This window comes from Paenibacillus sp. FSL F4-0087 (assembly GCF_038020215.1).
GTDB lineage: Bacteria > Bacillota > Bacilli > Paenibacillales > Paenibacillaceae > Paenibacillus > Paenibacillus taichungensis.
The window spans coordinates 1-57,671 of sequence record NZ_JBBODJ010000001.1 but is presented as its reverse complement, the minus strand read 5'-3'; the positions used below and the strand labels follow the sequence as shown (position 1 = coordinate 57,671).

48 protein-coding genes (1 of these 48 running past the window's edge) are annotated in these 57,671 nt (G+C 46.7%); 39 read left to right on the top strand and 9 right to left on the bottom strand.

Features of this window, described 5'->3' with window-relative positions; genetic code table 11:
* Positions 1-146 carry the 3' end of an AraC family transcriptional regulator gene (locus MHB84_RS00240; protein WP_076289692.1) on the top strand. The gene continues 739 nt to the left of window position 1, outside the view, so 146 of the gene's 885 nt are visible here — the last part of the coding sequence; its start codon lies off the left edge, out of view; its stop codon occupies positions 144-146.
* A gap of 50 nt (positions 147-196) precedes the next feature.
* Here the strand turns inward: MHB84_RS00240 and MHB84_RS00235 are convergent, their stop codons facing one another.
* Both MHB84_RS00235 and MHB84_RS00230 read right to left on the bottom strand, forming a co-directional pair.
* Positions 197-484: a hypothetical protein gene (locus MHB84_RS00235; protein WP_099852880.1), complete on the bottom strand. Its 288-nt coding sequence runs from the start codon at positions 482-484 to the stop codon at positions 197-199.
* A gap of 244 nt (positions 485-728) precedes the next feature.
* Entirely contained in the window at positions 729-1,673 is a 945-nt protein-coding gene (locus tag MHB84_RS00230; RefSeq protein ID WP_076289694.1) for a glycosyl hydrolase, read from the bottom strand.
* A 375-nt stretch (positions 1,674-2,048) separates the two neighbouring features.
* On the opposite strand from MHB84_RS00230, the gene MHB84_RS00225 reads away from it, so the two are divergent.
* Both MHB84_RS00225 and MHB84_RS00220 read left to right on the top strand, forming a co-directional pair.
* Positions 2,049-2,495, top strand: coding sequence for a RidA family protein (locus MHB84_RS00225; RefSeq protein WP_076289695.1), 447 nt, complete (start codon positions 2,049-2,051; stop codon positions 2,493-2,495).
* Positions 2,496-2,500: 5 nt separating this feature from the next.
* Complete coding sequence (locus MHB84_RS00220) at positions 2,501-3,091, top strand: GNAT family N-acetyltransferase (protein WP_433923309.1); 591 nt, start codon at positions 2,501-2,503, stop codon at positions 3,089-3,091.
* A gap of 168 nt (positions 3,092-3,259) precedes the next feature.
* On the opposite strand, the gene MHB84_RS00215 is transcribed toward MHB84_RS00220, so the two are convergent.
* Together MHB84_RS00215 and MHB84_RS00210 are read right to left on the bottom strand one after the other, a co-directional pair.
* Positions 3,260-5,104 carry an IucA/IucC family protein gene (locus tag MHB84_RS00215; RefSeq protein ID WP_076289696.1) on the bottom strand — a complete coding sequence of 615 codons (1,845 nt, stop codon included), beginning with the start codon at positions 5,102-5,104 and terminating at the stop codon, positions 3,260-3,262.
* 24 nt (positions 5,105-5,128) lie between these two features.
* A complete protein-coding gene (locus tag MHB84_RS00210; protein WP_076289697.1) occupies positions 5,129-6,430 on the bottom strand; it encodes an MFS transporter in 1,302 nt (433 codons plus the stop codon).
* 232 nt (positions 6,431-6,662) lie between these two features.
* Here MHB84_RS00210 and sbnA point away from each other — a divergent pair, with 232 nt between their 5' ends.
* From sbnA to MHB84_RS00130, 16 genes are all read left to right on the top strand, one after another.
* Entirely contained in the window at positions 6,663-7,670 is a 1,008-nt protein-coding gene (sbnA, locus tag MHB84_RS00205; RefSeq protein ID WP_143764717.1) for a 2,3-diaminopropionate biosynthesis protein SbnA, read from the top strand.
* A 27-nt stretch (positions 7,671-7,697) separates the two neighbouring features.
* Positions 7,698-8,717, top strand: a complete 1,020-nt coding sequence (gene sbnB / locus MHB84_RS00200) for a 2,3-diaminopropionate biosynthesis protein SbnB (protein WP_076289698.1) — start codon at positions 7,698-7,700, stop codon at positions 8,715-8,717.
* Positions 8,708-9,931 carry a type III PLP-dependent enzyme gene (locus tag MHB84_RS00195; protein WP_076289699.1) on the top strand — a complete coding sequence of 408 codons (1,224 nt, stop codon included), beginning with the start codon at positions 8,708-8,710 and terminating at the stop codon, positions 9,929-9,931. The genes sbnB and MHB84_RS00195 overlap by 10 nt, the downstream gene beginning before the upstream one ends.
* 43 nt (positions 9,932-9,974) lie before the next feature.
* The gene (locus MHB84_RS00190) at positions 9,975-11,849 is read left to right on the top strand and encodes an IucA/IucC family protein (protein WP_076289700.1); all 1,875 of its coding nucleotides are present in this window, start codon (positions 9,975-9,977) and stop codon (positions 11,847-11,849) included.
* Between the two features lie 17 nt (positions 11,850-11,866).
* Complete coding sequence (locus MHB84_RS00185; protein WP_179087163.1) at positions 11,867-13,942, top strand: IucA/IucC family protein; 2,076 nt, start codon at positions 11,867-11,869, stop codon at positions 13,940-13,942.
* 134 nt (positions 13,943-14,076) lie between these two features.
* On the top strand, positions 14,077-15,048 hold the full coding sequence (locus MHB84_RS00180) for an ABC transporter substrate-binding protein (RefSeq protein WP_076289760.1): 972 nt from the start codon (positions 14,077-14,079) through the stop codon (positions 15,046-15,048).
* 289 nt (positions 15,049-15,337) lie between these two features.
* On the top strand, positions 15,338-16,339 hold the full coding sequence (locus tag MHB84_RS00175; protein WP_076289701.1) for a FecCD family ABC transporter permease: 1,002 nt from the start codon (positions 15,338-15,340) through the stop codon (positions 16,337-16,339).
* Positions 16,336-17,343: a FecCD family ABC transporter permease gene (locus MHB84_RS00170; RefSeq protein ID WP_076289702.1), complete on the top strand. Its 1,008-nt coding sequence runs from the start codon at positions 16,336-16,338 to the stop codon at positions 17,341-17,343. The genes MHB84_RS00175 and MHB84_RS00170 overlap by 4 nt, the downstream gene beginning before the upstream one ends.
* 45 nt (positions 17,344-17,388) lie before the next feature.
* Complete coding sequence (locus MHB84_RS00165; RefSeq protein ID WP_179087164.1) at positions 17,389-18,987, top strand: helix-turn-helix domain-containing protein; 1,599 nt, start codon at positions 17,389-17,391, stop codon at positions 18,985-18,987.
* Between the two features lie 76 nt (positions 18,988-19,063).
* Complete coding sequence (locus tag MHB84_RS00160; RefSeq protein WP_076289704.1) at positions 19,064-19,876, top strand: phosphotransferase family protein; 813 nt, start codon at positions 19,064-19,066, stop codon at positions 19,874-19,876.
* A 43-nt stretch (positions 19,877-19,919) separates the two neighbouring features.
* The gene (locus tag MHB84_RS00155; protein WP_076289705.1) at positions 19,920-22,226 is read left to right on the top strand and encodes a class I SAM-dependent methyltransferase; all 2,307 of its coding nucleotides are present in this window, start codon (positions 19,920-19,922) and stop codon (positions 22,224-22,226) included.
* Positions 22,223-22,810, top strand: coding sequence for a histidine phosphatase family protein (locus tag MHB84_RS00150; RefSeq protein WP_076289706.1), 588 nt, complete (start codon positions 22,223-22,225; stop codon positions 22,808-22,810). The genes MHB84_RS00155 and MHB84_RS00150 overlap by 4 nt, the downstream gene beginning before the upstream one ends.
* Before the next feature lie 44 nt (positions 22,811-22,854).
* Positions 22,855-23,547: a 3'-5' exonuclease gene (locus MHB84_RS00145; RefSeq protein ID WP_076289707.1), complete on the top strand. Its 693-nt coding sequence runs from the start codon at positions 22,855-22,857 to the stop codon at positions 23,545-23,547.
* Positions 23,540-23,911 (top strand): hypothetical protein, encoded by a 372-nt coding sequence (locus MHB84_RS00140; RefSeq protein WP_076289708.1) that lies wholly within the window; start codon positions 23,540-23,542, stop codon positions 23,909-23,911. Before MHB84_RS00145 ends, MHB84_RS00140 begins: the two co-directional genes overlap by 8 nt.
* A gap of 180 nt (positions 23,912-24,091) precedes the next feature.
* A complete protein-coding gene (locus MHB84_RS00135; RefSeq protein ID WP_076289709.1) occupies positions 24,092-25,093 on the top strand; it encodes an ABC transporter substrate-binding protein in 1,002 nt (333 codons plus the stop codon).
* A gap of 101 nt (positions 25,094-25,194) precedes the next feature.
* The gene (locus MHB84_RS00130; RefSeq protein WP_076289710.1) at positions 25,195-26,850 is read left to right on the top strand and encodes an AraC family transcriptional regulator; all 1,656 of its coding nucleotides are present in this window, start codon (positions 25,195-25,197) and stop codon (positions 26,848-26,850) included.
* A 210-nt stretch (positions 26,851-27,060) separates the two neighbouring features.
* Here the strand turns inward: MHB84_RS00130 and MHB84_RS00125 are convergent, their stop codons facing one another.
* Together MHB84_RS00125 and MHB84_RS00120 are read right to left on the bottom strand one after the other, a co-directional pair.
* Positions 27,061-27,729, bottom strand: a complete 669-nt coding sequence (locus MHB84_RS00125) for an SOS response-associated peptidase (protein ID WP_076289711.1) — start codon at positions 27,727-27,729, stop codon at positions 27,061-27,063.
* Positions 27,730-27,982: 253 nt separating this feature from the next.
* On the bottom strand, positions 27,983-28,360 hold the full coding sequence (locus MHB84_RS00120) for a VOC family protein (RefSeq protein WP_053779906.1): 378 nt from the start codon (positions 28,358-28,360) through the stop codon (positions 27,983-27,985).
* A gap of 251 nt (positions 28,361-28,611) precedes the next feature.
* Here MHB84_RS00120 and MHB84_RS00115 point away from each other — a divergent pair, with 251 nt between their 5' ends.
* The 7 genes from MHB84_RS00115 (at position 28,612) to infC (ending at position 38,175) form a co-directional block, all read left to right on the top strand.
* Positions 28,612-30,882, top strand: a complete 2,271-nt coding sequence (locus tag MHB84_RS00115; protein WP_076289712.1) for a putative PEP-binding protein — start codon at positions 28,612-28,614, stop codon at positions 30,880-30,882.
* Positions 30,883-31,103: 221 nt separating this feature from the next.
* Complete coding sequence (locus MHB84_RS00110; RefSeq protein WP_076289713.1) at positions 31,104-32,189, top strand: HAD-IIIA family hydrolase; 1,086 nt, start codon at positions 31,104-31,106, stop codon at positions 32,187-32,189.
* Positions 32,190-32,337: 148 nt separating this feature from the next.
* Positions 32,338-34,275 (top strand): LTA synthase family protein, encoded by a 1,938-nt coding sequence (locus MHB84_RS00105; RefSeq protein WP_076289714.1) that lies wholly within the window; start codon positions 32,338-32,340, stop codon positions 34,273-34,275.
* A gap of 194 nt (positions 34,276-34,469) precedes the next feature.
* Complete coding sequence (locus MHB84_RS00100) at positions 34,470-35,477, top strand: LLM class flavin-dependent oxidoreductase (protein ID WP_076289715.1); 1,008 nt, start codon at positions 34,470-34,472, stop codon at positions 35,475-35,477.
* Positions 35,478-35,567: 90 nt separating this feature from the next.
* Entirely contained in the window at positions 35,568-36,320 is a 753-nt protein-coding gene (locus MHB84_RS00095) for a metallophosphoesterase family protein (protein ID WP_341143097.1), read from the top strand.
* 305 nt (positions 36,321-36,625) lie between these two features.
* Complete coding sequence (locus MHB84_RS00090) at positions 36,626-37,558, top strand: manganese-dependent inorganic pyrophosphatase (protein ID WP_076289717.1); 933 nt, start codon at positions 36,626-36,628, stop codon at positions 37,556-37,558.
* Between the two features lie 125 nt (positions 37,559-37,683).
* A complete protein-coding gene (infC, locus tag MHB84_RS00085; RefSeq protein ID WP_076289718.1) occupies positions 37,684-38,175 on the top strand; it encodes a translation initiation factor IF-3 in 492 nt (163 codons plus the stop codon).
* A 184-nt stretch (positions 38,176-38,359) separates the two neighbouring features.
* Here infC and MHB84_RS00080 read toward each other — a convergent pair whose 3' ends face one another.
* Entirely contained in the window at positions 38,360-39,187 is an 828-nt protein-coding gene (locus tag MHB84_RS00080; protein WP_076289719.1) for a protein-glutamine gamma-glutamyltransferase, read from the bottom strand.
* Between the two features lie 274 nt (positions 39,188-39,461).
* Between MHB84_RS00080 and MHB84_RS00075 the strand changes: the two genes are divergently transcribed.
* Positions 39,462-42,209, top strand: coding sequence for a PAS domain S-box protein (locus tag MHB84_RS00075; protein WP_179087165.1), 2,748 nt, complete (start codon positions 39,462-39,464; stop codon positions 42,207-42,209).
* A 98-nt stretch (positions 42,210-42,307) separates the two neighbouring features.
* Here MHB84_RS00075 and MHB84_RS00070 read toward each other — a convergent pair whose 3' ends face one another.
* Together MHB84_RS00070 and MHB84_RS00065 are read right to left on the bottom strand one after the other, a co-directional pair.
* Complete coding sequence (locus MHB84_RS00070) at positions 42,308-42,520, bottom strand: hypothetical protein (RefSeq protein ID WP_053779896.1); 213 nt, start codon at positions 42,518-42,520, stop codon at positions 42,308-42,310.
* Positions 42,521-42,662: 142 nt separating this feature from the next.
* Positions 42,663-43,403: a hypothetical protein gene (locus MHB84_RS00065; RefSeq protein WP_076289720.1), complete on the bottom strand. Its 741-nt coding sequence runs from the start codon at positions 43,401-43,403 to the stop codon at positions 42,663-42,665.
* A gap of 599 nt (positions 43,404-44,002) precedes the next feature.
* On the opposite strand from MHB84_RS00065, the gene MHB84_RS00060 reads away from it, so the two are divergent.
* The 12 genes from MHB84_RS00060 (at position 44,003) to MHB84_RS00005 (ending at position 57,633) form a co-directional block, all read left to right on the top strand.
* The gene (locus MHB84_RS00060; RefSeq protein ID WP_256716835.1) at positions 44,003-44,809 is read left to right on the top strand and encodes a glycoside hydrolase; all 807 of its coding nucleotides are present in this window, start codon (positions 44,003-44,005) and stop codon (positions 44,807-44,809) included.
* A gap of 261 nt (positions 44,810-45,070) precedes the next feature.
* Positions 45,071-46,765, top strand: coding sequence for a M3 family oligoendopeptidase (locus MHB84_RS00055; protein WP_076289721.1), 1,695 nt, complete (start codon positions 45,071-45,073; stop codon positions 46,763-46,765).
* 131 nt (positions 46,766-46,896) lie between these two features.
* Complete coding sequence (locus MHB84_RS00050) at positions 46,897-47,754, top strand: GNAT family N-acetyltransferase (protein WP_076289722.1); 858 nt, start codon at positions 46,897-46,899, stop codon at positions 47,752-47,754.
* A 285-nt stretch (positions 47,755-48,039) separates the two neighbouring features.
* Complete coding sequence (locus tag MHB84_RS00045) at positions 48,040-49,191, top strand: iron-containing alcohol dehydrogenase (protein WP_076289723.1); 1,152 nt, start codon at positions 48,040-48,042, stop codon at positions 49,189-49,191.
* 209 nt (positions 49,192-49,400) lie between these two features.
* Positions 49,401-51,020 (top strand): ABC transporter substrate-binding protein, encoded by a 1,620-nt coding sequence (locus tag MHB84_RS00040; RefSeq protein WP_076289724.1) that lies wholly within the window; start codon positions 49,401-49,403, stop codon positions 51,018-51,020.
* Positions 51,017-51,961 carry an ABC transporter permease gene (locus tag MHB84_RS00035; protein ID WP_076289725.1) on the top strand — a complete coding sequence of 315 codons (945 nt, stop codon included), beginning with the start codon at positions 51,017-51,019 and terminating at the stop codon, positions 51,959-51,961. The genes MHB84_RS00040 and MHB84_RS00035 overlap by 4 nt, the downstream gene beginning before the upstream one ends.
* Positions 51,958-52,824 carry an ABC transporter permease gene (locus tag MHB84_RS00030; RefSeq protein ID WP_076289726.1) on the top strand — a complete coding sequence of 289 codons (867 nt, stop codon included), beginning with the start codon at positions 51,958-51,960 and terminating at the stop codon, positions 52,822-52,824. Before MHB84_RS00035 ends, MHB84_RS00030 begins: the two co-directional genes overlap by 4 nt.
* Positions 52,824-53,576: an ATP-binding cassette domain-containing protein gene (locus tag MHB84_RS00025; protein ID WP_076289727.1), complete on the top strand. Its 753-nt coding sequence runs from the start codon at positions 52,824-52,826 to the stop codon at positions 53,574-53,576. The genes MHB84_RS00030 and MHB84_RS00025 overlap by 1 nt, the downstream gene beginning before the upstream one ends.
* Positions 53,577-53,578: 2 nt before the next feature.
* A complete protein-coding gene (locus MHB84_RS00020; protein ID WP_076289728.1) occupies positions 53,579-54,364 on the top strand; it encodes an ABC transporter ATP-binding protein in 786 nt (261 codons plus the stop codon).
* Complete coding sequence (locus tag MHB84_RS00015) at positions 54,348-55,406, top strand: pyridoxal-phosphate-dependent aminotransferase family protein (RefSeq protein WP_076289729.1); 1,059 nt, start codon at positions 54,348-54,350, stop codon at positions 55,404-55,406. The genes MHB84_RS00020 and MHB84_RS00015 overlap by 17 nt, the downstream gene beginning before the upstream one ends.
* 2 nt (positions 55,407-55,408) lie before the next feature.
* Entirely contained in the window at positions 55,409-56,551 is a 1,143-nt protein-coding gene (locus MHB84_RS00010) for an amidohydrolase family protein (protein ID WP_076289730.1), read from the top strand.
* A gap of 143 nt (positions 56,552-56,694) precedes the next feature.
* A complete protein-coding gene (locus MHB84_RS00005; RefSeq protein WP_076289731.1) occupies positions 56,695-57,633 on the top strand; it encodes a tyrosine-type recombinase/integrase in 939 nt (312 codons plus the stop codon).
* Positions 57,634-57,671 lie beyond the last annotated feature (38 nt).

The following is a 57,671-nucleotide window of genomic DNA, read 5'->3' as shown; positions in this document are numbered from 1 at the left end:
AGGATTCCATAACCGAGATCGCTCTGCGAGCGGGATTCAGCAATTTTTCACATTTCGGGAAGATGTTCAAGCGTACGGTTCAGGTGTCACCGAGGACATATCGACAGGAGTTTAGAGAAGTAGGTTCGACGAGAGTGCTGAGATAGGGTGGGTTTATTTCAAACGTTGGAGTCCCTTAATAATGATGTTTGTTTTATCACTTACCTTTTGTAATTCTTTCAATGAAAGCATAATATTCGAAAGCGTTCTTAATATTGTTCGTATAGATGCTCAGGTTTGTTTCATCTGTTGTTTTGTTGCTTTTGATGTATCGATCCAGCTCTTTTTTATAATGTATACTTTCCAGAATAACACTGCGGTAAGCTGAGTCTGCAGAAGACTCGATACGATGTTTGAGTTCACGATACTTATGAAAAAAGATGGATGCAATAATCAGAATGATAGTGAATAAAATCAGAATAATATGTCGTGTTTTTGTACTCATAAATACGTCCTTGTTCATGTATTTAGTATTTTCCCATTTTGAAAATGGAGTTTTACATAATAACATGTAACGACACTTAAACCTATAGGTAAATACAGGAAGGAAATTCTTGAAGACACGCGATCCGAAGCCGAACATGTAAAAAAAAGAACCTGAGCAATCCTGCGTGCGCAGACATTGGTTCAGGTCCTTTATTATGACGTTGTATAACAGTGTTTAAATCTCACTTTAGGAAAAACGCAGCTCAAACCGAAATTTGACTTGTATCGTTCTCCGATCGCAACTTCATCTGTAACACTTCATCCCGTGGACAGACCATCACACCATCAATGACATCGAGACGTGCGGCCTGAATGGAGGAACGACGTGCGGGTTCGCTGGCATGATCGATACCTTCGATCCGGTCCGGGTGGGTAAAATAAAAGATATAGGCTTCATCATTCTGTACGACGACATCTGCATGCAAACCGATTACACCATCATCCTCACGATTTCCTGGCTGATCGAGAATCAGACTGTTCCATTCCCAATGCTCCAGGTCATCCGACTTGTAAACAGCCTGTTCTCTCCATTCGTCAACAATCATCCAATACGAATCACGGAAACGAAATACGTTAGGCCCTTCATGCGCACGCCCTGTAATAACCGGACCGATGACTTCCCATTGATAGAGATCCGGGCTATCTGCTGCATACGTATGGGATGAATTAGCTTCATCCTTGTACCACATCCGGAATTTTCCGTTCGGCAGCGGGTAAATACACGCATCAATCACACGATCCGAGCTAAGCTCCAGTTTGCCATGGAATGTCCAAGAGAGCAGATTCGTACTGGTGTAATGCAAAATGTGCCGATCATGGCCAGCCCAGTCATGAGGCACCCCTTGAATGTAACTGACATACATGTGATACGTGCCCTCATGCCAGAAAATTTCGGGAGCCCAGAACGTATTATGTCCCCATTCATGCTCCAACCCGGTTAACGTACCACGATAAGTCCAAGACTGTCCACCGTCAGCTGAAGAAGCTACGCCCAAATCCGTGCCATGCACCCAGGCGAACTTTGGCCCTCCGGCTGTGGCTCTGCGATTGGTATAGATCATCCACCAGGTTTGCTCGGAACGATTCCATACAACGACCGGATCAGCAGCTCCATCAAAGATGGGATCACGAAACAATGGTGCACTCATGATGATTCCTCCTTATATTCAATCCCAGTGATTTTAGAGTTATTGCTTCTATCGTAAAAGAAATGATTTGAAATTACAATCTGACGTTTTCAATATTTAAGGAATTATATATTTATTAATTCATTTAAAATATCAATAAAAATATCAATTGAATCTAACATCGTAAACTGCACCCTGTATCCTAGTTTAGAGCATTTAATGCTGATCGACATTTGAAATGTAATTAATTACTTATATAGAAGGAAAATATCCTTCAACCCATTTTACATCTTGCAGTTCAAGAGCAACCGGCGTATATTGAGATTTAACTAAATTAGGAATAAATTGAAAGATTGATAGCTTGTAAAGACATTTTTATACATAAAGGAGAAGCCGATGATACAGACCAGATTGGATGAATTGGGCATTGTATTGCCCCAAGCAAGTACGCCGGCAGCAAAGTATACCAATGCGGTGATTGTAAATGGAATCATGTATGTGTCCGGTAAAGGGCCGGATACGCAAGAGCGTGGCAAACTGGGGGAGCAGTTCACGACGGAGCAGGGATATGAATTTGCCCGAAATGCTGCCATCGAGGTGTTGGCTGTCGTTCAGGAAGTGCTTGGTTCACTGGATCGGGTGAAACGGGTGGTTAAAGTGCAGGGGTTCATCAATGCGACCGCCTCGTATGAGGAGCACCATAAAGTGTTAAACGGGTTCTCGGATCTGATGCTGGAAGTGTTTGGAGAACAGGGCGCGCACGCCCGTTCCGTATTTGGCGCTGTATCCGTGAGGGACAACTTGCCGCTGATCATTGACTCGATTTTCCAAGTGGAGGAGTAGAGTTCATGACCAATCCCGCTTCAATGAATCCGTTAATGCTGTCTTTTCCCGAAAGTTTCGAAACACCGCGTTTGACCATTCGTGCCCCGAGGTGGGGAGATGGAGCGGCAGTGAATGAGGCAATTTGTGAAAGTGCGGAGCAATTACGTTTGTGGTTGCCTTTTGCCGAGAACATACCTTCACTGGAGGAATCGGAAGCGCATGCCCGCAAAGCCAGGCTGCAATTTCTGGAGCGTACCGACATGATGCTTCATTTACGTGACAGGTTTACGGATGATTTCGTGGGCAGCAGCGGACTGCATCGAATCGACTGGAATGCACGTTGTTTCGAAATCGGTTATTGGATCAGAACTTCGCGTGCCGGTGAGGGTCTCATGACAGAAGCAGTCAGAGGTATTGAGCAGTTCGCAATAACCTATATGGAGGCGAACCGGCTGGAAATCCGCTGTGATGCCCGCAATGTGCGAAGTGCCAAAGTGGCTGAGCGCGCAGGCTATACGCTTGAAGGTGTACTGCGCAAGATGCGGCGTGACAGTACAGGTACGTTGGTAGATATGATGGTGTTTGCCAAGGTAAGAGGAGATGAGTTTGAATAAATAGGTTGAAAAAAGATAAGAAATGAATCGGAAAATGATTTAAAAGAAAGAAAGAAACGGCTTCTGGAAGAACACGTTGTGTTGTTCTCCAGGGCCGTTTTTTGATATGCAAATATTGGAGGCTGGGAGATACTGCTGGATGAATTGGAGCAGATAAAAGGAACCTCCTTATCTCATTGGATTGGGAATGTTGACGTATAACGGCGTCTCACCACGCTGATGGAAGCGGCTGAGCAGATTGGCTTTGGCTGGTAAGGTCTCGGTGGTCAACAGATCACGAATGACGTCGTTGATGTGCGAGGATTCGGCTGTCTTTTTCCGAAGCTCCTCTAATGTATTTCTCACCACCCTCCAGTATGGCTGCTCCTGTTGACCAGTATAATATGCCAGACGCTGCACCACATGACTGAGGTGATTGACAAAGAAATAATATTTCAATCGATGACGTGATTCTTCTTCGGTATACAAGACAGGACTGTTGGCATTGACTACCTGATCGATCCAACCTTGCTGTTCCGCTAAGGCTCGATTGACACTGATGCCCTCCAGATCCCTAACCACAAAAGTGGCAGGCATACCATCTTCAAGACGCAGCATGGAATTCTGTACATGAGCTTCCAGACTAATGCCTGTCTCGGCATACAGTTCCACAAGTGGAACCATGGACAACTCCAGATATTGACGAAGCCATTCATACCAGTCTGTCTGCACCCTCGCATCATTTACACGATCCGGCGACGAGGATGATTGGAGACTTTCCCGGACGGCCCGGAACAACAGCGGTTCGGTTTCTCCGGGAAGTACCTCCATCAGAGATGCCACAACATAAGGAGCCCCTGAAGCAGAGCGGCAAGACTCTGGTGCTTCGCGCAGGATCATGGAGAATCCGGAGATCAGCGCCTCCTGAGTGGGCGAAGGTATCTCCGGTACCTTCAAGCTACGGTAGCCTTTTTCCAGCAAAATTTGAAATTTCTCTGACGTCCAGCGATCCTGAATCTGCTGTACAATTCTGGATGCATCCAGTGTGCGCAGCAACTGCTCTTCATTGTTCTCGCGAATAAAATTTGTAATTCGAATATGAAGAGACAGCTTATAGAAACAACTTTCCTTTGGATTCCAGACCGTGCGCACCGATGAGGTAGGATACACGGAAGGTCCGGTAGAGCCCAGATCAATCAAAGTGTCTTGTCGTAATAAGGACTTTACAGGTTCAAGTGTCCGCAAATAGGCGGCCTGCCAAGGATGACAAGGGAGGAGGACATAATGTTTGCTTTCCAGAGAGAGGTGCTTCCAAGCGGCCTCGGCCATTTCCGCAGGAACCCAGGGTGCTTCACTGCCATAGTCCACGGTATCCAGCCAATCCTCCAACACAAGTTCAGGTGCGACCGCAAAACAGCTGAGCGGAAAGCTTACGCCAAATTCTGGCGAATAGGCATGCGAATCCGAAGAACTGAAGCCCTCCAGACTTTTCGGAGTTGGATGAAATGGATGACCACATAGCAGTGTCTGTTCTAGATAGCGAAAATCCAATGTTACAGGAGATGTTGTACTCAGGGCATGCTCCAGATAAGAGGTCATATGCTCCAAACTGTTGTAAACCATCTGCTCCAGCTCTGCTCTTTTCAACATTCGGGCTTTAAGATTGGGTTCTACAGATGATATTTCATCGAGCAACAGCGTTGTTATTTGTTCAAAAGAAACTTCTCTCCAACCATCGGGCTGTGCCCCGCCTGATTCTGCAATGTGAAACTTGTCGCCATAGACATGATGTCCAGCGGCGGAACGATGAAGCAGATTTCCATATATCCTCTGACCAGTACGCGGAAGCTCAATAACAAGTGAAAAGTTTGGCCGCGTGGTAATTCGAACATAAGGATCATGCTGTTCGGTTTCTCGGAGATAGGCGTTCAATATACGGCTTAGCATCTCCTGACGAGCAATTCCGCTCGGCGATACTAAAGAGGGATGAACAGTCTGCTGGAATGAATCGATGGTGATGTTATCCTTGGTCATGATTGATTATCATCCTTTCACAAATTATTGGAGTGGCAGTTGTACGGGAGCTTTTGGCTCATGAACCGCTGGGCGGCGTACAGCAAGCGAAGCGGCAAGCATGACTGTCCCCATGACGAGAAATACAGCTGGAATTCCCCAGATACCTCCGATTAGAACCCCAATGGACGGACCGGCAATCTGACCAGCCATTAACATACTGTTGGTAGCTCCGATGCGCACGCCCCGATCCTGATCGGTGGAGGATTTCAGCACGTTGAGCATGACCGTCTGCAACAGGGCGCTGTAGAAGAATCCTTGCAGAAAACGTACAACTAGCAGCCAGGCCACCCCGAGTGGAAGTGTATGTGCAAGCAGACACAAGCCGCATAACAAACCAGCCAGCCGGAGATTGCGTTCGGGTAAGTAACGATCGTTTCGCTTACCCCACCACGATGCGCCAACCAATTCACCAACCGAAGACATCGCGAGCAGAACCCCGACGGTAAGCGCAGCTGCACCTGAGGAAGGGACGATTTCACGAATAAACGGAGTAAACATCGTAAATGTTGCAAAATCTGCGAGCTTAAAAATGATGCCTGCGATAACGAGTCTTCGGGCAATCGGATGCGTAATCAGCGAAACGAAGGCATGGATAATTCCGCTCTTGTTTCTGTTTTTGCCATGGTTATTCAACAGAGCGGCCGAAGGCTGGTGCTGTTCCACAGGAGATACTTGAGTATTGTTCTTGGCCGTACGCGTTCGATGAGTCGTCGCCCCCGTTAATACGATTGCGGCAAGCACAGCAAAGCTCAATGTCAACGAGGCCGTAATGAACAATAGCGGACGACTTCCCCATGTGTTTACACATATGCTTCCTAGTAGTGGTCCCACGAGCAGACCTGCTGCCGATGCCCGCTCCAACTGTCCGAGCGCAGAACCCTGCTTTTGGTCAGGGGCATGGGTTCCCACAAACGCACTGCTTGCATCAGATATGCCACCGAAAGCCCCCTGGCAGAGACGGAACAAAAAGAATTGAAAGGGCGTCTGGGCAACGCCCATCAGAAACATGCTAAGGGCCAGTCCGACCAGCGCTCTGACAACCATCCATTTTCGACTCCAACGATCTCCGATCTTACCCCAAAAAGGGGTCAGAAGTGCGTAGGACAAAGCAGGCGCAGATACGGACAGACCTGTCCACATCAGCACCTCTTCCGGCGTTCCCGCGTTCAGATGCTCCATGTAGTAGGGTATAAAAGGGCTGATTCCAGTCAGCCCGGCACTGGAAAGAAAGCGTCCACCCCACAAAATGCGGACGCTCTGTTTCCATGCCATTTGAGACATCATGTGTCTACTTCACCACCTTGATTTTGGCAATTTGAAACCAATTGCTGATCAGATTATCAAGAATGATTCTCAATGTCAATCTTATTTTTTTCAAAAACTTTCCAAAAATTTTAGTGTTGACAGGAAAAAAAAGGATATGCATAATAGGCCCTGTGTCCAATTTTGAAAATGATAATCATTATCAATAAAACGATTTTGGACAACAATATGCCCAGAAAGCTGGTGTAAAAACATGGAACAAAGTACCCTGCAAATCAAGGATCGCTCGCTTAAAGTTGCGGATTCCATTATCGATTGTATCGGTCAAACACCACTGGTTCGCTTGAATTCCCTGTTCGGATCTTCAGGAGCGTCGGTGTATGCCAAGCTGGAAATGATGAACCCCGGCGGCAGCATGAAAGACCGACCTGCACGATACATTATCGAGCAGGGTCTGCGAGAAGGAACGATCAAACCAGATACGCATCTCATCGAGAGCACTTCAGGAAATCTGGGAATTGGTCTCGCATTAACCGCAAAACGATATGGCCTGAAATTCACCTGTGTGGTTGATCCAAAAATCACATCGACGAATCTGAGAATGATAACCTACCTCGGGGCACAGGTTGACATGGTGACTGAACCGGACGAATACGGAAGTTATTTGCAATCCCGTATTCGCAGGGTCAAGGAGTTAGCCAGTCAGGACCCGGCAGGTTACTGGATCAACCAGTATGCCAACCCTTTGAACTGGCAAGCTCACTATCATGGTGCAGGTCAGGAGATTGTGGAGCAGATGGATGGACAGATAGACGTACTAGTGTGTGCAGTGAGTACGACTGGAAGTATTCTGGGCATATCCCGCCGTGTGAAAGAGGCAAATCCGCATGCGCGGATCGTAGCCGTTGATGCAGTTGGCTCGATCATTTTTGGCACACCATCACGTCAGCGTGAATTGCCAGGTATCGGCGCCAACCGTGTCCCTGAGTTATTCAGCCCGAACGAGATTGACCAAGTTATTCATGTGGATGATCGGGAATCTGTGCTGGGCTGCCAGAAGCTGCTGGAACGGGAAGGCATTTTTGCAGGAGGTTCGTCCGGATCACTGGTTGCTGCACTGGAAAAACTGGTTCCAACCTTGCGGCCTTCAGCCAAAGTGGTTACTGTTTTCGCAGATCGTGGAGAACGTTATCTGGACAGTGTGTATGACGAGCAATGGGTTAATCAATTGCCGCCAAGCCAAGCTATTAAGAGTATTTAAAAATTTATCTCAGAGGAGAGATCAAATATGAGCACCGTTCAGGATCATAGCCTTTTGTATATGAGTAAACAGGATATTATAGATCTGGGAGGGCTGTATTCAGAGCCATATGTCAAAGCAGTAACCCGTGCACTGGAGCTTCATGCCAAGCGGGATATCGTGCAACCGTTGAAGCCTTATCTGCGGGTTAACGAGGAGAGCGGTCATATTGCCGATCGCATTATTGCGATGCCTGCGTATGTGGGTGGCGATGTAGCGATCAGTGGTCTCAAGTGGATTGGAAGCAAACATGATAATCCGGCTAAGCGTCATAAGGAACGTGCAAGCGCTCTTATTATCCTCAATGATCCGGAAAGCAACTATCCGGTGGCGGTGATGGAAGGCAGCGTGATCAGTGGGATGCGCACGGCAGCGGTTACAGCCATTGGGGCAAGATATTTAGCCAGAGAAAGTTTCCGCACAGTGAGCGTAATCGGCTGCGGGGTAATCGCCAGAATGCAGATCACCTCGCTGCTTGAACAATTTGACTCCATTCGGACCATACATCTGTATGACCTGAATGACGATACGGCCCGCCAGCTTGCCGATGAAATTGGTTCGCGTTTTGATCAGGTTGAAGTGCTGGTGGAAGATTCGTCAGAACAAGCGGTACGACAAGCGGAAGTACTTGTAACGGCTACGGTAGCCTCATCGCCCCATATTCCGTATGAATGGATTGCCAAAGGTACCTTTGTCAGTAACATCTCGATTATGGATTTGCACAAGGATGTATTTACGCAGGCAGACAAAGTGGTCGTGGACGACTGGGATCAATCCAATCGGGAGAAAAAGATTATTAATCAGCTGGTGCTGGAAGGGAAATTCTCCCGTGAGCAGCTTCATGCTGAACTCGGCGAGATCCTGATTGGGGCAAAGTCAGGACGAGAACATGAGGATGAGATTATTGTGCTGAACCCGATGGGGATGGCGATTGAGGATATCTCCAGTGCGGCAGAGATGTATGCAAGAGCCGTTGAACAAGGAAAGGGCACACGTTTATGGCTATAGAGCTGAAGATAGGACGTATGCCTCAGGTTGCAAGAGTTCGTGAGCACCTATTGGCACTGAAAGAACAGCAGACCGAACCGGTATGTGCCTACATCCGGGATGTAACAGCACTCGTCGCTCATGTGCATCAACGTGTACAATCCATGCCGGAATCTAGTCAGCTGTTCTATGCCATCAAAGCCAACTCGGAAGAAGAGGTGCTTCGAGCGCTGGCCCCTGTAGTTCATGGCTTTGAAGTGGCATCTTTGGGCGAGATCGTGAAGGTGAGACAAGTCTCAGCGGATATTCCGATTCTGTTTGGTGGACCAGGCAAGACGGAAGTCGAGCTTCGGGGAGCGATAGAGCATAAAGTGCAGCTTATTCATGTGGAGAGTATGCACGAGCTAAACAAGCTGAACGAGATTGCTCGTCAAAACGACGTTCGGGTATCCGTATTGCTGCGGATTAACCTGAAAGGTCCACTGCCGCAGGCGACACTGGCTATGGGCGGTCGTCCGACCCAGTTCGGAATCGACGAGGTTATGCTGCCACAAGTCATGAACCAGCTCCGACACTTGCCACATATTCAGGTGGAAGGCTTTCATTTTCACTCCCTTTCGAACAATCTGGATGCGGAGCAGCATGTGAAACTGGTTGAGTATTACTGCACGATCGCACGGGATTGGGCGAGGCAATATGGTTTCACGCTTCGGTATTTGAATGCCGGGGGTGGAATTGGTGTGAACTATGCCCATCTGGAGCAACAGTTTGACTGGAACACATTTGTGAATGGGATTGCACCGGTATTGCAAAAGGAACTGCCTTCGGAAACGACTTTGTTGTTCGAATGTGGGCGTTACCTTACGGCGTCGAGTGGGTATTATGCAACCGAGGTGCTTGACGTTAAAGTCAACCATGGTAAAACATATGTCATCGTGCGTGGCGGTACACATCATTTTCGCCTACCCGTTTCTTGGCAGCACAGTCATCCGTTCGAAGTGATTGAGGTGGAGAACTGGACGCATCCGTATGACAGACCCGAGGTGAAGGAAACCGCTTTTACAGTGGCAGGCCAGCTATGTACTCCGAAAGATATTTTGGCAAGTGATATTATGTCAGGCAGGGTTCGGGCAGGAGACATTTTGCTGTTCCAATATGCGGGTGCTTATGGCTGGGCGATCTCGCATCATGACTTTTTGAGTCATCCACACCCGCAGCACATTTATTTGCAGTAGCACATGAAATGGTTTGAGGCAGTGCAATCATGGGAGGTGTCATATGAACGGTCTAACAGCAGAATTGGTCAGGTCCGAAGAGTGGATAATGGTGCGGCGACGTATTTTCAGGCAATTGGTGGAGTCATTTCTGTATGAGCAAATCTTGAGTGAACCGGTGATCGGGCCTTATGCGGAGGCAGAGTATACACTGCGAGGGGAGACGGAGACAGGAGAGAAGGTGGAATACACCTTTTGGGCTGTACGAAAAGAGAGCTTTGATCGCATTCGGTTGTCAGATAAACCAATTATGCGGGTAACATCGAAAAATCGAGCTGAAGCAGATTCTATTCCTCGTTTTTTACTGGAGATGGCTGCGCATATTCCCACATCCGAAGCTCAGCTGGGGCAATTCATGGATGAGCTTCAGCAAACCCATCTGAAGGACACGCTGTCTTTGCGATGGCGTGCTGGTCAGCCCGAACCTCGGGTATCAGAATATGATGAGTGGGAATCTGCCCTGATTGAAGGGCATCCGTATCATCCTTGTTACAAATCCAGAGTTGGATTCACGCTTTCTGACAATGAAGCCTATGGACCGGAGTTCGGACCCGAATTCAAGCTGGTCTGGATTGCGATTAAACAGGATTCAGCCCAGATATCCATTTCGTCTTCACTGGACACGTATGCTGAGTTTATTCATAACGAGCTGGGGCAGGAGCTACAGACATTCAAGTTGATTTTGCAGGAAGTTATATCGTCTGCGAACTTGAAATTGAACTCGGCTGCCAATGCCGAGGAGAAAGTGAATACGGATGGGGCTGCAAGTGTTGATGAATATGTATTCGTTCCTGTGCATCCCTGGCAGTGGGAACGAATAATATCGGTGGCGTGTGCGGAGCAACTCCGAACAGGGGAAATTATATATCTGGGTCAAGCAGGTGACCCCTACTGTCCTCAACAATCCATTCGCACATTGACGAATGTGAGTCATCGCGATAAACCGTATGTCAAACTGCCACTGAATATGGTGAATACGTCATCCGGCCGAATTCTGGCACAGCACACGATCATGAATGCAGCCCGTATCTCGGACTGGCTTGGTCGTGTGGTGGCAGAAGATTCGTTTTTGCAGGATGAGCTTGGTCTGATTGTGCTGAAGGAGATTGCGGGGGTATCGTACCATCACCAGAAACTGCCCAATATACTGGAGCAAAAAATATACGGATCACTTGGAGTGATCTGGCGTGAAAGTCTGCATCCACGCTTGCGGGCAGGAGAAGATGCTTTGCCCTTCAATGCTTTGTGTCATCTCGATCAGCAGGGCACTCCGGTCATTAAACCGTGGATAAGCGCATATGGCCTGGATCGCTGGACCCGGCAATTGCTGAATGTTGCGGTGGTACCGTTGATACATCTGCTGTACGCACATGGAGCGGCGCTGGAATCGCATGCGCAGAATATGATTATCGTGCTGAAAAAAGGATGGCCCAGCCGGATTGCGCTTAAGGATTTCCATGACGGAATCCGTTACTGCCCATCCATTCCTCACCCGTTTGGATACCCGGATATTGAATATCCACCTGCCAACCATCAGCGGGTGAATCGCAATTCGTTTGTGGAGAAGGAAGACCCTTCTGAGGTGAAGGACTTTATGTTGGACGCGTTGTGTTTTATCAACCTGACCGAAGTGGCATTGTTTCTGGAGAAGCACTTTGACCTGAGCGAAAAGCAATGGTGGCGCATGGCTGCCGAAGTGATTTTGAATTACCAGGAACGGTTCCCGGAGCTACAGACGCGATTTGAACAGTTTGACGTTTTTGCATCCGAGATCGAAGTGGAACAGCTGACCAGACGGCGAATTCATGAAGGGCCGGGGGATTGTGTGCATCGGGTAAGTAATCCACTGCATGTCTACAGACCAATATGGCAGAGTTAATCAGGAGGGGAGGAAGCATGCGCATGGAAAGTACGAGAATATCGGAATATCAGAGCCATGATGAGGATCAGGACGGGCAACCGTTTTGCATAGATGAATCCTCTAGCCACTCAGGAAATGGTGTGGCACGCTCTAGAGTTGGAGTGGAGAAGGAGCATTGGCAAGAGCAGCTAAGAAAATTTTACACCGCATCCCTGTCTTCACACCACTATACCGATGCACGCAGACGCATATTCAAGCAGTTGGTTGAATCCTTGATGTACGAAGGTGTTATGGAATATACCTCAAGGGAGGAGCAGGGGTTCAACGTTTGGGAAATAGAGGGTCTTGGTCTGAACGGCGAACGGGTTATTTACGCATGCAGGGGAACGAGCCATCTCACCTTTGGTCGTTTACGGCTGAACCATGAACCGATTACAAGACGTGTCTTTATGGATGAGACTCCGTCTTGGGGTTCGGGAAGTAGCAGCATTCAAAAGGGAGAACGTATTCAGGCTGTAGAAGATGGGCAAGAAGCGGAGTCGATTTCTCTATTTTTGCTGGAAATTGGACCAGCTATAGGCGCGGATGAAGGGAAGCTGCTGCATTTCGTTAAAGAACTGGAACAGACGCTGATCAATGACACACTGGCGAGATATGTACGGGCTGAGCGGCAGACTGATCTCCATGCTCTTCCCGATGAAGACTGGGAAAGTGGAATTATCGAGGGTCATCCATACCATCCAAGTTATAAATCCCGCATCGGCTTCCGAATCGAAGATCAGCTTGAATATGGACCCGAGTTCCGCGGATGCATTAAACCGATATGGGTGGGAATTCATAAGCAAAACGCACGGATAAGTCATGGCACGAATGAACATGGACCGGCTGCAAGGGAATGGCTTCAGAATCAACTTGGCGAACAAGTGTTGGATCGCTTCCTCACGGCACTACAGGAAATGGGTGCTGATCCGGCAGAGTATGTGATGATGCCAGTCCATCCGTGGCAATGGCGAACAACGATCAGTTCTGTACTTGCAGAAGATATTCGTAACGGGAGCATCGTACCGCTTGGAAGCAGCGAAGACCGATATACTGCTCAACAGTCGATTCGCACGCTAGCTAACCGATCACGTCCCAATTCACCGTACTTGAAGCTGTCGCTTAGTATGATCAACACATCAACTAGTAGGGTGATCGCCCCACATACGGTTGAGAATGGACCTCGCATTACCGATTGGCTGCAGGGAATTAGTAAGCAAGATCCCTACTTGAGGGATGAACTGCGTGTCATTCTTTTGGGAGAGATTGCTGGCGTTGCATACGACAATCATCAGATACCGGATGTTTTGAAGCCACTCTCGTATGGTGTGTTGTCCTGCATTTGGAGAGAAAGTGTACATTCCCGGCTGGAACCGGGTGAATCAGCGATTCCGTTTAATGCATTGTCTACACTGGACTATGCAGGGCGCCCGGCGATTGATCCTTGGGTGAAAAAGCTGGGTGCTGATGAATGGCTGTCCGAGCTGCTGCTGACTGCGGTACGACCGCTCATTCACTGGTTATTCGCTCATGGGATTGCGCTAGAGTCTCATGCACAGAATATGCTGCTAATTCACCGGGAAGGCAGACCCTCACGCATTGCGCTGAAGGATTTTCACGATGGAATTCGATTTACAAGAGAGGCACTTGCCGATCCAAAGCTCTGTCCAGCGCTTGTCGAGGTACCGGAATATCACCGCCGTGTGAACCGTAATTCATTCCTGGAGACGGAAGAACCGACAGAAGTGCGGGATTTCATACATGATGCCTTTTTCTTTATCAATCTTGGAGAGCTGGCTTTGTTCATGCACGAGCATTACCAGATCAGAGAGCAGACCTTCTGGAACAAAGTTCGTAAGATTATTACCGGCTATCAACAACGTTTCCCTGAATTTCATGAGCGTTACGAACGGTATTCCTTGTTTGATCCTGAGATCGGAGTAGAGCAATTGACCAAGCGTCGTATGTTCCCAGATGATGAATTGCGCATTCATCAGGTTCCGAATCCACTGGCGCACCGGATTATGGATAAATTTGGGTCTAATGAGGATGAATTAAAAAATAGTATATGAGATCAAAAGAATATTGCATGGACAGAAACTGGAATTGTGGGATATTGTTTTAATAATGATAATCATTATTGATTAGGTTATTAAATAGGATCAGGGGGTTGGATGGGATGCAAGTAGAGAGAAAGAGGATTGGAATGAAATCATGGGTACATTTTGCTATGTTGGCAGTACTGATGCTGGTGCTAGCGGGTTGTGGAAATTCGGGATCGGGTGCAGCCAATGGTACAGCAGCGGAAACAGCACCAACCGAACCAAAGCAAGAAGAAACCGTAGCCAATACTGGCGATACACGTACCGTCAAAGATGCATATGGTGAGGTACAGGTTCCAACCAATGCAAGTCGAATTGTGGTACTGGACATTGGGGCCTTGGATAATTTGCTCGAGTTGGGCATTAAACCTGTAGGCGCACCTTCCATCCTGGCAGCAGGCGATCCGTATCCGGCTTATCTAAAAGGCACAGAAGGCATTGAGAATATCGGATCGGTGAATGAACCAAGCCTGGAGGCTATCGATGCACTGAAGCCGGATTTGATCATTGGTAATAAAGATACACATGATGCTATCCATGATCAGTTAAAACAAATCGCGCCTACGGTGTTTGTAGAAACACTCGGGGTTACCTGGAAAGAAAATCTGCAGCTTCATGCCGATGCAGTAAACAAGCTGGAAGATGGCAAGAAGCTGTTGGATACATATCAGCAGCGCATTGAGGAATTGAAATCCACGCTTGCAGGCAAAGATGCCAAGGAAGTATCGCTGTTCCGTCCCCGTGAAGACAAAATTCAGGTCTATCTGAAAGAAACCTTTGCAGGTACGATTATGGAAGATGCCGGAATTACTCGTCCCGCCGCACAGCAGGATGCAGGCTTCTCCAAGGATATTACGGAAGAACAGATTGCTGATCTCGATGGTGACGTAATCTTCTGGTTTAACCGTGAGCCGGATGCATTCGCCAAGCTGGAGAAAAGTAAATTGTGGGCAACGTTGAAAGGAGTCCAAAACGAAGCTGTGCAACCGGTTGACTGGGAGTACTGGATGAGTGGCCTGGGCATCCAGGCTGTAAACAAGGTCGTGGATGACCTGAACACCTATGTAGCCAACTAAACGCAAACATGCTGCACCTTTTCCAGAGACAATGGATTGTGAAATCAGCACTTTATCAATTGCAATTATGCTTCCAAGTGGTCATAGCTTAACTGTAAAATTGGGTCGTCGAATGTGACGATCCAATTTTTCTGATTTTTCTGCATAGGACTCGTGCCACGGTTATATTCGTGCTCTATATTTATCCCTATATAATAGAAGGAAAAATTTTGACAGTCCGTTTTTTTACTGATTTTTACAACATATTGAAGTACATAAATCAAGCAGCATGCAGGTCGGAGGCGTAAAAATGAACACAAACACCAGGTTTAAAATCACTGGTTTAGCAACGATCATCGTGTTGACACTTCTCGCGTTTCTATTCAGCATCATGTATGGCATTGTACAGATTCCATTGCGTTCTGTTGTGGATACGTTCTATGCCTTTGACGGATCGCGTGAACACCTGATCATTCAAACCGTTAGGCTGCCAAGAGCGGTTATTGCCGCAGTGGTTGGCAGCTCACTGGCTGTGGCCGGGTGCCTAATGCAGGCGATTAGCCGCAATGCTCTGGCAGGCCCTGAACTGTTCGGTATTAATTATGGCGCGGCACTTACCGCGGTGCTTGCTTCCTTTTGGCTGGGAACGACGTCTCTACAATTATTTGCATGGTCTGCGCTGTTGGGGGCCGCGGTTGCAGGCGTGATGGTTTTCCTTCTCAGTTCCACGGGCAGACAACCCTTATCTTCCGTAAAAATAGTTCTCGCAGGGGCTACATTAAATTTGTTATTTGCTTCACTGACACAAGGCATTCTTATCCTGAATGAGCAGTCTTTGGATACGATGCGTTTCTGGTTGGCGGGTTCATTGACAGGCAGAGATCTCGATCTGTTTATTCAAATTCTGCCTTATCTGATCCTTGGCATCGTCGGTTCGTTTGCATTAAGCAGTCAATTGAACATTTTTGGATTAGGAGATGAAGTGGCTCAAGGATTAGGACAGCGAATGAAGATGATTAGGATCATCTGTATTATCTCGATTGTTCTGCTGGCTGGCAGTGCCGTGGCACTTGCCGGACCAATCGGATTTATCGGGTTAGCCGTTCCGCATATTGCAAGATCAATAACAGGCAGTGATTATCGCTGGGTAGTTCCGTACTCTGCTGTTCTGGGGGCACTACTGCTGCTCACAGCAGATATTGGAGCGAGATTTGTGTTGCCTGGGCAGGAAATTCCTGTTGGGGTGGTTACAGCCTTCTTCGGTGCTCCTTTCCTCATCTATTTGGCCCAAAGAAAGGAGAGATCGATATGATTTCTTCTATTATAAAGAAACGTGCTATCACCCTTATTCTGATTCTGTTGTTATTGAATGTGGGGGTGCTTGTGCTTAATGTGATGTTAGGAGATCGCTCCATCCCTCCGGGAGAAGTATTGCGTAGCTTGATGGGCAGGGGAGATCAGGAATATCACTTCACCATTCATCAGTTAAGGCTGCCCCGGGTACTGACCGGTTTTCTGGTTGGGTGCGGTCTGGCATTGGCGGGTACAATCCTACAGGTCATTACAAGGAATCCTCTGGCATCACCTGGCGTAATTGGGCTGAATTCGGGTGCGGCTGCGGCGGTGGTTGCCGTCATGGTGCTGGTTCCTACCTTTCCAATGCGGCACATGCCTTGGATTGCATTCGTTGGAGCCTTTCTCGCGGCCACGGTAATCTATGGATTGTCATGGAGAAAAGGAGAGGCGAGTTCCACGGTTCGCATGCTGCTGATTGGTGTGGGCATCTCTGCAATGGCTGGCGCATTAATCACCTATTTGCTGACGGTGGGCAAAATATTCCGGGTCTCTCAGGCTTCCGTGTGGATGGCAGGCAGTCTATACGGACGAACGTGGGAACACTTTTGGCCTTTATTGCCGTGGATGCTGCTCCTGTTTCTTCTATTAATATGGATGTCCAGACGGCTGGATATGTTTCTGCTCGATGTCCAGTCGGCAACTGGACTGGGTCTGCGGGTAGAGACTATGCGGGTGTTGTTCCTTCTGATGAGTGTAGGGCTCGCCGGGTCCGCGGTGTCGATGGCAGGAACGATTGGATTTGTTGGCTTAATGGCTCCTCACATGGCAAAACATCTGGCAGGAAGTCGGAGTCTCGTTCGTTTACCGATTGCAGCGTTGCTTGGAGGACTGATCGTCATGCTCGCAGATCTCGCCGGACGGACATGTTTCGCTCCGTATGAAATTCCAGCCGGATTAATTACGGCGATTATCGGGGCTCCATATATGATGTATTTGCTGTTACGACGCAGAGAGATATAATGAAGAAAAGGATTCAGAATGCAAGAAAGGCTGGTGCATTTTTTCATGCCATCATATGTGAACGAAGCCAATCTAATCTATCTTTTATCTTCAGTACGTAAACGAAAGTTTCCCATGACCCGACAAGCCAAACATGTTCGGGTCCCTGTATACATATTATGCTTTATTACAGAGGGCGAAGGAGTTGTTGTACTGGATGGTGCGCTCCAGAAGGTTCGTCCTCTCCAGTTATATTTGCTTGTACCCGGCATGATTGTGGAATTCCCGGAACAAGGCAGCACGTTTGAATACTATGGCATATGGTTTGAACCGATCCGGCTAACCAAGGCCAGAGGTAGATATGAAGCATTGCCATCCTTATCCTTATCCGGAGCACTCTCACCAGGACATATTCTCGTGCATTATCCACAACAGATCCTCCAACAGATCGTGCAGTTGTATCATCACAGTCGGCAGGAACGAAATCGGGATTCATTGAATTTGAGAATTCAGTTAGAGCAATTGATCCAGAATATTATGAAAAATGAACCGGAACAGCCGACTACCGTAATGGATGAACGGGTTGAACGCAGCATCCTTTATATGGAGCAGCACTATACGGACAAAGTAAGCATTGAACAGCTGGCTGAAGCAGCAGGTGGCATGCCGCCGGTTGCTTTTTCACGTTTGTTCCGAAGTGAAACAGGTCTGCCACCAGTCGAGTACCTGAGCAATGTGCGCATGACCCGGGCCAAGCAGATGCTGAATACGAAGAACAGTCGAGTGAAGGAAGTGGCAGCTGCAGTCGGGTTTCGTAGTGAATTTTATTTTAGCCGCATGTTTCAGCGCATGGTGGGTGTATCCCCTACATTATATATGAAGCGAGGCAAGTTAAAGGTGGCTGTAGCATCCTCGCTCGGTTTCGACGACCATCTGAAATCAGTTGGAATCGAGCCGGTCTGTGTGGTGGATTTATTCCAGTATCCAGGACAGAGCAATGAACAGTATGCGGAACAATTGCACAGCCAACTGCTGGAATTGGAGCAGTCCAATCCAGATATGATCATTGCCGATCATTATCATACAGAGTTCAAAGAGCAGTTTAAACAAACGGCTGCGCCTGTATTTCTGGATTTCTCTGTGTGGGACTGGAAAGGAAACTTTGAGAAAATTGCCGAGTTGGTGAACCGGGAACGTGAGGCTGCGGAGATGCTGACTCGTCTGGATGTGCAGACTGAGACAACAGGCCAGACATTGCGCCGGATACTGGGCCAGGAACGGATGACCATCATGCAAGTGAGCCACCGGACGATTGGCATTCAGGGCAGGGTGAATCATCCGCTCAATGAATTGGTATACGGCGAGCTTGGTCTGCGCCCGGGTAATCAGGCTCCTGCAGAACTGTGGCGTATGGAGCTGCAACCGGAGTCCATGCCTGTATTGGAGACGGAACATTTGTTAATTCATCATCATCATATTCTCGCCGGTAGTGACAAAATGTATGACCAGTTGACCAGGACGGCAGCATGGCCCCAGATTCCGGCGGTGAAGGATGGAAAAGTTAAGCGCATTCCCAATTGGTTTGTGATGAGCTGGACTCCACTGGGGAGACAACGAATCATGAATGAATTGATGGCAGCCGTGGATGAACATCAACAGCGATAAACAGCACTGAATTAGTAGTGTTTCAACAGGGATCGTACTGCATTAGGTAGTCTACTCATGTCAGGGAGAGTGAAGAATGAGACGGATTGGGCAAGGAAGAACGGCTGAGATCTATGAGTACCCATCAAATCAGATTATGAAATTATACCATGCGGATTTTTCAACCGAAGCTGTCCAGAATGAGTTTCGAATTACCGAGGCGGTATTCCAAAAGGGCCTACCTGTGCCACAGGCAAGATTGTATATGGATGATGAATCGCGTAAAGGGATTATATTTGAACGGATTGAAGGCAACACGATGTTATCCCTCATGATTCAGGAGCCCGTGTTGATCGAAGAACTATCGCGTCAAATGGCAGCCTGTCATCATAGCCTTCACGCCCAACAGGATGATGAAGGAGCACTCCCCACACAAAAGCAGATTCTTACTGGGGCCATTCGCAATACCTCTCTATTGTCGGAAGAAGATAAGGTGCAGGTTATCAATTATATGTCGTCGCTTCCAGAGCGAAAGCAAATTTGTCATGGCGACTTTCATCCCGATAATGTCATGTTAAATGAAATGAGAGATCAATATTGGGTTATAGACTGGATGACAGGCATGTCGGGTGATCCAGCGGGTGATGTGGCACGAAGCTGGGTAATATTAATGAGCGGCACGTTGTCGGAGGATACAGACCCGGCTGTTCATAAGGGATTTGAATTGGCTCGCAATGTAATGCTGGATCATTATATCCAACATTACATCCAGATTTCCGGGATATCTCGCCAGGAGCTGGATGCCTGGATTTTGCCTGTCGCGGCTGCACGTCTAGATGAGAGGTTACCTGCAGTGGAAGCGGATCAGTTAATCAAGCTTGTGCAGAATCGTATTCGTCTGCTGAAATGACATATTTAGTGTAACTAATAAGGATAACGAGGTGAAGAAATTCATGCTGAACGCATTAAAGGCCATACAATCTTACAAGTCAGGCCATCTCCCGGAGGGGGAGCAGCCACTGTGGCTGCAGCTGCTGGCAGCGGCAGAGCAGCCGAATATTAACCTGGAACGCATTCATTCTATAGCTGAACTGGAAGGCACGAATCCGGTACTGGATTACGTAGAACGTACACTCCTGGTGCTGGAGCGACTTCAGGTTTCTTTTTGGATGCGAGAAATTCTGGAGGATGTATTGGTCTGGTCGGAAACGGCAAAGGCAGGATCACCGAAACAGCGGCGAAAATGGCAGAAACAGGGGGTTAACCTGTTCGTGCACAATGTCGGTTCAGCACAGCTATATGACATGTATGGAAGTGTTGGAAATTTGCATGGCAAGCAAGGCCATCGTGAGGAGGAACATTCATCTCGATCAGAATCCTCACGTGATTTATCAAATGATGATCCAAGCGGTAATACACAAATTGCGCAAACTGCATATGGTTCACCCACACCTCGGCATGAGATCATTCGTACCCTTATTGCCACACACGGACTTATTGGTCAGTACATAAGAGGAGAAATTCCATTTGCCGAAAATGCCCCACTGCACTCGTTCATAACGCAAGGGTGGCTGACCGCAGATGAATTGCAGGCCATCCTGATCGCATTAAATGAATGTATCATTGCTGGTGTTGATCCAGCGTTGTGGAATCAAGTTCAGGCTGAAGTGCAGCGTATCGTAGGTTGGATTATTACAAAGCCGGATCATACAGACTGGAATGTGAAGGAGCGTTTGTCACGCTTACGGAGCACATCTATACGTCAGGGAGAAGCGATGGATGAAGCATATGCGAAACTTCAAGCCCAGCTTGAGATAGAGAAACTTCTCGCTCCTCTGGCTCATCGGACCTTATGGTATGTGGAGTCAGCGATGCATGATTTTTCATTGCAGGAGATGGTTAAGATCTTCCTTTTGACGCTGCACAGTGAGGGAATGTTATCTGTAGATGATTTGACGATGAACAGCACAGGCATAGGCAGAGTAACCGAAGAAGAAGGAGTGGGCTTGAACTCGACTTCACAGGAGCAACAAGGGGATATGGTAAGGCATATCAGCTTCGAACCATTAATGAACACGATGTATTACGATTATAAAGGTGTCAAGAAACTGAATGTTTACAAGAAACGAATGATTGAAAAGTATTTGGAGCAATATTCGTGGGAGCAGATTGAAGCAGGTGAAACGATTACTTACCCCCATCTGACACATCGGATTGAGCGGCACCCGGAATTGCGGGATACGGTATTTGTGACATTTGAATTTTCCCCGGCGGCCGAGAAGCTAATTGCATTTTGTATTGAAGCAGAAAAGTCTCCGTTATACGAAAAGGCTGTGCTGTTGTTATTTGACCTATTTGGACTCCGTCGGGATGCGTATGATCGGTTCCATAATGAAGAGACGTATCTGGCCGACATGAATAGCTCAGGTGATTACAAGAAAGTACTGCTGGATTACATGGTTGGCAAACGTGTGCTCGATATCGGTCCCGGCGGTGGAATATTGCTCGATCTGATTGAGCAGGAACGACCTGAGATGGAACCAATCGGCATTGATATTTCAGCGAATGTTATTGAGGCGTTGGAGCGCAAAAAGCAGCGGGAGGCACATCGCTGGCAAGTATTGAAGGGAGATGCTCTCCAACTGGATCAATACGTGCAGCCAGGTACGGTGGATACGGTTATTTTTTCATCCATTCTGCATGAACTGTATTCGTATATTGAACGTGACGGACGAAGATTTAACAGGGATACGGTCGTAGCTGCGCTAAGAAGTTCATTTAACGTGTTATCCCCCGGGGGCCGAATTCTGATCAGGGATGGCATCATGACTGAACCCGAAGGGCAGAAGCGTCGAATTCGTTTCCTTGAACCGGATGGGATGCGATGGCTGGAGCGGTATACGCAGGATTTCCAGGGACGCAGCATTGAATTCGAGCGAATCTCTGAGGACGAAGCGCTGCTGGATATCAACGATGCGATGGAATTTCTGTACACCTATACATGGGGCGAAGAAGCATATGTCCATGAGATTCAGGAACAATTCGGCATATTTACCCCATCGGCATATGAGCAAAGTATTCGCGAAGCGCTGGGTGAGCAAGCCGAGATTATTACATTAAGACACTTTCTTCAAGAAGGATATACGGAGGCGCTTGGAGAACGAATTATATTTATGGATGAACAGGGTCAACCTGCACCTTTGCCAGACAGCACCTGCCTGATTGTGATTGAAAAGAAGAAAGGAATGGCGGACAGATGACGAATGAAGCCAACACGGCTTTATATTTTGTAAGGCACGCGGAATCTGAATATATGGAAGGGCAGGAACGTGAGCGAGGTCTGACGGAACAAGGAAAAAGGGATGCGGCGACCGTCGCGGGTTTGCTCCACCGGGAGCAGATACAATCGTTTTATTCCAGCCCGTATAGACGGGCCGTGGATACGATTCAGGGGTTGGCTGAAGTGTCAGGTGGTATAGTGGTCACCGAAGAGGATTTACGTGAGCGTGAACTGTCAGGTCCTGAAGTGAAGCATGAACATTTTCGGGAAGCCAAACAAAGGCTCTATGATGATCCTGCATTCGCTTATTCAGGTGGAGAATCCGGCGAAGTCGCTGGGGCGCGGGCAATTGCTGTTATACAGCGAATTCTGGATAGGCATCCGGAACAAAAAATAGTGATTGGCACCCATGGGGATATCATGACGATGATTTTCAATTATTTTGATTCGTCCTACGGTTATGACTTCTGGGCAAATACAACGATGCCGGACATCTACAAGCTGGAGTTCGATCGTGATGGTAGGCTGGTTCAGGTAACACGATTGTGGGAAGAACAGGTTTAGTCCTTTGAAATATGCGTTCTATAGATGAAAAAGGGGAGAGTCGAATGAAGATTACGTTTATGCCGGATACGTACACTGTTGAAGAGCTAAAAGTCCCTAACTTACATGATAGAACGTACTGCATATTTGATCTAGAGGGCACAGGGATTAATCCGGCAGAGGAGAGTGTGACCCAATTTGGTGCAATGAACTACAAAAAAGGAGAATTATTAGATTCATCGTTCACTTCACTTGCATGTGCCTTTAAACCGATTCCGGAAGCGGTCTCGAAGTTAACGGGTATTTCAAATGAGGATATGATCCAGGCTCCCTCATTTGCAGAAGCATACCAGGCTTTTCTGGAATTCATCGGGGATAAGGTGTTAGTAACGCAGGCGGGTTATGAGTATGATTTGCCCATATTGAAACGACATTGTGATATGAATGGGCTGCCGATGTTTACCAATCCGGTGTTGGATACAAAAGCGATGTTTACATATATTCATCCTGAAATCTCCGAGGTCATCTCTACCGATTTCCTGATCCGATATTATGACCTGAATACAGACGGAATTCACAGGCACAATGCCTTAGCTGATTGTAGTGTGATTGCTCGTATTTTTGAGCATGTCCTGAATGAATATCAGGCTCTTGCATTGGATCATTTTACTGCGGATGGGGAACGTGAGATGAAGCGTTTTGTGATTCCCGAGATGTATTTAACAGCACCGAATGGAGGAGGGAAGCCGGATGAGTAGAGTGGATGTGGATAAATTGCTGGCTGATATGAATGAGGGGCGGATTCTTAGTCAGCAGACATTCGAAGGACTGGATGTGGAAGCCTATCTGGATCAACGGGATGCTTCCGAATTTGCCGATGAGTGGATGCAGGCATTTGAACGGTTTGCTCAGTCTGACGTCGTGGAAGAAGAAGTGCTTCGTGCAAGCAGGGAATTGGCTTTCAAACGAACGATTGCTCTTGCGGGCGATCCTGAACTGGCCGGATATGTCAGTGATGATATTGGATTGATTGGCGCTGCCCTGTTACAGGACGAAATGCAAGATTCATTTGTTATGCAATTACTTGAACGTTATCAACAAGGTACATTGCCCCTGCGTTAAGCGGGGGTGACGGTTGTATATTCTTTTCGTTTGTATAAAAAAATAGCTGCGAATGTGTATTGTGAGTTTTGCACAGCATAAGGTACAATTCATCTAAGCATTGAGTGAGAATGATAATCATTATTTATAAAACATGTTCTCACCGATACAACAACAGATTACATAGGGGTGAAGGGTATCATGGTAAGGTTCAGTAAAGGCTTCAAAGGGTGGACGATCATACTGCTACTCATAGTGGTAGTTATATCGGGGTGTAGTGCAAATTCTGAGTCAAAAGCAGAAGAGGCTCCTGCATCTGAGACAGCGGTTTCGGATGGCAGTACATCTGAAACAACAGAAACAGAAGCAGAGACACGTGTCGTTCAGGATGAATTCGGTGATGTGACGATCCCGGTGCATCCACAGCGGATTGCTGGTATTTATGTGGAAGATTATCTCAAGGCTCTCGATATCACACCTGTAGTACAGTGGTATAATCCGATGTGGGGTGTGCAGGAATATCTGGATCTGGATGTGCCTCAATTCGATACTACAGGTAGCATTGAGGCTTTGTTGGAGTATGATCCGGATCTCATCATTGTGGATGGCGGAGCGGACATGGAGAAATATGAGATGTATTCAAAGGTGGCACCGACGTATCGTCTGTCTGAAGATATTTTGCAGGATTCCAATCAAATCTTGACGACTATTGCCGATGTTGTCGGTAAACCGGACAAGGGTAAAGAAGTTGTTGCGGCATTTGATGCCAAGATTTCAGATGCTAAGGCGAAACTTCAGGAAGCCGTTGGGGATGAGACCGTAGCGGTTGTCCGATTGAATATCAGCAATAATACATTGGCATTGTTCGGTGTAAAAAATCGATTTACCGGATTTCTTTATTCGGAGCTTGGTCTAACACCTCATCCTCTGGTCGCCAAGATGGAAGAATATCAGGAAATTCTGTCCGAAGAGGCTTTTCCAGAGCTTGATGCGGATCATATTATTGTATTTCCATCCAATGGAGAGTGGTCATCTCCAGAGAACAAGGAAGCTTTGAAGGTGCTGGATAGCAAGTTGTGGAAATCTCTCCCGGCAGTCAAAAACAACCATGTGTACATGATGGAAAGATCGTATTGGCAATCAGGTGCGATTACGGCAAACACAATGAAGATTGATGATCTCTTGCAAAAAATGACGCCATAATCCCTTTTCCATAAGAAAGTTCTTCCCTCAGGGTTGAAGAGCTTTCTTTTTTCGTTTACACTATTGTAAATGATAACAATTCTCAATTAAGGAAGATGAATATGTGTCCCACGATTGTACAACTGATTCCCAAGCCCTGGTTATGCTTGATTCAACATATGAAATACATGGATTATAACCAAGTCGATATCGCCAACAGGCAGACATATAACAAGACATCCTCACACGCTCTTTTCGTAGTGACGGGTGGGCAAGGCTCAATAGACTCTTTGGACAATAGGGACACTCGTCTGGAAAAAGGGATGATTATGTTTGTTCCAGCTGGACGTACCATTGTGATTGAAGGCTCCTGTGAGCTGCAATATTATAGAATTGAGCTGATGGTAGCTGAGGTGAAAGAAGATAAGGCCAGTAGGTTGAGTATAACAGGTGAAACGGTGCAACACGAGCCGCCAGCCTTTAAATCAGATCCAGATCGGTTGCCTCTTATTGAGCTGAATTATAGTCCATGGAGTTCCTGTCTGAAATCGTTGGAACAGATATTGCGTGGGCTGACTGCTCAAGATTGGTTGGACCAATGGGAGATACAACTGCGTTTTCAGGAGTGGTTCCGTGTGCTGCTTCGGCAAAATGATCCCGAGATTGAATCGCCGGATGACCGTGCACGGCTTCAAAGCTCGATTCGTTATATTCGCGAACACTATGATCAGCCCATAACGGTTGACGATCTGGCAGCAGAGATCCGGCTTACCAGATCCAGTTATACCCGACAATTCAAGGAGATTACAGGCAAGCTTCCGCTTGATTATGTAAATGCTGTACGATTGGAGCATTCCAAACTGCTGTTACAGATGACCGATGATCGCTTGCATGATATTGCACAGAATGTGGGATTTAATAACGAATATTATTTTGGTCGCCGATTCAAGCAATATACAGGTGTTTCACCGGGATTGTATCGGCGACATCACCGTCAAGAGGTGCGTGTGTTTGCTCCGTATCTGGAGGACTTTGTTCTTGCCCTTGGAATAAAACCGATACTGCAAACTTCCCATCGTTCTTGGGGAAGACAGCAATATTTAGGGTTGGAAGATGTTCCTGAATTTGATGTTACTCAGCTGGACATAGGGTTTAATGAGACGAATGTACCTGAATTTATTATGCTGAACAACGGATACCAACGCTGGAATCTGGAACGGTTTGAGCAAGTAGCCCCGACATTTTATATGGAGCACGAGGGAGAGGATTGGCGTTCCATTTTGAAATCGACAGCAGATATATTGGGAAAAGTAAATCGGGTTCAGGATGTAATAGGTGCCTATGAGGATAAAGCCGTTGAGGCCAAGGGACAGTTGGCACGTCATGCGCGGGGACAAACGGTAGCTCTTTTACGTATTTCGTCATCTGAAATTATACTCTACGGGAACCAATATGGTTACGTAGGACCGGTATTGTATCAAGATCTCGGATTGACCCCGCATTTCCGTGTACAGCAATGGGCGAGTCAAAGTAGAAGAGTCGGTATTGGGCTTGAGCAGCTGAGTCAGCTTGAAGCAGATCATCTCTTTATTACATTTGACAATATGGATTCTGCCTATCCCGGAGAGGAACGGAAGCTCCTGGAAAGAGACGAGTGGAGACGGCTGCCTGCAGTGAAAAGCGGTCATGTATATGAGGTGGATTTTATGACCTGGATGAATTATGGTGTCATCTCCCACGGAAAGAAAATCGACGATATACTGCAGTATTTGGGATGAATTAGGCAACACGGGAGGACTAAATTAATTTAAAAAATCACGAGGAAAATCACATTCTCTGCTAAATCTCACAATTGAATTATACTTGAGTAATCGTATACAATCGTTGACATGGCTGAGAATATGGAATCCTTAGAGCTTAATGATATATCTCTATTAATTCATTACATAAAGGAGCAGAGGGGATAACCTCGCTGCTCCTTTTTATTCTTAACTGACCTCTTTGATCAATTCCTCGTTATTATTTCGCACATTACCTACTGCAGAATCCACCTTGTATGCTATCATTTCATCGGCCTCATGCGGGCTGAGAAGCCTCAGAACGCTTTCCTTGTCCGATTCCTTGTTTAGCCAATCTGCTTCATCTTGCGGCCGGAGAATGACTGGCATACGATCGTGGATGTCCGCCATAAGATTGTTAGGTTCCGTAGTAATGATAGTGCAAGTTGAAAGCTTGTTACCTTCTGGATCAATCCAAGTATCGTATAGACCAGCAAGCGAGAAGATGGAGGCATCTTTCATTAAAATCCGCATGGGTTGCTTTACGGATCCATCCTTTTTCCATTCATAAAATCCCGAGCATGGGATAATACAACGCTTGGAACTGATCAGGCGCTTAAAGGCAGGTTTCTCTGTGAGGGTCTCTACACGGGCGTTAATCATTTTATTTCCTATTTTTTCATCCTTGGCCCAATTAGGAACTAAACCCCATCGGAGCGCCCCCAATCGATTACCGTCTTTGCTACCGATAATTGTCGGGATGAATTGCATAGGTGCAGCGTTGTAATTAGGTTTGTACTCATATCCTTCAGCAATAGAAGCATAGTACCTGTCCATAATTTCTTCGATTGGATCTGTAATCGTGAATCTTCCGCACATATCGAAGCCTCCTTTAAAACGCTATAGTATGTAATTTAACTCAAATCTTTAACGTTAGAAACGGGTAATATGTGGAGTTGTATATCCATTTAAAAATAAATATGCAAAAAATCACGTGGAATTACTGCGCAACAACATGGGAAAACAGCAACGTATGCAGGTATGTTTGCATATGAGCAAAATATATAGAAAAAAGCCTGTTCACTACTGAACGGGCTTTTTGATGTGGTATTACTCAGGTGATCCAGGAGATTTAATTTTTCTCCATAACAGCAAAGTAATTGTTTTCGTCATCTGCAAAGTTGAATACTCTTCCGCCAGGCATCGTTACAATCTCGCCAACCGTAACTTGTTTATTGGATAAGTGAGTGTATAGTTGATCCAAGTTATCTGTGAAAAGCATGAGAGATGGTGTGCCAAGGTTTAATTCAGGGGACATTTTGGCAACGAATTCTTTGTCGTGCAGGATAATGGTGGTTTGAGCATCCTTCACAGGGGCAATCTCGATCCAGCGCATGCCGTTCCCATTAACTTCGTTAACGATATGGAAACCTGCTTTTTCCGTCCAAAATTGAAGAGCCTTATCCTGATCATTTACATACAACATAATTTGCCCGACTTGAGTAAACATTGATTTACACTCCTTATATACGTAGTTGATCATGGTTGAAGCAGGTATGCGTTTGAATGTAGCTTTTTAGATTGAGTCAAGCTTTATATTACCATATACGAGCGGCCAACATACAACTTCAATTCAAGCACAAAAAGAGGAAGCAAATGTCCTTGACTGCCGTATTGCGACATACCATTAGATAAAGGACAATTCGAGTGACTGAATTGCCTTTTAAGCACAGCCATGTAATGGCAGATGGGAGCGCTGTAATGACAAAACGGGTAGTTCTATTGGAAGAAGGTACGGCAGAGATGAAAGGCCTGATGGGTAGTAAAGGGGCTGGACTTGCGGCGTTGCTCCAGGCAGGTTGGCCCGTTCCGGCCGGATTCATTGTAACAAAGGAAGGCTGTCGCACGTTCTGTACCCGTCTTGCACATCTTTCAGCTGAAGGAGCCCAAGAGATTGGCAGCGCAATTCAGCATCTTGAGAAGCATTCCGGCAAAATCTTCGGTGATTCCTCAGCACCGCTGCTGCTTGCCGTCCGGTCAAGTGAAACGTGTCACCGTGGTACAGTATCCCATGCTTTGCTTCATGTAGGACTGAATGATGTGACCGTGGAGGGTTTCGCAAGGCAAACGAATGATCGTCCGTATGCCCTTAATTGTTATCGAATTTTATTGCAGGATTATGGTCAACTGGTGCACGACATTCCGTATGCCCTATTTGAAGAAAAATGGGGAGACATCTCGATACTCGATGAAGCGAAGTTAGAATTCGCCATCGCGGAATATAAACGCTTAATAGAAGAGAACGGACGTCATCCTTTCCCTCAAGATGTTCAGTTACAGCTAAAAGAAGTGATACGTGCAGTTTCTGATTCACAGCGTGTTATACGGTCCAACTCCCAACAAGAACTTCTTCGTAATCCTTCTCTTTTCTCCGATGAAACTCAAGGAGCAGCTGTTCTTATACAGGTGATGGTCAATGGCGAGCGTGGTGACCGCAGCGGGTTCGGAACGGTATATTCTCGTCATCCAAGTACAGGGGAACGAGGTATGACAGGGGATTACGTTTCAACTGCTGCTTCTCGGCCTTCGAATGAAGGACTGGATCAACTGCGGAGTGAAGAGTCTGAACTGTATGGTCTTTTGCAGGACGCTTGCAGTTATCTGGAGTCTCACACGAGAGAGGTACAGGAAGTCCAATTTGTTGTGGATACTGGGACCCTGTATCTTGTGGAAATCAGTGAAGCGAGGTTAACCTCACAGGCGACGCTGAGGAGTACTGTAGATCTCGTGGATGAAGGGGTAATCACCAAAGAGGATGCCATATTACGTATCCAGCCTTGGCATGTGAAGGAATTGCTGAAATTATCTCCAACTTTATCACCAGAGCTGCAGCTTCTACTTGAATGGGCAGATGAAATGAAGGGGCTTACAATACTTTCGAATGTGGATCATCCAAAGGACGCCGTGAAGGCCCGTGCGTTAGGGGCTGAGGGCATTGGATTGTGTCGGACAGAACAACTGTTGTTGTCTGCTTCGAGATTTCCTTTTGTACAGAAAATGATTCTGGCAGACAGCGAAGCTGAGCGCAAACGCGGACTGGAACGTCTGTTGCCGATGCAGCAGGCTGATTTTGAACAACTCTTCGAAGCGATGGATGGTTATCCGGTAACCATTCGATTGCTTGATCCGCCGCTGCATGAGCTGCTGCCTGATATTGAAAGGTTAAACAAACGACGTGAGCAGTTGGCTCTTAGCAAACTAGAGGAAAATAACACCGAAGTGCAGGAGCTTGAGCGTGTCATCCGCAGGGTGCTGGAATTACATGAACAATATCCGTTGCTAGGGCAGCAGGACTGTCGACTGGGAACCGTGTTCCCTGAAATCTACGATATGCAGCTTGAAGCCATTTTTCGTGCAGCCGTGAAGGGCATTCGTCAAGGGCAGTGGGTACGGCCTGAGATCATGATTCCTTTGGTGGGTCATGCCAATGAACTTCAGGTCATGAGAGATCTGGTGGATCATGTAGCGGACCAGGTGCTTGGAGAGGAGAAGCGTCACTGTCTCTACAGAGTGGGGGCACGGATTGAAGTTCCTCGAGCGGCACTGACCGCAGCTCCTATTGCGCGTCATGCGGACTTCTTCTCGTTTGGCACCGATGAGCTGACACAGATGACGTTTGGTTATAGCCGTCACAATACGGAGAAGCCATTCCTTCATTTTGTTGAGCCACAGCGCTCACTGCCTAGCAATCCATTTCAGGTACTGGATATCGACGGAGTGGGGCAGTTGGTGGAGATGGCTCTCGTTCAGGGCCGAATCCGGAAACCTCATCTAAAAGCAGGCATCTGTGGTGAGAATGCAGCCGATCCGGCATCCATTGCTTTTTGTCACCGTATTGGTCTGGATTATGTAAGCTGTCTGCCAGAACAGGTACCGCTTGCTCGTATTGCTGCCGCTCAGGCAGCACTCCTTGCTCAGAAGCAGGACCCAAATGTGAACAGGCAGGACGGCGATATATCGACGATTGCGTAATGTTTCTGGTAAGCGATTAATGAGGTAATTGGATCGGCAGATGGTATAATACGGAAATGATAGAGAGGCAAAAGCTTTTGTGGACATAACTTGTTTATGGTGTTCACTTGTCTGCTGTCAACGTATGACGATCACCTTGCGGATTCGTTACCTCTTTTTAATTTGAAATAAAAACGGAATTCATGTTCGTCCACAATGAAGCATAAGGAGAGACATCCAATATGACTACTTATGATAATCCCCCTATCCAGGCTATCTTTATCGACCGGGATGGCACCATTGGAGGTACAGATGAAATACGATACCCTGGTGAACTGGAGCTGTATCATGGAGTTGAAGAATCCATCCGGAAACTATCTGGACAGGGTATCCGATTATTTGGATTCACGAATCAACCGGGCATTACAAATGGTAAGTCAACGATCAAAGCTTTTCAGCAGGAGATGAGGCTTTTTGGCATTGAGCACACCTATGTGTGTCCTCACCCTGCCGAGGCTCAATGTGAATGCCGTAAACCACAACCAACGATGCTCAAACAGGCAGCACTAGAACATGATTTGAATCTTGAACAATGCATTGTTATTGGAGATCGGTGGTCTGACATGACTGCTGCGCGTGCAGCTGGCTGTTTATGCATATTGGTGTTGACCGGAGCAGGCATAGAGTCGCTTGAGGAGAACCGTACCCGATGGGAAGCGCTGGAGGCAGACTTTTTGGCTACTGATTTTAACGCTGCGGTACAGTGGATTTTACAAATGAGGGAGAAGCCAATCGGGGATGTTATTATTCGCCAAGCCTGTGCCGAAGATGCGGCTCGTCTGCTGGAACTACATCGGGCACTGGATCGTGAAAGTACTTATATGCTCTATAATCCGGGCGAGCGCAAGACCACGTTGGGCGGGCAGGCTCGTTTTATAGATCAGTTGAACGCTACTTCGAATAGTTCAATCTGGATCGCGGAGCATCAGGGCAAGATCATCGGCCATCTTACGGTCATTGGAGGCACAGCAGAACGTATCCGACATCGGGCGAGTATCGTTATTGGAATAAGACAGGCTCATACCGGCCAAGGCATTGGCAAAAATCTAATATCAGCAATGGAAGAGTGGAGACCTACTGCGGGCATTACTCGTCTTGAGCTGACTGTTATGAGCCATAATTTTAATGCGATAGCTTTATATCATAAGGTTGGTTTTAAACAGGAAGGAATCAAGCCTAAGTCTTTATTGGTAAATGGTACATATGTGGATGAAATTATTATGGGTAAGCTGTATGAGGACATGAACAAGAGCAGCTTAACTTTGTAGAAACGAGAGATTTCAGAAGAAGGAGTTTGCTTAAACTTTTTTTTGTCTGCTGCCACCCCTCATGGAATACCAACCCCAAAACTGTTATACTAAAATATGCGTTTTGTAAAAGGAACGTAAAAATTTCAGATAAGGGTTGAAAGCGACCATGTTTAATTCCAAAAATGAGCGGACCTCATCACGGACCTTTTTTGCCGTGTTATTCATTCTGATGCTGCTGAAGCTGTCGCTTTTGCGGTATTTCTTTTTCCAGGGTCTGTCCGGCATCGGTTTCGTTACTGACGCATTGGGGGCCCTGACAGTGGTATGTATCCTTGATCTGATCGTGCCAAAAGCCTGGAAGCGTTCAGTGTACGCAGGTTTTAATGTGTTGTTCTCGCTGGTATTGTTCGCAGCGACACTCTATAACGTACATTTCAGTTCGGTTCCCACATATACGGCACTCAGCGAACTAGGCCAAGTCGCCCAAGTGAGAGGCAGTATCGGACCTTTGGTAAGACCTGAGCACTTCCTGTTTTTTGTAGATATCGTACTGGCACTGCCCGTATGGTTTATCTTGCGCAGTCGTCGTGCCTCAGCTCGTAACAGCAGCTATCGCGACAGTGGACTCCATTTCGGCAGAAGCCGGAGACGGTATTGGGGCAAGTTGGGTGTTGCCCTTACGGCTGCATTTTGTATCGTGCTGTCAGGCAGCTTCATTGTCAAAGGAGAAACCATTGATAATGAACTGGTTCGTGCCGAAAATCTTGGTTTCCTGAATTATCAGGTGTCATCTGCGATTCTGACGAGCAAAGAGAATGAAGCCATTGCGAATGGCAATATTAACGAAACCATCGACAAAATTAATCAACTGGTTAGCAAGTATCCGTATCAGGATAAATCGAGTCAGGGCACTGCTATCAAAACCAAATATTTTGGTCAGGCCAAAGGAAGTAACCTGATTGTTCTCCAACTGGAGTCATTTCAAAACTTCCCGATAAATGCTTCTCTCGACGGTCAGGTATTAACCCCCGTTCTGAATGATCTGGCCAAAGAAAGCTATTATTTCTCTCATTTTTTCCAACAGATCGGACAGGGAAATACATCGGATGCTGAGTTCATGTCGAACACATCCATCTATCCAACCGGAGTTGTACCTATGTCAGCAGGATATAGTGACCGTGATCTGCCAAGTCTTCCAAAACTGCTTGGTAAAGAAGGATATGAGTCAGAAACGTTCCACGTCAATGACGTTACCTTCTGGAACCGGAACAAAATGTATCCGGCGCTTGGATTCAATCGGTACTTCGACAAACCCAGCTTCAAGAATGATAAGTTTAATGATTTTGGACCGTCGGATGAGGAATTATATCGTGTAGGTGTGGAAAAAATGGCTGCGCATCAGGCTGCTAATCAGCCGTTCTATGCTCAGTTCATTACAGCTTCCAGCCACTCACCGTTTACGGTTCCTGCGGACCGGGCGAGAATTACGATCCCGGCCACAATCACCAATACGCTCCTGCATGATTACCTGCAAGCGATCAATTATACGGATTATGCGGTAGGTCAACTGATCAATGAACTCAAAGCAAACGGGTTATGGGATAATACAACACTCGTTATATATGGTGACCATTTCGGCCTGCCGGCAAACGATGAGATTACTCAGCAGATCCAGACCAATCTGGGCGTGCCCTATGACGGTAAAGTTAGCCGCTTCAACATCCCACTCTTGATCCACGCGCCAAAACAGGCGAAAGGTCAAGTTATAGAACAGCCTGGTGGTCAATTGGATATACTGCCAACGGTGATGAACCTGATGGGTGTCTCTTTGAAGGAAGAGAAATTTACAGCCTTTGGACACGATCTGCTTAACATGGACAACAATGCATTCGGTATCCGGTATTACTTGCCAACAGGTTCATTTGTGAATAATGACATTATGTTTATTCCGGGTGCGGGCTTTGATGATGGAACAGCCTACTCGTTAAAAACGTATGAACCCGTCACGGATTTGGAGCCGTACCGTTCTGATTATGAGCACGTGCTCAGCTTGATGAAGTTGTCTGACGAGTATGTGAAGCTGTTACCCAAACGTGCACCGTAATTGAATTTTTAAATGTATGAAATACTATAGCGTCACTGGCTCACGAGCTGGTGGCGTTATTTGTTTATTCATCGTACATCTTTACGTGTAATGAACGTGTAACTGAGAAGCAGATATCCTTTGAAACTGTAATCGATAATGTTACAATGGGAGATGCAGCCACTAACGCAGGATGACGAAAGGAATGAATATAGATGAAACTTAGTGTACTTGAACATGGACATATTAATGAAGGACGGACGGTACAGGATACCCTTCAGGAGACGGTAACGCTTGCCAAACATGCAGATGAATTGGGATTCTCCCGCTTCTGGATGTCGGAGCATCATGGCAGCGGAGCACTGTCATTTTCCAGTCCGGAAGTTATGATTGCACACGTTGCAGCACATACAGATCGAATTCGCGTAGGTTCAGGCGGTGTTATGCTGCCCCATTACAGTGCATATAAAGTTGCCGAGAACTTTCGTTTGCTGGAAGCGCTACACCCCGGCCGAATCGACCTTGGCATTGGCAGAGCACCGGGCGGTATGCCGATTGCCAGTAGAGCTCTGAATGAAGGGAAGTCATCGAATGTGCAATTCTTCCCGCAGCAGATTGCCGATCTGGGTGGATACTTTCATGAACAGCTGCCGGAGGATCATCGTTTTGCTTCCCTAGTAGCCGGACCATCCGTAACCACTGTTCCGGAAGTATGGTTGCTTGGCTCCAGTTCCGAAGGAGCAAGAATCGCTGCGGCACAAGGGACCGCATACGCGTTTGCCCAATTTTTCGGAACGCCGGGTGGGGAGGAAGCGATGAAGCATTATCGCAGACATTTCAAGCCTTCCATCCTCAATGACAAACCACATTCCATGATTGCGGTGTCGGCATTTTGTGCAGAGACCGAGGAAACGGCTGCTGAACTGGCTCGCAGCAATGAGTTATTTTTCCTGCGGCTTGGCCGGGGTCTGGAACAGAACTCATTCCCATCCCTAGAAACGGTGAACAACTATCCATTTACGGCCATGGAGATGGAACAGATCCGTCAACGCCGCTCTTTTTCCATTGTGGGTACACCGGATCAAGTGAAGGGAAAAATTACGGCAATGGCTGAACGCTATGAAGCGGATGAAGTTATTATTGCATCAGCGATTCACTCATTCGAGGATCGTTTGCGTTCATTCAGCTTGATAGCAGAAGCCTTTAATTTAAAGCAGGATTAATCGGTACTGAACGGGAATTATATTCTGAAATGGCTGGAACCTTGTTTAGCAAGGTTCCGGTTAACTCTTGCGTGATCAGGGAGAGGAGAGATTCACATTCGCAGATGTGTCATTAGTGATATTCATGGCTGTTACGACGAATTCAATGCTCTGCTTGAGCAGGCAGCATACGATCCGAAGCAGGACGAGCTGATTTTGTTAGGTGATTATGTCGACCGCGGACCGAAGAGCAAAGAGGTCGTGGAACAGATTATGCAGATGCATGAGCAGTACAACATTATTGCGATCAAAGGAAATCATGATGCGATGATGGTCAAGGCGCTGAATCATGATGTCGAGGAGTATGACAAACATTGGATTCGTAATGGTGGCTTACAGACGCTGGCCAGCTATGCCGAGGTTTCTTTGGATGATGAGCAATTGGACTGGGATGTTTATACTGAAGCCAAACAGTGGCTCCGTACACACTATGAGCATCATCTTCGTTTTCTGGAACAGCTTCCCCTTGTATACGAAATTCCTGGTTATATCTTTGTACATGCCGGGATTAATCCGGATGTGGAGGATTGGCGGACCCAGTCAGAGCGTGACTTCATTTGGATTCGAGAGCCGTTCTATTCCAGACCAACATCGCTCAAGGAGACGGTGGTATTCGGTCATACTCCAGTCAAAAATTTGCATAACGAGCCAGGTGTCTGGTTTGACCCCACGGGGGACAAGATTGGTATTGATGGCGGATGTGCTTATGGTGCTCGACTGAACTTGCTGGAGATCAGCGAAGACGGAAGTGTGCAGACTCTTTTTGTGAAAAGAGGAGAGACCCGTCAGGGTCCCGAGGTTTAATCCACGCGGCGAATTTCAAATAAATCCCTTAAACAAGAGTATAAATTAAATCCCGTTGAAGCTCTAACTTTTTACTTTCTTGAGAATGTGGATTGGTATACATACCGACAATGGATCGAAGCTGGTGGAACGGCAGAGTTGTGCATTCGTTTACGGAGTATAAAGACAAGACCCTGACATGATTTTGTAATTAATTCGCTGTAAAGGGATTGGAATTAAGCCTTATTAACGCTATAATCAGTAAGGGTATGATTGAAATATTACATTTTATTCATCTAAATCAGAATTGACGGAGGGCTATTAATATGGAAAAAGCATTAATCTTCGGTCACAAAAATCCCGATACGGATACGATCTGCTCGGCCATTGCCTATGCAGACTTGAAAACAAAATTGGGTCAGGACGTTGAAGCTGTTCGTCTCGGTGAAGTAAATGGCGAAACTCAATTTGCACTGGACCAATTCAAAGTGGCAGCGCCACGTCTGATCAAAACAGCAGCTAACGAAGTGAATAAGGTCATCCTGGTTGACCACAACGAGCGTCAGCAAAGTGTCAGCGATATTGAGGACGTGACGGTTGTTGAAGTTATCGACCATCACCGGATCGCGAACTTTGAGACAAGCCAACCTTTGTATTTCCGTGCAGAACCTGTAGGTTGTACAGCAACCATTTTGAATAAATTGTACAAAGAAAACGGCGTGGAAATCAGCGCACCGATTGCTGGTTTGATGCTGTCCGCGATTATTTCCGACTCCCTGTTGTTCAAATCTCCAACATGCACAGAGCAGGATGTAGCAGCAGCACGTGAACTGGCTGCCATTGCTGGTGTAGATGCAGACAGCTATGGTCTGGATATGCTGAAAGCGGGCGCAGACCTGAGCCAGAAAACGATTGCTGAACTGATCTCCCTGGATGCAAAAGAATTCGCTATGGGTCAAGCAAAAGTGGAGATTGCACAAGTTAACGCGGTTGACGTGAATGATGTGCTTGTGAAGCAACCTGAGCTTGAAGCAGCGATTGAAGCCATTATTTCCAGCAAAGGTCTTGACCTGTTTGTATTTGTCGTAACCGACATCCTGAACAACGATTCCGTTGCATTGGCTTATGGTGCTTCCACCAAAGCTGTTGAAAAAGCGTACAATGTGACATTGTCGGATAGCAGAGCGCTGCTCAAAGGCGTAGTATCCCGCAAATCGCAAATTGTTCCAGTTCTGACCGAAGCGTTCAACTCGTTGTAAGATGCACAAAACCGACGTATAACCATTACGTCCAGATATACGATGAATATTCAGTTACAACATCCAAGCCTGCTCTTGATCTGTCATAGGTCAGGACAGGCTTTTGTTGTAGAGGAGGATGTACCATGATCAAAAATGAAAAGATTAAAGCGACTGAAGTCCAGTTGACCGGCCTGAACGGTGAAGATCTCGGCATCATGTCTACGCGTGACGCACTTGCACTTGCGAAGCAGCACAAGGTCGATCTGATCTGTATGTCTCTAATGACCAGCCCGCCGCCTTGCAAACTGATGGGCGCTGGAGCAGCGAAACAGGAAAAGCAGCAAGAGAAGAAGAAAGCTGCGAAAACACCGGATAAACGTAAAGTGAAGGAGATCCGACTGAATCTGCAGATGGAAGACCACGACCGGGAGACCAAGCAATCTCAGGCAGAGCGTATCTTGACGAAGGGTGATTCAGTGAAGCTCGTCATCCAGGTGCATGGAGCCAAGGAAGGGACAGCAGGTAAAGAATGGGCAGAACAGCTGTGCAAATCTCTGGCTGAGTATGGCAGTAAAACGACGGGTATTCAGGTAAGTGGCAAGCAGGTCGTTGTACAGTTAGACCCCATCGAATAATAACGATGAACGAATTCAGCTAAATAACAAGGAACGGTGGGACAATCCGGTTGTTGTTAGGCTGGCTTATCCAAATGCTCCAAAAACCCCGTGAAGCAATAGTTGTGCTGTTGCTTTACGGGGTTTTCAGCATGTAATATTGTTACAGCACTTTAACACCTAATGAATTACGCTTCAAGCCGGTTTAGGTTCGCAAATAACGACTACTGCCAATGCGTACGTACAACTGTCCTGGCAGGACCGGGGTAGATGAGGCTGTCTGTGAATTCGCGTTACTGTTTTTAGCGTAGCGGGATAGATATAGAAAGTCAGGATAAATAACCGTATCCATTAAATAGGCTGACACTGTACTTCCAGGAATGCGATTTTGATTCAGTGAACGAATGATTTCTTCCCCGCTTGCAATTCCGATTCCATGACCATAATATAAGTCTTCACGCAGCATAACGGTATTCTCCCCCTGCCACTCTGGTGTTTCAGGGGAAACGTCCGGATTTTTGAAGTACAATACATCTCCAGGAAGCGCTGAGTCGCTGCCGTTCTTCTCCGTTAATCGCAGATCGCTGTCATAGTGCCAATCGTAGAGCAGCAGGTCGCGGAATAATGAATTGAAATCATCTTCCCGAATACTGTTCAATACACCGCCATAAAGAACAATGACAGTCGCTGTTGCACATTCAAAAGCATACAAATGACCATTCTTCCAAATGTCCCGGATTCCTTCCGCAGGCGTTACCTCAGATCTTAACTCAAAGCCACCTTCAGCATTTCGGTTCCAATAGGCAGGGTTACATCTGGATTTCTCGAATGAGGCAAAGCTGACCCCACTTCGATCGAGCGCTTCCGCTGCATCCACAAGAGACTCGCGCAACGTCCATTCAAAGTGAAGATGATCCATGGATTGATATGTGTATACGGTGGGGCTGTTCTGTAGTTGTTGTAACCAATGCCATGCAAAAGCAGACCAATCCGAACGCACCAGCTCAATCGGTTGATTCGCAACAATGATCATAATCATAACCTCCAGTATCATTTGGATGTTCAGCCTTGTACAAACGGATATGCACGCGTATTCTGTAGTATATGACGCCACTTATATGGTTTTGTATGTCTACCAAGTACAGACAGCATGAACACACGATAAGATTGTCGATAATTGCCTGAATTTTTGTTGATCTCGTTTATAAATCATGACATTTGGGGTACTACTCTTATAGATGAAGTTATGTTCAGGTCGATCTGTTCATACGGAATATATTCAGATTCCCCATAAAGGAGGATATGTGGTGTCGAATCCAATTGCAGAGAATCGCTCTCTGTTCGAGCAGTTATACACACATGCACCGATCGGCATTGCTGTTGCTTCGCATGTGAATGGACGTTGGCTTCAGCTTAATCCGGCATTTTGTGAAATGCTGGGGTGCAGTGAAGATGAATTGATTGACTCTCCGATTGTACATATGATCCATGAGGAAGACTTAGAGATGGAGGAGTTTAGGTCCCATTTCTGGGATATGACCAATGGAATAAGTCTGATGTATGAAACAGAGTTACGGCTTAAGCGCAAGGATGATTCTCTTCTGTGGGCCACGATAAGAGCCTGCATCGTCAGGGATGAAACGAGCCGCGAGCCGCTTTATTTGCTTGTGCAGGCAGCGGATATTTCGAAGCAGAAGGACGCGGAGAGTCGACTCATTATACAACGCAAGCAGTTGGAGGAGAGCAGTCGAATCTCAAGATTGCTGGTTGAATCCTCGCTTGACCTGATTGCCATTCACCGTGCCGATCCGGAACGGACGTTCAAGTACGTATCTCCAGCCAGCCAAAGCATGTTGGGATATGATCCTGAAGAAGTCGTTGGTCAATCTGGCCTGTTCTGCATCCACCCCAGCGATGTACCTCTTGTCGAAGCTTACGTGGCGGGTCAAATTCAGGGCCTTGCTCCTGATCGAATGAGCTATCGGCTCCTGCATAAAGATGGTTCTGTTGTATGGGCAGATACCATCACTCATTATCTATATGACAAACAGGGGAATTTGCAGGAAATGATCGCGGTGACCCGTGATATTACAGCAACTATGCAACAGCAGTTAAGTCTTCAAGAATACCAATCATTGTTCGACAGTAATCCACTCGGAGTTGCTTCATTGGATCTGGAAGGAAACCTGTTGAAGGCCAATGCAGGTCAGGAGCAGTTGACAGGCCACACCAAGGAGGAACTGCTTAGCGGGCCGTTTGATCATCTTATTGATCCGGTGGACCTGGATAAGACAAGGTATCATTTTGAACAGACCGTAAAAGGAACTGCACAGAGCTATGAGGTAGGGCTGATTCACAAGAACGGACAGCGTATTGAAACGAGTGTGATTAATGTTCCGATTTTGCTCGAGGATCGGGTCGTAGGGGTCTATGGAATAACCAGCGATATTACGGAGTCCAAAAGGTATGTAGAGGAAATTGAAAATCTCAGTTATGAAAGGGCGTTGATTCTCAATGCCATGTCTGAGGGAGTCATTGGCCTGGATCAGAAAGGAAATCTGATATTTGCCAACCCGATTGCAACAGAGATGATGGATTTCTGTCCGTCTGAGATGAATGGCAAGCCGCTTGAAGAGATTATGTTACAAATGCAAAGTGAGGGTATCCCTTATCCGTCCAATGGCACTCCAATTCTTCAAGCTGTACGTGAAGGGCGAAGCCTGCCGCGATCTGAGTCTGTATTTTGGAAGCAGGATGGCTCCAGCTTCTTGGCGGAGTTTCAATTAAAACCGATTATGGAGCAGGGGGACAATCGTGGGGCAGTTCTGGTTTTCCGCGATATGACATCGGTGAAGGAAATCATTCGTGCCAAAGAAGTGGCAGAACATGCGGATCGAGCCAAATCCGAGTTCCTGGCAATTATGAGTCATGAGCTTCGTACACCTCTGAATGGAATCATGGGCATGGCTCACCTTCTAAAAGAAACTGAACTGGATGAGGAGCAGAACGGCTTCGCAGATATCATCATCGACAGTGGTGAATCACTGCTGCATATTTTGAATGAAATTTTGGATTTCAGCAAGATTGAAGCAGGCAAAATGGATCTCGAACGACAGCCAGTGGATCTCAAGGCCGTTCTTGGCGGGGTTATGGAACTATTTGCGCTTAGAGCTTCCGAAAAGAATATTGAACTATACTGTGAAATGTCAGACCAGATTCCCGAACGCGTAAGAGGCGATGAAACACGGATTCGTCAGATTCTAATAAATCTGGTAGGCAATGCCGTCAAATTCACGGAGAAGGGAAGCATTCAGGTTCATGTGAACGTTAAGCCGGCGGAATTTTACAATGAGAATCACCTTATCTTGTTAGTTTCGGTCAAAGATACGGGCATTGGCATTCCGTTCAACAAGCAGCATCAACTTTTCCAGTCCTTCTCGCAGCTCGATCCGGCTATTAATCGGAAATATGGAGGTACAGGTCTGGGGCTGGCTATCAGCAAGAAGCTTGTGGAACTCATGGGAGGCGCCATTGGTGTACAGAGTGAGACAGGGGAGGGAGCGAATTTCCAATTCACCCTGTTACTTGAACGTTGGCAAGACGAGTCCACGGATCGGATTGAAGAGGTGGCTGATCACGACCTGAGGCTGGATCGTACAAGTCTTGCAGCGGGGATCAAAATTCTTATAGCTGAGGACCAGTCATTGAACAGTCATTTGCTGGAGGAAATGCTTCGTAAGCTCGGCGGTGTATGTGATATTGTGGAGAACGGTGCTGAAGCGGTGAAAGCATTGGAAAGGGAAACATACGACCTTCTCTTTATGGATATCCAAATGCCTGTTATGGATGGGATTGAAGCGACCTGTCGAATTAGGCAAAGCCATCCTGAAACTCCCGTCATTGCAGCCATCACAGCATTTGCAGGAGCGAACGACCGGGAAGCCTGTCTAAAATGCGGCATGCAGGACTTTATCAGCAAGCCGTTCAGCTCTACGGAAATAAGTCGTGTGCTAAACACATGGGTTCCGTATATTCGGTCCCAGCAAGAGCGCTGATGGTCTTTTGCACTAGGAATATAGAGATAAGAAAATAACCTGCCCCTAATTGAGGGAGCAGGTTATTTTGCATATCGTCGGTACTGCCCTGACAGATATCAGGACCATCCTCCAATTAACCCCGAAAGGGTTACGCACTCGTCATCTTCCAGTTCTGCAATTAAGGTAAGTTCTTCATTGTCATTGGGGTCCACCGAGAATAATTCACGGCGTCCATCTTCGTGGACAATTATGACCAACTTATTACCGCTTTTTGTATCAAACTGGTACTTCACTCCGATACCAGGCAAAGGGCATTCCCGGATATTCATGAAACCTGTCACCTCTTTAGCTTTTCCATAGTTAAGTTAACCGTTCACACAGTACGGATGTATTCTACTATCCATAACACCGTTTGGCAAGTCGGAAATGAAATCGTAGTCATCTCATCCAAACTTCTTGAGCTGAGGTTAGTTATACATTTCTACCCTGACGGGTTCGTCTGCGACGGACCATAAACCAGATAAGTAATGCAATGATCAGCACCAAGGCAATGCCCCCCGTAATTATGATGTTCCGAATATTCGGGACCTGTACGGTCAAATCCAGTTTATTCGTATTCAGTGGGGAGACGTGCCAAATAAGGGTTTTTCCATGATCTTCGACCAGATCTGCATTGGAATCCTGCGCCTTGATCGGCAGTGTCAGCTTGAAATCAAAATTGACATCTTTCAACAGCAAGTTTTTGAGAAATCCGGGGACCTTGCTGATTTGGTCTTTGACTTCTCCATCAGGTATAGTCTGCAACAGGTCTGCTTCAGCAGCAATATGCAATTTGGAAGTGAAAAAGCCAGGTGTAGTGGATTGCTCCACCTTGATTCCATCAGGCAGATCCGACATGCTGAAGGTAGAGACGGTATTACTTTTCTCATAATGGGTTGTCGCTTTGAGTTGTGTCCGATCTCCCTGGTCTGAAACTTCGGCCTGGAAATTATTCTGTTTCAACGTATTTGCGAGCATTGTCATGAGATTCTCTTGTCCCATCATTCCCAAGGCTGAGTCGGTTACACTGAGATTCAGATCCAGATCGGATGAACCGTCCATATTAACCGTGACATGAGCTTCACCATCAGCACAGGCGGATAGTATAAACAGCATAAGAGTTAGTAGAAAAGCGAATAATAGCTGACGAAAATAGGGTGTGCGAGTCGACATTCAGTTCAAACCTTTCTGCGTATAATCCAATTCCAATTCATAGATTTATAGTATACACCGTATGTATGGCGGATGAAACTTTTGCGAACTGTGAATCTGTGTTTTGAATATTTGGATGCAGATACGGTGGATGTGGAATAATCGAATTAGTAAGATGACGGTTGGAATTACAATGAAAAAGGACACAATATGTTGAGTGAAAATGAAGATTTCGTATTTTTGTCAATGTTCAGTCAATTCAAAATGGGTTTCACCGTGTAAACTGGTAGTAGTGTGAAGAAATACGGAGCAGGGGGGTTACATTCATGACATATATCATTATTATGGCAATCATTATGGTCGTGGGAATGGTCGGAATGGGCTGGTTCTACAAGATTATGGACAACGATCAACACTAGAGCGTATTAAGAAAAATGTCAAAAGACAAGCCTATAAGCTGGCTTCGCAATGGATGCGAGGCGGGCTTATTTGTATATAATGCCAAAAAGTCTAAATATAGCATGAAATAATGTCGGATTTAAGTGGTATGCTTGTATATGGAAATGTTTTACACTTAAATCTGTAAGCGTTTACATTAAAATTTATGGGAGGCTAACATTATGGGTTTGAAGATGAAGAAAAGATCAGGCAAGAAAGCATGGATGCTGCTGGTTATGTCATTACTGATTGCGGCCGTTCCAATTACAGCCAGCGCAGCATCGGATTCCACAGCGTACGCCAAACTTAATTTCAGCAACAACAAGTATTATATATTCAACAATAGCTGGGGAAGCTCAAGTGTCAGCGGCTGGTCCCAGTCCGTGTATGTGAACAGCAATACTGATCTGGGTTACGTTTGGAACTGGCCAACGACTGTGGGTGGGGTCAAAGCTTATCCTTCACTAGTCAGCGGCTGGCACTGGACAGAGGGCTACACACCAGGCAGTGGGCTGCCAACGAGATTGTCTGCGAACAAAAGTATCAATACCGGAGTAAGTTATTCTAAGGCGTCCAACACCACTGGGGAGTATAATAATGCGTATGATATCTGGCTGCACGACATCGGCAATGCGACCTGGTCAAGCACACCCACCGAGGAGATTATGATCTGGAACGATTGGACTTCCGGTGTAGGGCCTATTGGTTCCAAAGTGTTCTCGGATGTGTCCATTGGTGGACAAACCTATGATCTGTATCGCGGTGAGATTACCGACAACGGAGTGCATCAGTGGTGGGTATACTCGTTCCTGAAAAAGTCAAAATCCCCTAACAACTATAGCATCAATGTCAAAAACTTCACTGATTACCTCATCTCCAAAAGTTATTTTACCAACAGCAAATATGTCAGCAGTGTTGAATATGGAACCGAAATTACCAAAGGCAGCGGCCAGATCAATTACTCTAACTGGTATGTGAACGTGCAGTAACGGCTCTGCTTATACGCTTATTCCTGATTTAATGAGATGCTGCTCGGAGGAAAACCCATTTCCTGCTGATGCAGCATCTTCTACTTGTGTATTGTACCTAACATTCATCCGTAACATATGTAACGAGTGATGTAGCTCCATTTGACCGATGGACAAATATTTTTCGTAAAGTTGGGATTTTTAGGCTGCTCTTTTGTATAATAGGGTTTAGTTCAACTCGGGGAATCCCGAAATATGCCTAACAGGAAAGGGTGTACATAAATGAAATTTAGTGAGTATACGTATACACGTCCCGATCTGGAACAAATCAAAACGTCATTCCGTGAGCTTCTGAGTGGTTTTGAAGCCGCAACTACGGTTGAAGAGCAGAGTGGATATATGGACAAGATTAACGCTTTGCGCAGTGACTTTGAGACTCAGGCACAATTGGTCTACATCCGTCATTCGATTGATACCAATGATACATTTTACAAAGAAGAAAATGAATTTCTGGATGAAAGCTCTCCGATCATTCAAGAATACATCACCGATTATTATCGAGCATTGGTAAATTCCAAATTCCGTGCTGAACTGGAACAAAAATGGGGCTCACAGCTGTTCCAGCTGGCGGATCAGTCTCTGAAAACATTCAGCCCGGAAATTATCGAGGACCTTCAGAAAGAGAACAAACTTTCTACGGAATACAATCAGCTGATTGCTTCGGCCAAAATCCCGTTTGAAGGTGAAGAACGCACATTGCCGCAGCTGCATCCTTTTGAGTTGTCCACAGATCGCTCCATGCGAGAACGCGCATCGGAAGCAAGATATACGTTCATGGCTGAACATGAGGCTGAATTCGATCGCATTTACGACGAATTGGTGAAAGTGCGTACACAGATCGCGAAGAAGCTCGGATACCCATCGTATGTGGAACTCGGCTATGACCGTATGAACCGCACGGATTACAACGCGGAGATGGTGTCCAATTTCAGAGCACAAGTCCGTGATTATATCGTGCCTGTAGCGACGAAGCTCAGAGAGCGTCAGCGCAGCCGGATTGATGTGGATACCCTCTATTTTTACGATCAGGGCTTCAGCTTTAAGACGGGGAACCCGACACCTAAAGGGGATGCGGACTGGATCATTGACAATGGTAAGAAGATGTACGCTGAATTGTCACCAGAAACGGATACGTTTTTCCAGATGATGACCGACAATGAACTGATGGATCTGGTGAGCAAAAAAGGCAAGCAGGGTGGGGGCTATTGCACCTTCCTGAATGATTACAAAGTGCCGTTTATTTTCTCCAACTTTAACGGTACATCAGGTGATATCGACGTGTTGACACACGAAGCGGGCCACGCATTCCAGGTCTATGAGAGCCGTCACTTCGAAGTACCTGAGTACAACTGGCCGACCTATGAATCCGCAGAGATTCATTCCATGAGCATGGAATTCTTCACTTGGCCGTGGATGGAATTGTTCTTCAAGGAAGATACGGACAAATACAAATTTGATCACCTGTCTTCCGGACTGCTCTTCATTCCTTACGGCGTAGCAGTCGATGAATTCCAGCATTTTGTTTATGCAAACCCGGATGCAACACCAGCGGAGCGTAAGCAGGCTTGGCGCAATATTGAGAAGACTTATCTGCCGCACATCAATTACAAGGATAACGCTTATTTGGAACAAGGCGGATTCTGGCACAAACAGGGTCATATCTTCTCGTCGCCGTTCTATTACATCGACTACACCCTGGCACAAATCTGTGCATTCCAGTTCTGGAAACGCAGTAATCAGGATATGAAGTCTGCATGGGCTGACTACCTGACATTGTGTAAAGCCGGAGGAAGCCTGTCCTTCACAGGATTGGTAGAACTGGCAGGTCTGAATTCTCCGTTTGAAGACGGCTGCGTATCCTCTGTCATCGGAGATATCGAAGCCTGGTTGGACGCAGTAGACGATAAAGCGCTGTAAGCGAAAAATAAAAATAAAGGTCGAAGAGGTGAAAGGGAACGAGGAATACACCTGACGTTACAGCATTCTGAGGCAGGGCGGATTTGAATGTTTTTTTCACCCACCCTATACAAAGAATGCGAGGTTATACCATGTTGGTTTTACTGGATCAACCGTCCCAAAGGAAGCAATTGACGCCCTTCATCTCGGGTACAAACGGGCATGTGGTCATGGGTGGAGTACTTGCAGCACTTCAACGCGGGTGTGTCTATGCAGATCAGCTTCATGTTCCGAAAAGCGCCCTGATTTGGGCCAAAAACGAAATGTTTTACCTAATCGGAAGATCGGATAATGAACATTTCAATAGCCTTATCAGGGAGGTACTTGTGCAGGAGCTTTTGCCTGAAGAGTTAGATGCTGGCGAAGACATGCTGAATCTTGAAGTTTACCCAGAGCCCGGCTCGGATTGGTCTCCAGTCCTGGATCACATATTCAACGGACGTTTGCGAGAAGGATTACGAGTTCCTTTTCAATTCAATCTTACGAAGTATGGACAGTGGCTGGAACTCAGTTCCAGCTCCTTGTTCGTCCCTCGTGGATATGAGCTTCAAGTTATCGATCGAGCTGCAATGCTGGAGGACAAAAGCTGTATCATTGAGCAGGAAATTTTGAAATTCTGGCATTCGGTGGAGGACTTTTTTCAATACGGAGTTGGAACATGCACGGTGCATCAAGGGAAGGTTGTAGGTACATGTATCTCAGTGTTTGTCAGTGGCATTCACCATGAAACAGGCATCAACATCTACGAGCCGATACACCGTGGCAAAGGTCTGGCTACGGCCATGGCAAGCGCTTATGTGCAATCCGTTCTGGGACGAAAGTGCATTCCACACTGGACGACAGAGGATTTCCGTCATGATTCCATTACGATTGCGAGTAAGCTTGGTTTTGAACAAGGTAGAGCCTATCCCGTCTATTACATGCCGATCCAGGAGCTTCTGGATTGCTGAACATCATCTGCAGGGGCTGTCCTAAAGTCATGAAAATGACCAGGGGCGGCCCCTGTTTTTTGATTCGAGAGGCGAAACCTGTGAATCCAAGCTCAACAAGCTCTTTTTAATACACGCACAGATAAGCCGGTTAATGAAGAACAGTCATAATCATTGAATAATTCTTGGATAATTCAGTGCAAAAGAAACATTTATCAACTTGGTTGTGATTTATTTCACTATATCTGAAAACGGATTCAGTTACAATAAAGATAGTAAATCAGGGGTAACAGGAGGCTGGTTCAGATGGCAACACACGCTTATTATGTTCCGCCCGTGAACTTGATGGGTAGAGGATGTTTACACGAAGCAGGAAAAATGATTGAGAAAATGGGTATTCGCAAAGCGCTCGTCGTAAGTGATCGTCGATTGATTTCTTCCGGCGTTGCTGAACAAGTGCTGTCTATACTAAGAAAATCAGGGTTAGACTATGTGGTATATGATGAGGTTCAGCCTAATCCAACCTGTCAGAATGTACATGACGGACTTCACGTATTTCAGGATCATGGCTGTGACGCCATTATATCGATAGGCGGAGGTTCACCTCAGGATGCTGCCAAAGGGATTGGTATTGTAGCAACTAACGGTGGGCATATCCGTGATTATGAAGGTTTGCATCAATCGAAACATAAGTCCGTGCCGCTTGTTGCAATTAACACAACAGCTGGTACGTCCAGTGAGGTGACCATGAACTACGTGATTACAGATGAGGAACGCAAGGTGAAAATGGTGATGGTGGATCGAAACAGTCTCGTCGACCTATCAGTGAATGACCCGGAACTGATGCTGAGCAAGCCGGCCAGTCTTACTGCGGCCACGGGCATGGATGCATTAACCCATGCGGTGGAAGCCATGGTCACGCCTGGTGGGTTTACGGTAACGAGCGCTACAGCAGCGGCTGCCGTTGAGCTGATCTTTGAATATTTACCCAGAGCCGTCAGGGACGGCAGTGATCTGGAAGCAAGAGAGCATATGACGTATGCGTGTTTTCTTGGCGGGATTGCTTTTAACAATGCAGGCTTGGGTTATGTTCATGCGATGGCCCATCAACTTGGTGGAGTCTATGATCTGCCGCATGGGGTATGTAACGCGATGTTGCTCCCTTATGTAGAAGAATTAAATGCAAAGCATGTGCCAGGTAAATTCCGTCATATAGCCAAAGCAATCGGTATGGATGTAAAAGGCAAACGAGATGAGGAGTGCTCGGAGTATGTGATTGAAGCCATTCGTCAGCTTTCCAAGGAGGTTGGCATTCCTGAGAGACTGTCTGAATTGGGTGTGAAAGACCCTGATGTTGAATTGCTGGCGGATAATGCCATGAAAGATGCCTGTGCACCGGGTAATCCGTATCAACCTTCCAGGGATGAAGTGATGGAGCTATTCCGCAAAATCATATAAAGTTAAGAACAAAGAGAGCCAGAATATATTCTGGCTTTTTTGGTGTGTCAAGTGCTTCTGAGCCTTATGAATACGGATTCATTTCCTTCATTGGATAAAATAGTTTTATCTCGCAATGGTCATTATTTTTTGTTTGACAGAGGGGGTGCTTTAATCCATAATCAATCCATACTAAACACATAAGCTTTATTGGAAGGGGAGAGTCAGTCATGTCACAGTTTAAATCATCAACGAGAAAGTCATTATGGGTAGGAGCGTTAGCCGTTCTATTATTGGTAATCGTTAGCGGTTGCTCCGGATCGTCCAATGATCCTGCTCCCAATGCAGCAGCCCAGCCTGGGACGAACCAAGGTACGGATGAAAATTCAAAGACGGACGAGACTGCAACGGGGGGGACTTTTGTATATGGTCGGCCGGCTTCTGTAACCTCGTTTGATTTGCATAATCAGATTACATCGAACAACGCTTTCGCCATTGATAAAGTATTTGAATCTCTGGTTGCTTTTGATAGCAAAGGCGAGATTGTGGATTGGCTTGCCAAATCGCATAACATCAGTGATGACGGTCTAACGTATACGTTTGTGTTGCGTGATGGCTTGAAGTTCTCTAATGGCACAGATGTTACGGCAGAGGATGCCGTATTCTCGCTGGAGCGGCATTTGAAGGTTGGTGGCCCGCTTGCAATATCCGCGAAGGTGGATACGATCAAAGCCAAAGATAGCCACACACTTGTAATTACACTTAAAGAGCCGTATACGCCGTTTATTTCCGAGCTGTCCAACTTCTCGAACGGTATTATTCCTAACAATTTTGGCGGAGTTACCGAGGAAGAATTTTTCAAGAAACCGGTAGGTACAGGACCGTTTGTAGTTGAGCAGTGGGACCCTGCAGGCGATGTGACCTTTACGAAGAACACTTACTACTGGCAAGAAGGAAAGCCATCGGTTGATAAGCTTGTTTACAAGCTGATAGAAGATGACAGCCAAGCAATCAATCAATTGAAAGCAGGAGAAGTGGACGCGATTGAGTCGCTGGCTCTGCAAAATGCCGATGAAATCAAAAATGGCGCGGATACAACTGTTGTAACCAACGGCAGCTGGGTGACAGAGCAATTGTTCTTTAACACGCTGGATAAGCATTTTTCGGATGTGCATGTTCGTCGGGCATTGGCTCTGGCACTTGATCGTGACGGTCTGACTAAGGCGCTTACCTTTGGTTATGCACAGACCGCTAATTCATTGCTGCCGACAACGATTCCTTACAATTCGAATGATACACTCAAGGCGCTGAATTTTGATGTAAATGCAGCCAAAGCGGAACTTGCCAAATCGGCCTTCCCTGATGGATTTACTACAAAACTGCTTGTAGCTTCAGGCAACAGCACCAGAGCGCAAGAAGCGCAAATCATTCAGGCAGCGGGGAAACAAATTGGCATTAACATCGAGATTGAATCGATTGAACTCGCTACCTTCCGTGAACGATTCTTTGCTTATGATTTCGCAGCGATGCTGAACAGTGGGCAAGCCGATTCTCCGGAAGCGAACTCAATCATTGCGTTCCAGACCGACCCTGATGGTTTCAGCAAATCTTACTGGACGCATTACACCAATGATGAAGTAACCAAGCTTTTGTATAAAGGCCAACAAACACCGGACGGCGATGGCCGTGCCGAAATATACTCCAAACTGCTTCAAACGCTTGCCGATGAAGTGCCTTACATTCCGCTTTATTATCCGGATATTCTGATTGGTGTTCGTTCTTCAGTAGATGGCATTGTTGTTTTGCCTAACGGCAGTGTGCGTTTTGAAGACGTTCGTATTCAGAAATGAAGAAGTTCTGGTTGATCAGTACTGTGGGAAGAGCGTTGGCAGTGATCCTTTGTGTGATGACAGCAGTCTTTTTTCTCATCAGAATGGTACCAGGAGATCCTGCCAAAATGATTCTTGGCGAGTACAGCACCCCCGAGGCCGTTAAGAGCATGCACCATGCTCTCGGGCTCGATCTGCCGCTGGGGGAACAATTCATACGGTTTGTGAAGACACTGTTCACTCAGGGGGATACCGGCAACTCCATTATTAACGGAACCTCCACTAGAGAATTGATTGCTGATCGTGCACCCGTTACCTTGCTGCTCATTGCCATGGCATGTGCATTGGCAATTGTCATTGCACTCGTGCTTGCTACACTGGCCGCTACACACAAGGATAAGCTGCTGGACCATTTGATACGTATTTTTCCTACGGTAACGCTAGGTATGCCAATCTTCTGGGTTGGCATCCTTTTGATTCTGCTGCTGAGTGTTCATCTTCACTGGTTTCCCGTTGGTGGAGTCGGCGAAGGGTGGTGGGGCACCTTATACAGTTTGACACTTCCCGCCATTACCGTAGCTTTTTCACAGATTCCAACATTGGTTCGTTCATTAAGAGCCCAGATGCTTGAAGTACTGGAATCTGATTTTGTAGTTACATTGAAGGCTGCGAGATTACCTAGCCGGGTCATTCTATTCAAACATGTCCTGCGCAATGCGGCACTTCCGACGCTGATCCTTCTTGGCGTTAATATCTCTTATCTCATTGGCGGCACATTGGTCGTTGAACAGGTATTTGGTATCAAAGGAATTGGCAGTCTTTTGTTTAGTTCCATTTCCAAACGGGATTTCCCGGTCATTCAAGGCATAGCCCTTTACTGTGCTGTATCTGTCGTGATCATCAGTCTCCTGATAGAGCTTCTGTCCAGGTGGCTTGATCCCAGAACGAAAGGAAAACCATGAAAACGATACGAATTGAACCTCAGTTATATGAAGACAGCCAAAACACCAGTCTCTTGAATCGCATATTGAAAACTCCTACCCTGCTTGTGGGAAGTGTGATGTTTGCTGTGCTGATCATCTTGGCTGTAATCATACCGTGGGTGAGTCCTTATGACCCTTCGGAGCAAAATTTGAGTGCCTTTTTGCAACCGCCGTCTGCTGAACATTGGTTGGGCACAGACCAACTGGGACGTGATTTGTTCACTAGACTGATTTATGCTGCGCGAACCGACTTGAGCATTATGGTGCTGGCGGAAATTGTACCCTTTTGCATGGGTGTATTTCTAGGGATGCTCGCAGGGTATTACGGAAAATGGATTGATAAGATCATATCGTTAGTTACCGATACCCTTATCGCTTTCCCTTTTTATCTCATTGTCATTATCGTGGCTTTTGCCAGCGGAGCAGGTGAGCGGGGGATTTATATTACGTTTATGCTCGTTGGCTGGATTGTCTTTGCCCGTGTCGTCAGAGGGCTGAGTGCATCCTACCGCAAGCAGGAATGGATCGCATCCGCACAGACGTTGGGTTTGCCGGGAATACGGATTATCCTTCGTCATCTCCTGCCCAATGTATTGCCTCAGGCGATCGTTGTCCTCATGACGGATATGGTTGGGCTGCTGGTGGCGATTGTTACGCTTGGATACCTGGGCATTGGCATCGCACCACCGACCCCAGATTGGGGCACGATGATCTCGGATGGACAATCCTTTATCACGACAGCCTGGTGGCTCTCGGCAGTTCCGGGATTTGCAGTCGTTTACACGGGAATTGCTTTGTCGCTTGTCGGTGATGGATTGGCCGATGTATGGAGGAAAAAATAATGTCCACTGAACCGATTCTTGAAGTCAAGGCGCTATCTCTGTCAACCAAGTCAAATCAAAAATTAGTTCATGATGTACATTTCTCGCTTGGGCGAGGGGAGAGCTTGGGATTAGTAGGTGAATCCGGCTCCGGTAAATCACTAACTCTTCGTTCCATTCTGGGACTGTTGCCAAGCGGTGTAGAGCAGACGGGTGGAACCATTCGAAGTGACGTGAACAGCGCGATGGTGTTTCAAGACCCGAGAGGTGCGCTCGATCCGCTCTGCCCCGTTGTTAAACAGCTGGCGGAAGTTGTTTATTACAGGCAAAAGTTAAGCAGGAAGGCCTCCAGGGTAGCAGCGCTGGAATTACTTGAACTGTTGGGGCTTCCCGACTCGTTGAAGCGTGAGGACCGATACCCTAGCCAGCTGTCAGGTGGGCAGTGTCAGCGGGTAGTCATTGCACTGGCCCTGGCGTGCAAGCCAGGCATTCTGCTCTGTGATGAGCCAACAACGGCGCTGGACGTTACTGTGCAGCGTCAAATTATGGAGACGATCCAACGTTTGCAGCATGAACTGGGATTCGCCATGGTCTTTGTAACACATAATTTGGCGATTGCAGCGACGCTGTGCTCGAAGCTGTGCGTGATGAAGCAGGGGCAAATTGTGGAGCACGGGGATTCGCTTAGCGTACTGCAAAACCCGCAAGATTCTTACACCCAGATGCTCATTAACTCGGTGCTTCCTTTACCGAAGCTTGAAGGGAGCGAATAACAATGGAACTTTCTTTGCAAGTTCAGAATGTCACGGTTCAATATGGTGACTTTACTGCGCTGGACAACATCACACTAAATCTTCAGAGGCATACCACGCTTGGTCTTGTTGGTGAGTCCGGTTCGGGCAAATCTACCCTTGCGCGAGTCATTGCCGGTTTGATCACGCCGGATGAGGGGCAGATTTTGCTGGGGGACAAGCAATTAAAGAAGAAGAGAAGTCGTGAGCAGTATAAAAGCATACAGATGATCTTCCAAAATCCGGATGGTTCACTGAATCCCAAACATTCCATTCGCCAGATTCTTGCTGAAGCGCTGTTGTTTCATCGCATTGTAGACCGTTCACAGGTGGAGAAAAGATCGAGAGAGCTTCTGGCCCGTGTCCAGCTGGAAAGCAGGGCACTGGACAAGTATCCGCATGAATTCTCCGGCGGTCAGCGCCAACGTATCGCCATTGCACGCGCTTTAAGCGTAGAGCCGAGTCTACTTATTGCGGATGAGCCTACGAGTGCACTCGATGTTTCCGTGCAGCGGAGTGTGCTCGATCTGTTCAATTCACTTAAGAGGGAACTTAATCTTACGCTACTGTTCATTTCTCATGATCTTGGAGTTATCCATGCCATTAGCGATACGGTAGCAGTCATGCGGCAGGGTCAGCTGGTGGAGATTAGTCCCAAAGATCAATTCTTCACACGACCTGAAACGGCATACAGCCGAGAGCTGTTGTCCGCAGTTCCAAAGATGCCGAAATCAAGTTCTTTAGGAGGTTTATATGAGCCAACAATATAAAGGAAACATCCCCCTTACCTTGTCAGAGTACGATACACTGACACAATTGCTCTCCAGGCTTTTGAATACAAAGTATCCTCCGGTGATCATTCCGGGAGAGGCTATCTTGGGTATAGAGGCCGTGGCAGCTGGAATATCTGCGCCGGGTCGTACAATTGTCAATGTCGTAACAGGGCCATATGGCAGTTTGTTTGGTCAGTGGCTTGAACGCGGAGGGGCAACAGTTATTGAAGTCAAAGTTCCTTTTGATGAAGTTGTACCTGTGGAGAAGGTCGCTGCCGCGATTGAAAAGCATCAACCGTCTGCACTATCCTTTGTTCAAGCAGAGGTGGTTACGGGTGGGTCGAATCCCGCAAAAGAAATCATACAGTTTGCGCGTGCCCATAACCTGATTACGGTAAGTGATTCTGTATCAGCCATTGGAGGAGAGCCTCTGCTGGTCGATGAATGGGGCGTAGATTTTGTAGCTGTGGGTGCACAAAAAGCTCTGGCTGGGCCAAACGGCATCAGCGCAGTAAGCATTTCGCCGCGTGGATGGGAATTTCTCGAATCCAATGCGCATGCACCGCGCAACTCCATTCTGTCTTTGCTTGACCTAAAGCCCTCCGGCGACGGGTCTGCACCGGTCCGCGTTCCTCCCAACATTCCAACGCTGGAAGCCAGAGCACTGATTTTGGCTTTGACAGCTATTGAGTCTGAAGGATTGGAGCAGGTAATCAAGCGTCATGAACAGGCTGCGTTATCTGCTATAACAGGAATCAAAGCCCTGGGCCTGGAGCCTTGGCAAAAAGATAACAGAACATATTCGACACTGACTACGACAGTTCGAATCTCCGGGGAGAAGAAGTTGCATATCGATCAGCCGATCGGCATCGTTGCTCCGGGGGATGGAGAACTTTTTGGTCAGCTTCTGCGAATTAATCATTTTGGAGTTAATGCGTCCTTGGCAGGTGTGGAGGAAGCTGTTGCGACTATTGCGGCATTATTGAATAAGGACCATGAGCAAGCAGTCCAGGCTGTTCGTCTCGTTTGGGGGGAATGAATATGACCCAGGTAAAATCGGAGGAACAAAGCTTCAAACATATCTTTATAGCAGGCATTGAAGGCAAACGGTTCGATATCTCGATCCAGAATGGACGGTTTGCATCTGTTACAGAATCCGTGCCGCAGAATGATGACTCATCGTCTCCGGGTACAGATCAATGGATAAGTCCCGGAGTTATTGATCTTCATACACATCTGGCCTGGACAGACTTCGACCACGCGGATCAATTGAAGCGTGACAGCCACGAGGTTGAAGTGATGCAGGCGCAAGCTTTTGCAGCTACCCTCCGGACGGGGGTAACCACGGCGCGAGATGCAGGCGGATTGTTACCAAGCACCGCTCGACATCTCGTTCAGCACTATCAACATCCCTTACGAGTTGAAACCAGCAGTGAAATGCTGGGAGCGGCAGATGCCCTTGGTGTGAAGCATCTAGAACAACGGCTGAACGGAATTTTTGATACAGGCGCGGGATGGGTTAAAATTATGGCTACAGGTGGACTGGGAACCCCTACGGAACAAGTGCTCGATCCTGTATTTTCGGAGGAAGAGTTCGCGTTCATCGTTCGCTATGCGCATGCCAACCATAAAAAGGTGTTAGTTCATACCTGGGGTGGCGTGACGGTAGACTGGTCCGTTCAGGCAGGAGTGGAGTCTGTGGAGCATGGTATGTTCTTAACTGAGGATCAGGCCGGCAGACTTGCCGAGTCTCGAACGGCCTTTGTCCCTACCACATCGATATATCGTATTGCCGCAGATCCGAAAGGCGTGCTGGCGCTGCCTACTGTTATCAGTGATCGTGCCGCGCGCGCTGCTGAAGCTCATTCTACAGCCATCGGATATGCCAAAAGAGCAGGAGTCCGTTTCGGTTTCGGTACCGATTACGCCACACCTTCACTTCATGGCTATAATTTGCAAGAGTTGGATACGCTGATTGATTATGGCTTGACCCGGGCAGAGGCGTGGCAATCTGCAACGACCAATGCTGCTGAGATTCTGGGTCGTGGCCACGAATTGGGGCAGATTGCAGAAGGCTATATTGCGGATGCTATTATTTTCAATGCCGATCCGTATCAAACGAAAAATGCAGATCAGCTGCGAGAGAGCATCATGTCCGTAATTATTGGAGCGCAGAAACCATGAAATTGGTTTCTGCGTTTTTTTCTTTTTGCAAGAAAACAGTATTAGACAATCTATAGCACTTTGGACATCTTCACAAATAAGCTGGCATGCGCAATAATGTAGGTCGAGCGATGCGACATATCATATATACATCAGGAGGCACTATGAAACTCGGCAATCATGACTTGAATACATACATCAAGCAATATGAAATCTATTTAAGTGTAGAACGAAACCTGTCCCAAAAATCGATAAAAGCTTATCTGTCTGACCTCAACAGACTCGTTGAATGGTTTAATGATAATCAAATATATGATGTAAACAGAGATAATTTAAGAAAGTATCTTGAACAATTAACAAGTGAGCAAACGCTTAAAGACTCTACCATTAAAAGAAAATACATATGCTTTAAAGCATTTTTTAATTATTTGGTACAGGAAGGGGATATTGCAGAATCCCCTATTTTTGGTTTCGGAAGAAATTTCAAAACAGCAAAACGTATTCCGAAGACTCTCTCTGTAAATGAGGTTGAAAGGTTGTTAAACGCTCCACAAGAAGATATGAAGCAATTACGAACAGATTTTAGGAAACGAATTAACCTGCGAAACGATGCTATCATTGAGTTGCTTTACGTGATCGGAATTCGTATCGGCGAATTAGTGGGTATCGATATTGAACATATAAATCTGGAGGAAAAAACGGTATTGATCTTTGGGAAAGGTCGTAAAGAGCGTTTATTGTATATTTCCAGTAATGAGGTGATACTCAAGATTAAAGCCTGGTTGCATGAACGTGAGCATTTCAATCCCAATTCCAATGCGCTGTTTATTAACAAATATGGCGATCGCCTTTCGATATATTCGATTGAAGATATTTACTCGAAGTACAGGGATTTGTCTAAGGTCAGTAAAAAATCAACACCGCACTATCTCAGGCACAGTTTCGCAACGCATCTTCTCAACAATGGTGCTGATTTACGTTCAGTCCAAGAAATACTAGGGCACACGAACGTTAGTACAACTCAAATTTATACAGAGGTGTCTGTTGAGCGGAAGAAAGATGTGCTGTCGAGGTTCAATCCGAGAAATAACTTAAAGGTGTAAAATAAAACCTCCAAATAACTATAAATTATTTGGAGGTT

What these genes read in the sequence shown, in the direction of transcription:
- MHB84_RS00235 (WP_099852880.1), bottom strand. Translation starts at nt 484, where the DNA reads ATGAGTACAAAAACACGACATATTATTCTGATTTTATTCACTATCATT.
- MHB84_RS00230 (WP_076289694.1), bottom strand. Translation starts at nt 1,673, where the DNA reads ATGAGTGCACCATTGTTTCGTGATCCCATCTTTGATGGAGCTGCTGAT.
- MHB84_RS00225 (WP_076289695.1), top strand. Translation starts at nt 2,049, where the DNA reads ATGATACAGACCAGATTGGATGAATTGGGCATTGTATTGCCCCAAGCA.
- MHB84_RS00220 (WP_433923309.1), top strand. Translation starts at nt 2,501, where the DNA reads ATGACCAATCCCGCTTCAATGAATCCGTTAATGCTGTCTTTTCCCGAA.
- MHB84_RS00215 (WP_076289696.1), bottom strand. Translation starts at nt 5,104, where the DNA reads ATGACCAAGGATAACATCACCATCGATTCATTCCAGCAGACTGTTCAT.
- MHB84_RS00210 (WP_076289697.1), bottom strand. Translation starts at nt 6,430, where the DNA reads ATGATGTCTCAAATGGCATGGAAACAGAGCGTCCGCATTTTGTGGGGT.
- sbnA (WP_143764717.1), top strand. Translation starts at nt 6,663, where the DNA reads ATGGAACAAAGTACCCTGCAAATCAAGGATCGCTCGCTTAAAGTTGCG.
- sbnB (WP_076289698.1), top strand. Translation starts at nt 7,698, where the DNA reads ATGAGCACCGTTCAGGATCATAGCCTTTTGTATATGAGTAAACAGGAT.
- MHB84_RS00195 (WP_076289699.1), top strand. Translation starts at nt 8,708, where the DNA reads ATGGCTATAGAGCTGAAGATAGGACGTATGCCTCAGGTTGCAAGAGTT.
- MHB84_RS00190 (WP_076289700.1), top strand. Translation starts at nt 9,975, where the DNA reads ATGAACGGTCTAACAGCAGAATTGGTCAGGTCCGAAGAGTGGATAATG.
- MHB84_RS00185 (WP_179087163.1), top strand. Translation starts at nt 11,867, where the DNA reads ATGCGCATGGAAAGTACGAGAATATCGGAATATCAGAGCCATGATGAG.
- MHB84_RS00180 (WP_076289760.1), top strand. Translation starts at nt 14,077, where the DNA reads ATGAAATCATGGGTACATTTTGCTATGTTGGCAGTACTGATGCTGGTG.
- MHB84_RS00175 (WP_076289701.1), top strand. Translation starts at nt 15,338, where the DNA reads ATGAACACAAACACCAGGTTTAAAATCACTGGTTTAGCAACGATCATC.
- MHB84_RS00170 (WP_076289702.1), top strand. Translation starts at nt 16,336, where the DNA reads ATGATTTCTTCTATTATAAAGAAACGTGCTATCACCCTTATTCTGATT.
- MHB84_RS00165 (WP_179087164.1), top strand. Translation starts at nt 17,389, where the DNA reads ATGCCATCATATGTGAACGAAGCCAATCTAATCTATCTTTTATCTTCA.
- MHB84_RS00160 (WP_076289704.1), top strand. Translation starts at nt 19,064, where the DNA reads ATGAGACGGATTGGGCAAGGAAGAACGGCTGAGATCTATGAGTACCCA.
- MHB84_RS00155 (WP_076289705.1), top strand. Translation starts at nt 19,920, where the DNA reads ATGCTGAACGCATTAAAGGCCATACAATCTTACAAGTCAGGCCATCTC.
- MHB84_RS00150 (WP_076289706.1), top strand. Translation starts at nt 22,223, where the DNA reads ATGACGAATGAAGCCAACACGGCTTTATATTTTGTAAGGCACGCGGAA.
- MHB84_RS00145 (WP_076289707.1), top strand. Translation starts at nt 22,855, where the DNA reads ATGAAGATTACGTTTATGCCGGATACGTACACTGTTGAAGAGCTAAAA.
- MHB84_RS00140 (WP_076289708.1), top strand. Translation starts at nt 23,540, where the DNA reads ATGAGTAGAGTGGATGTGGATAAATTGCTGGCTGATATGAATGAGGGG.
- MHB84_RS00135 (WP_076289709.1), top strand. Translation starts at nt 24,092, where the DNA reads ATGGTAAGGTTCAGTAAAGGCTTCAAAGGGTGGACGATCATACTGCTA.
- MHB84_RS00130 (WP_076289710.1), top strand. Translation starts at nt 25,195, where the DNA reads ATGTGTCCCACGATTGTACAACTGATTCCCAAGCCCTGGTTATGCTTG.
- MHB84_RS00125 (WP_076289711.1), bottom strand. Translation starts at nt 27,729, where the DNA reads ATGTGCGGAAGATTCACGATTACAGATCCAATCGAAGAAATTATGGAC.
- MHB84_RS00120 (WP_053779906.1), bottom strand. Translation starts at nt 28,360, where the DNA reads ATGTTTACTCAAGTCGGGCAAATTATGTTGTATGTAAATGATCAGGAT.
- MHB84_RS00115 (WP_076289712.1), top strand. Translation starts at nt 28,612, where the DNA reads ATGACAAAACGGGTAGTTCTATTGGAAGAAGGTACGGCAGAGATGAAA.
- MHB84_RS00110 (WP_076289713.1), top strand. Translation starts at nt 31,104, where the DNA reads ATGACTACTTATGATAATCCCCCTATCCAGGCTATCTTTATCGACCGG.
- MHB84_RS00105 (WP_076289714.1), top strand. Translation starts at nt 32,338, where the DNA reads ATGTTTAATTCCAAAAATGAGCGGACCTCATCACGGACCTTTTTTGCC.
- MHB84_RS00100 (WP_076289715.1), top strand. Translation starts at nt 34,470, where the DNA reads ATGAAACTTAGTGTACTTGAACATGGACATATTAATGAAGGACGGACG.
- MHB84_RS00090 (WP_076289717.1), top strand. Translation starts at nt 36,626, where the DNA reads ATGGAAAAAGCATTAATCTTCGGTCACAAAAATCCCGATACGGATACG.
- infC (WP_076289718.1), top strand. Translation starts at nt 37,684, where the DNA reads ATGATCAAAAATGAAAAGATTAAAGCGACTGAAGTCCAGTTGACCGGC.
- MHB84_RS00080 (WP_076289719.1), bottom strand. Translation starts at nt 39,187, where the DNA reads ATGATCATTGTTGCGAATCAACCGATTGAGCTGGTGCGTTCGGATTGG.
- MHB84_RS00070 (WP_053779896.1), bottom strand. Translation starts at nt 42,520, where the DNA reads ATGAATATCCGGGAATGCCCTTTGCCTGGTATCGGAGTGAAGTACCAG.
- MHB84_RS00065 (WP_076289720.1), bottom strand. Translation starts at nt 43,403, where the DNA reads ATGTCGACTCGCACACCCTATTTTCGTCAGCTATTATTCGCTTTTCTA.
- MHB84_RS00060 (WP_256716835.1), top strand. Translation starts at nt 44,003, where the DNA reads ATGGGTTTGAAGATGAAGAAAAGATCAGGCAAGAAAGCATGGATGCTG.
- MHB84_RS00055 (WP_076289721.1), top strand. Translation starts at nt 45,071, where the DNA reads ATGAAATTTAGTGAGTATACGTATACACGTCCCGATCTGGAACAAATC.
- MHB84_RS00050 (WP_076289722.1), top strand. Translation starts at nt 46,897, where the DNA reads ATGTTGGTTTTACTGGATCAACCGTCCCAAAGGAAGCAATTGACGCCC.
- MHB84_RS00045 (WP_076289723.1), top strand. Translation starts at nt 48,040, where the DNA reads ATGGCAACACACGCTTATTATGTTCCGCCCGTGAACTTGATGGGTAGA.
- MHB84_RS00040 (WP_076289724.1), top strand. Translation starts at nt 49,401, where the DNA reads ATGTCACAGTTTAAATCATCAACGAGAAAGTCATTATGGGTAGGAGCG.
- MHB84_RS00035 (WP_076289725.1), top strand. Translation starts at nt 51,017, where the DNA reads ATGAAGAAGTTCTGGTTGATCAGTACTGTGGGAAGAGCGTTGGCAGTG.
- MHB84_RS00030 (WP_076289726.1), top strand. Translation starts at nt 51,958, where the DNA reads ATGAAAACGATACGAATTGAACCTCAGTTATATGAAGACAGCCAAAAC.
- MHB84_RS00025 (WP_076289727.1), top strand. Translation starts at nt 52,824, where the DNA reads ATGTCCACTGAACCGATTCTTGAAGTCAAGGCGCTATCTCTGTCAACC.
- MHB84_RS00020 (WP_076289728.1), top strand. Translation starts at nt 53,579, where the DNA reads ATGGAACTTTCTTTGCAAGTTCAGAATGTCACGGTTCAATATGGTGAC.
- MHB84_RS00015 (WP_076289729.1), top strand. Translation starts at nt 54,348, where the DNA reads ATGAGCCAACAATATAAAGGAAACATCCCCCTTACCTTGTCAGAGTAC.
- MHB84_RS00010 (WP_076289730.1), top strand. Translation starts at nt 55,409, where the DNA reads ATGACCCAGGTAAAATCGGAGGAACAAAGCTTCAAACATATCTTTATA.
- MHB84_RS00005 (WP_076289731.1), top strand. Translation starts at nt 56,695, where the DNA reads ATGAAACTCGGCAATCATGACTTGAATACATACATCAAGCAATATGAA.